50 protein-coding genes and 2 pseudogenes are annotated in these 44,049 nt (G+C 68.8%); 21 read left to right on the top strand and 31 right to left on the bottom strand.

The features are described from left to right. From QQK22_RS17970 to QQK22_RS19050, 3 genes and pseudogenes are all read left to right on the top strand, one after another. Positions 1-384, top strand: a 384-nt coding sequence (locus QQK22_RS17970) for a hypothetical protein (protein ID WP_284252985.1), incomplete at its 5' end; no start/stop codon positions are given. A gap of 72 nt (positions 385-456) precedes the next feature. Then, positions 457-576, top strand: a pseudogene (locus QQK22_RS19055) (Lsr2 dimerization domain-containing protein); the annotation flags it as partial. Positions 577-692: 116 nt separating this feature from the next. Then, on the top strand, positions 693-788 hold the full coding sequence (locus QQK22_RS19050; RefSeq protein WP_348525660.1) for an Lsr2 family DNA-binding protein: 96 nt from the start codon (positions 693-695) through the stop codon (positions 786-788). Positions 789-1,143: 355 nt separating this feature from the next. Here QQK22_RS19050 and QQK22_RS17960 read toward each other — a convergent pair whose 3' ends face one another. Both QQK22_RS17960 and QQK22_RS17955 read right to left on the bottom strand, forming a co-directional pair. Then, complete coding sequence (locus QQK22_RS17960; RefSeq protein ID WP_284252982.1) at positions 1,144-2,190, bottom strand: glycosyltransferase; 1,047 nt, start codon at positions 2,188-2,190, stop codon at positions 1,144-1,146. Positions 2,191-2,226: 36 nt separating this feature from the next. Continuing rightward, positions 2,227-2,736, bottom strand: coding sequence for a MarR family winged helix-turn-helix transcriptional regulator (locus QQK22_RS17955; RefSeq protein WP_284252980.1), 510 nt, complete (start codon positions 2,734-2,736; stop codon positions 2,227-2,229). 101 nt (positions 2,737-2,837) lie between these two features. Here QQK22_RS17955 and QQK22_RS19045 point away from each other — a divergent pair, with 101 nt between their 5' ends. Together QQK22_RS19045 and QQK22_RS19040 are read left to right on the top strand one after the other, a co-directional pair. Beyond that, on the top strand, positions 2,838-3,443 hold the full coding sequence (locus QQK22_RS19045) for an NADP-dependent oxidoreductase (RefSeq protein WP_348525658.1): 606 nt from the start codon (positions 2,838-2,840) through the stop codon (positions 3,441-3,443). Beyond that, positions 3,347-3,775, top strand: a complete 429-nt coding sequence (locus QQK22_RS19040; RefSeq protein ID WP_348525659.1) for a zinc-binding dehydrogenase — start codon at positions 3,347-3,349, stop codon at positions 3,773-3,775. Before QQK22_RS19045 ends, QQK22_RS19040 begins: the two co-directional genes overlap by 97 nt. 210 nt (positions 3,776-3,985) lie before the next feature. On the opposite strand, the gene QQK22_RS17945 is transcribed toward QQK22_RS19040, so the two are convergent. Beyond that, the gene (locus QQK22_RS17945; RefSeq protein WP_284252978.1) at positions 3,986-4,393 is read right to left on the bottom strand and encodes a RidA family protein; all 408 of its coding nucleotides are present in this window, start codon (positions 4,391-4,393) and stop codon (positions 3,986-3,988) included. 172 nt (positions 4,394-4,565) lie between these two features. On the opposite strand from QQK22_RS17945, the gene QQK22_RS17940 reads away from it, so the two are divergent. The 3 genes from QQK22_RS17940 to QQK22_RS17930 all read left to right on the top strand — a co-directional run bounded on the left by QQK22_RS17940 (position 4,566) and on the right by QQK22_RS17930 (position 6,244). Further along, positions 4,566-5,282, top strand: a complete 717-nt coding sequence (locus QQK22_RS17940; RefSeq protein WP_284252976.1) for a response regulator transcription factor — start codon at positions 4,566-4,568, stop codon at positions 5,280-5,282. 94 nt (positions 5,283-5,376) lie between these two features. Then, positions 5,377-5,736 carry a VOC family protein gene (locus QQK22_RS17935; protein ID WP_284252974.1) on the top strand — a complete coding sequence of 120 codons (360 nt, stop codon included), beginning with the start codon at positions 5,377-5,379 and terminating at the stop codon, positions 5,734-5,736. Between the two features lie 136 nt (positions 5,737-5,872). Further along, positions 5,873-6,244 (top strand): hypothetical protein, encoded by a 372-nt coding sequence (locus tag QQK22_RS17930; protein ID WP_284252972.1) that lies wholly within the window; start codon positions 5,873-5,875, stop codon positions 6,242-6,244. A 318-nt stretch (positions 6,245-6,562) separates the two neighbouring features. On the opposite strand, the gene QQK22_RS17925 is transcribed toward QQK22_RS17930, so the two are convergent. The 3 genes from QQK22_RS17925 to QQK22_RS17915 all read right to left on the bottom strand — a co-directional run bounded on the left by QQK22_RS17925 (position 6,563) and on the right by QQK22_RS17915 (position 10,450). Then, entirely contained in the window at positions 6,563-8,218 is a 1,656-nt protein-coding gene (locus QQK22_RS17925) for a sensor histidine kinase (protein ID WP_284252970.1), read from the bottom strand. Positions 8,219-8,584: 366 nt separating this feature from the next. Then, a complete protein-coding gene (locus tag QQK22_RS17920) occupies positions 8,585-9,283 on the bottom strand; it encodes a nucleotidyltransferase domain-containing protein (RefSeq protein WP_284252967.1) in 699 nt (232 codons plus the stop codon). A 276-nt stretch (positions 9,284-9,559) separates the two neighbouring features. Next, positions 9,560-10,450 (bottom strand): AraC family transcriptional regulator, encoded by an 891-nt coding sequence (locus tag QQK22_RS17915; protein WP_284252965.1) that lies wholly within the window; start codon positions 10,448-10,450, stop codon positions 9,560-9,562. 98 nt (positions 10,451-10,548) lie between these two features. On the opposite strand from QQK22_RS17915, the gene QQK22_RS17910 reads away from it, so the two are divergent. Further along, positions 10,549-11,325: an SDR family NAD(P)-dependent oxidoreductase gene (locus tag QQK22_RS17910; protein ID WP_284252987.1), complete on the top strand. Its 777-nt coding sequence runs from the start codon at positions 10,549-10,551 to the stop codon at positions 11,323-11,325. A gap of 59 nt (positions 11,326-11,384) precedes the next feature. Then, the gene (locus QQK22_RS17905; RefSeq protein WP_284252962.1) at positions 11,385-12,137 is read left to right on the top strand and encodes an SDR family NAD(P)-dependent oxidoreductase; all 753 of its coding nucleotides are present in this window, start codon (positions 11,385-11,387) and stop codon (positions 12,135-12,137) included. 347 nt (positions 12,138-12,484) lie between these two features. On the opposite strand, the gene QQK22_RS17900 is transcribed toward QQK22_RS17905, so the two are convergent. From QQK22_RS17900 to QQK22_RS17820, 18 genes are all read right to left on the bottom strand, one after another. Continuing rightward, a complete protein-coding gene (locus QQK22_RS17900; RefSeq protein WP_284252960.1) occupies positions 12,485-13,753 on the bottom strand; it encodes a hypothetical protein in 1,269 nt (422 codons plus the stop codon). 62 nt (positions 13,754-13,815) lie between these two features. Then, the gene (locus QQK22_RS17895) at positions 13,816-13,965 is read right to left on the bottom strand and encodes a hypothetical protein (RefSeq protein ID WP_284252958.1); all 150 of its coding nucleotides are present in this window, start codon (positions 13,963-13,965) and stop codon (positions 13,816-13,818) included. Positions 13,966-14,131: 166 nt separating this feature from the next. Then, complete coding sequence (locus QQK22_RS17890; RefSeq protein WP_284252956.1) at positions 14,132-14,302, bottom strand: hypothetical protein; 171 nt, start codon at positions 14,300-14,302, stop codon at positions 14,132-14,134. 172 nt (positions 14,303-14,474) lie between these two features. After that, positions 14,475-14,765, bottom strand: coding sequence for a hypothetical protein (locus tag QQK22_RS17885; protein WP_284252954.1), 291 nt, complete (start codon positions 14,763-14,765; stop codon positions 14,475-14,477). Beyond that, positions 14,762-14,893, bottom strand: coding sequence for a hypothetical protein (locus QQK22_RS17880; protein ID WP_284252952.1), 132 nt, complete (start codon positions 14,891-14,893; stop codon positions 14,762-14,764). The genes QQK22_RS17885 and QQK22_RS17880 overlap by 4 nt, the downstream gene beginning before the upstream one ends. A 161-nt stretch (positions 14,894-15,054) precedes the next feature. Continuing rightward, on the bottom strand, positions 15,055-15,453 hold the full coding sequence (locus QQK22_RS17875; protein ID WP_284252950.1) for a ParB family protein: 399 nt from the start codon (positions 15,451-15,453) through the stop codon (positions 15,055-15,057). Further along, complete coding sequence (locus QQK22_RS17870) at positions 15,450-16,247, bottom strand: ParA family protein (protein WP_284252948.1); 798 nt, start codon at positions 16,245-16,247, stop codon at positions 15,450-15,452. Before QQK22_RS17870 ends, QQK22_RS17875 begins: the two co-directional genes overlap by 4 nt. A gap of 97 nt (positions 16,248-16,344) precedes the next feature. Further along, positions 16,345-16,596 carry a glutaredoxin-like protein NrdH gene (nrdH, locus tag QQK22_RS17865; protein WP_284252946.1) on the bottom strand — a complete coding sequence of 84 codons (252 nt, stop codon included), beginning with the start codon at positions 16,594-16,596 and terminating at the stop codon, positions 16,345-16,347. A 184-nt stretch (positions 16,597-16,780) separates the two neighbouring features. After that, on the bottom strand, positions 16,781-17,167 hold the full coding sequence (locus QQK22_RS17860) for a hypothetical protein (RefSeq protein ID WP_284252944.1): 387 nt from the start codon (positions 17,165-17,167) through the stop codon (positions 16,781-16,783). A gap of 38 nt (positions 17,168-17,205) precedes the next feature. Beyond that, a complete protein-coding gene (locus QQK22_RS17855) occupies positions 17,206-17,496 on the bottom strand; it encodes a hypothetical protein (RefSeq protein WP_284252942.1) in 291 nt (96 codons plus the stop codon). A 68-nt stretch (positions 17,497-17,564) separates the two neighbouring features. After that, positions 17,565-17,999, bottom strand: a complete 435-nt coding sequence (locus QQK22_RS17850; RefSeq protein WP_284252940.1) for a hypothetical protein — start codon at positions 17,997-17,999, stop codon at positions 17,565-17,567. 892 nt (positions 18,000-18,891) lie between these two features. After that, positions 18,892-19,173, bottom strand: coding sequence for a zinc finger domain-containing protein (locus QQK22_RS19475; protein ID WP_431310202.1), 282 nt, complete (start codon positions 19,171-19,173; stop codon positions 18,892-18,894). A 319-nt stretch (positions 19,174-19,492) separates the two neighbouring features. Then, the gene (locus QQK22_RS17845) at positions 19,493-20,590 is read right to left on the bottom strand and encodes a hypothetical protein (RefSeq protein WP_284252938.1); all 1,098 of its coding nucleotides are present in this window, start codon (positions 20,588-20,590) and stop codon (positions 19,493-19,495) included. Positions 20,591-20,882: 292 nt separating this feature from the next. Further along, positions 20,883-21,110, bottom strand: a complete 228-nt coding sequence (locus QQK22_RS17840) for a hypothetical protein (RefSeq protein WP_284252936.1) — start codon at positions 21,108-21,110, stop codon at positions 20,883-20,885. A 59-nt stretch (positions 21,111-21,169) separates the two neighbouring features. After that, entirely contained in the window at positions 21,170-22,345 is a 1,176-nt protein-coding gene (locus QQK22_RS17835; protein WP_284252935.1) for a M23 family metallopeptidase, read from the bottom strand. Then, a complete protein-coding gene (locus QQK22_RS17830) occupies positions 22,342-22,623 on the bottom strand; it encodes a hypothetical protein (RefSeq protein WP_284252932.1) in 282 nt (93 codons plus the stop codon). The genes QQK22_RS17835 and QQK22_RS17830 overlap by 4 nt, the downstream gene beginning before the upstream one ends. 309 nt (positions 22,624-22,932) lie before the next feature. Continuing rightward, entirely contained in the window at positions 22,933-24,222 is a 1,290-nt protein-coding gene (locus QQK22_RS17825) for a hypothetical protein (RefSeq protein WP_284252930.1), read from the bottom strand. A gap of 88 nt (positions 24,223-24,310) precedes the next feature. Continuing rightward, positions 24,311-24,688 (bottom strand): winged helix-turn-helix domain-containing protein, encoded by a 378-nt coding sequence (locus QQK22_RS17820; RefSeq protein ID WP_284252927.1) that lies wholly within the window; start codon positions 24,686-24,688, stop codon positions 24,311-24,313. 332 nt (positions 24,689-25,020) lie between these two features. On the opposite strand from QQK22_RS17820, the pseudogene QQK22_RS19470 reads away from it, so the two are divergent. The 10 genes and pseudogenes from QQK22_RS19470 to QQK22_RS17775 all read left to right on the top strand — a co-directional run. Next, positions 25,021-25,449 (top strand): annotated as a pseudogene (locus QQK22_RS19470) (hypothetical protein); the annotation flags it as partial. A gap of 247 nt (positions 25,450-25,696) precedes the next feature. Beyond that, entirely contained in the window at positions 25,697-25,957 is a 261-nt protein-coding gene (locus QQK22_RS17815; RefSeq protein ID WP_284252924.1) for a hypothetical protein, read from the top strand. Positions 25,958-25,974: 17 nt separating this feature from the next. Beyond that, positions 25,975-26,718, top strand: a complete 744-nt coding sequence (locus QQK22_RS17810) for a DUF8175 domain-containg protein (RefSeq protein WP_284252922.1) — start codon at positions 25,975-25,977, stop codon at positions 26,716-26,718. Positions 26,719-26,772: 54 nt separating this feature from the next. Further along, positions 26,773-28,479, top strand: a complete 1,707-nt coding sequence (locus tag QQK22_RS17805; RefSeq protein WP_284252920.1) for a hypothetical protein — start codon at positions 26,773-26,775, stop codon at positions 28,477-28,479. A 13-nt stretch (positions 28,480-28,492) separates the two neighbouring features. Further along, a complete protein-coding gene (locus tag QQK22_RS17800) occupies positions 28,493-29,974 on the top strand; it encodes an SCO6880 family protein (protein ID WP_348525657.1) in 1,482 nt (493 codons plus the stop codon). A gap of 32 nt (positions 29,975-30,006) precedes the next feature. Further along, positions 30,007-31,497, top strand: a complete 1,491-nt coding sequence (locus tag QQK22_RS17795; protein ID WP_284252916.1) for an ATP/GTP-binding protein — start codon at positions 30,007-30,009, stop codon at positions 31,495-31,497. Then, entirely contained in the window at positions 31,494-33,296 is a 1,803-nt protein-coding gene (locus tag QQK22_RS17790) for a type IV secretory system conjugative DNA transfer family protein (protein ID WP_284252914.1), read from the top strand. The genes QQK22_RS17795 and QQK22_RS17790 overlap by 4 nt, the downstream gene beginning before the upstream one ends. Then, positions 33,293-34,132, top strand: coding sequence for a DUF4913 domain-containing protein (locus QQK22_RS17785; protein ID WP_284252912.1), 840 nt, complete (start codon positions 33,293-33,295; stop codon positions 34,130-34,132). The genes QQK22_RS17790 and QQK22_RS17785 overlap by 4 nt, the downstream gene beginning before the upstream one ends. A gap of 613 nt (positions 34,133-34,745) precedes the next feature. Further along, positions 34,746-35,018 (top strand): hypothetical protein, encoded by a 273-nt coding sequence (locus QQK22_RS17780; RefSeq protein WP_284252910.1) that lies wholly within the window; start codon positions 34,746-34,748, stop codon positions 35,016-35,018. After that, on the top strand, positions 35,018-35,980 hold the full coding sequence (locus QQK22_RS17775; RefSeq protein ID WP_284252909.1) for an S-layer homology domain-containing protein: 963 nt from the start codon (positions 35,018-35,020) through the stop codon (positions 35,978-35,980). The genes QQK22_RS17780 and QQK22_RS17775 overlap by 1 nt, the downstream gene beginning before the upstream one ends. Positions 35,981-36,314: 334 nt before the next feature. Here the strand turns inward: QQK22_RS17775 and QQK22_RS17770 are convergent, their stop codons facing one another. The 3 genes from QQK22_RS17770 to mobC are packed head-to-tail and all read right to left on the bottom strand — an operon-like array spanning position 36,315 to position 39,297. After that, positions 36,315-37,109, bottom strand: a complete 795-nt coding sequence (locus QQK22_RS17770; protein ID WP_284252907.1) for a hypothetical protein — start codon at positions 37,107-37,109, stop codon at positions 36,315-36,317. Between the two features lie 35 nt (positions 37,110-37,144). Next, positions 37,145-38,959, bottom strand: a complete 1,815-nt coding sequence (locus tag QQK22_RS17765) for a relaxase/mobilization nuclease domain-containing protein (RefSeq protein WP_284252905.1) — start codon at positions 38,957-38,959, stop codon at positions 37,145-37,147. Next, positions 38,956-39,297: a plasmid mobilization relaxosome protein MobC gene (gene mobC / locus QQK22_RS17760; RefSeq protein ID WP_284252902.1), complete on the bottom strand. Its 342-nt coding sequence runs from the start codon at positions 39,295-39,297 to the stop codon at positions 38,956-38,958. Before mobC ends, QQK22_RS17765 begins: the two co-directional genes overlap by 4 nt. Before the next feature lie 418 nt (positions 39,298-39,715). On the opposite strand from mobC, the gene QQK22_RS17755 reads away from it, so the two are divergent. After that, positions 39,716-40,009: a hypothetical protein gene (locus QQK22_RS17755; RefSeq protein ID WP_284252900.1), complete on the top strand. Its 294-nt coding sequence runs from the start codon at positions 39,716-39,718 to the stop codon at positions 40,007-40,009. A gap of 437 nt (positions 40,010-40,446) precedes the next feature. On the opposite strand, the gene QQK22_RS17750 is transcribed toward QQK22_RS17755, so the two are convergent. The 4 genes from QQK22_RS17750 to QQK22_RS17735 all read right to left on the bottom strand — a co-directional run bounded on the left by QQK22_RS17750 (position 40,447) and on the right by QQK22_RS17735 (position 43,881). Further along, positions 40,447-41,052 carry a zeta toxin family protein gene (locus QQK22_RS17750; protein WP_284252898.1) on the bottom strand — a complete coding sequence of 202 codons (606 nt, stop codon included), beginning with the start codon at positions 41,050-41,052 and terminating at the stop codon, positions 40,447-40,449. Between the two features lie 198 nt (positions 41,053-41,250). After that, entirely contained in the window at positions 41,251-41,712 is a 462-nt protein-coding gene (locus QQK22_RS17745) for a helix-turn-helix domain-containing protein (RefSeq protein WP_284252897.1), read from the bottom strand. A gap of 210 nt (positions 41,713-41,922) precedes the next feature. After that, positions 41,923-42,855 carry a PIN domain-containing protein gene (locus QQK22_RS17740; protein WP_284252895.1) on the bottom strand — a complete coding sequence of 311 codons (933 nt, stop codon included), beginning with the start codon at positions 42,853-42,855 and terminating at the stop codon, positions 41,923-41,925. 39 nt (positions 42,856-42,894) lie between these two features. Beyond that, a complete protein-coding gene (locus tag QQK22_RS17735) occupies positions 42,895-43,881 on the bottom strand; it encodes a ParA family protein (RefSeq protein WP_284252893.1) in 987 nt (328 codons plus the stop codon). Positions 43,882-44,049 lie beyond the last annotated feature (168 nt).

Raw genomic sequence — 44,049 nt, 5'->3', positions numbered from 1 at the left:
GTCATGGATGCCCCCTCGACCGGCCACCTCATCGCCGCGGCGGCCGTCTCCACCATCGCCCTGGGCCTCTGGCTCTTCGACCGACGGCACCGACGCCGGGCCGGCAAGCCATCCAGCACGAATCCGAACCCTCGCCCCGCGAGACACCTCGCGACCATGACAGCGAGCCTCGCTCTAGGGCTGTGGGTGCTCTACCTCGTACTCACCATCAGCCCATCGGTAGCCGACGGGTTCTTCGGCGTCCCCTCCACGACTGTCCTCCTCGTCGCCGTCGTGATCAACCTCGTCGTCACCTTCCGGACAATTCACAACGGCCCCTACCCCCGTGGGCGGCAGCCCTCGGGGGTTCCTTTCAGTGCACCCCTCGCCGGGCTGACGTACTGACGATCCTCACTCCCAGGACCAGAGGCTAGCCTCGAAGCGACCGACACCGAACGATCTAGGAGCCCCAGCACCATGGTGCAGAAGACCACCGTGACATTGATCGACGACCTCGACGAAAACATCACCGAGGACGTTCAGACCGTCACCTTCGCCCACGAGGGCAAGACCTACGAGATCGACCTCGGCGCCGAGAACCGTCAGGCACTGGACGACGCGCTCGCCTCCTACAAGGCCGTCGCCCGCAAGGCCGGCCGCTCCACCACCAGCCCCTCCCCCGGCGCACCCGTGTCGCCTCCGACGCCGGCGCAATCCGCGAGTGGGCTGCCGCCAACGGCATCGAGGTCAACGACCGCGGCCGCATCCCCGCCAACATCCGCGAACAGTTCGACGCCGCCCAGAAGTAGCCACCGCCACCTGAACTGCCGGCCTCGCTGTCGCGAGGACACGAAGCCGAGAGGCACCGAGGGTCGCGGTGTGCACTAACACCACCGTTACTGGTGTTAGATGCCAGGGGGCGGAGATGCCTGTAGCGGGTAGGTAGTGGTGTGTCCCGGTCTCGTGCAGTCGAGATTCTCTCGGTCTCATACGACGGTCCGCCGAAGAACCCACCCAAGATCAGTACAGCTAATTAGGTGAGCTTCTCGATCGCTTCGAGTGCTGCCTTGGTGCCCTGCTCGGTCTGCATGGTCTTGGCGAGGGACGCCACGGCGCCGCGGTAGGCAGAGGTTGCCTGTATCGCCCGTCCGAGGCTCGCTGCGCTTACGCGGCGTCGTGGGATCGGGGCGGGAGCGAGTCCGCGTCGATGCAGCATCGCGCCCCAGAACGGCTGGTCGGCGATGAACGGAACGATGATGGAAGGAGCCCCGCGCGTGCTGCCGCTTGGACCGTCCCGATACCCCCGTGGTGCATGGCGGCAGACGCCCTCGGCAGAGTCAGACCGTGGGGGACCGATCGCACGACCATGACGTCGGCTCCGCGCAACCGGTCGGGAACATCGACTCCTCCGAGGCCAGTGGCCATGAGAACTCGGTAGCCGTGAGCGTGGGCGGCACTGATCACAGCACGGCCGCGTTCGATCGGGTCGCCAGCCGACATGGACCCGAACCCGGCATAGATGAACGGCCCACCCGCGACGAAATCGCTGACGTCCTGGGGTAGCACCTCCGTTGTGACGGGTTCGATCCACGGGCCCGTGAGGTGGACGCTGGCTGGCCAGTCTGCGGGCCTTTCGAGAAGTGTCGGGGTGATGGGCAGCAGCGTTGCCGCCGGGGACGGGAGTCGCTGGTCGCGGGAGATGCCGAGCTGGCCCGCTGCCTCGTCGAGGGCAGCACCGAACATCGATGAGGCATGCGAAGTCCCGAGGTAGGTGAGCCGGTTGAGGATTCCGAGATCAGCGGTCACGGTGCCGGCGGCGGGGAACGCGCGCGTGGGCGTGACAGCCGGCACCAGCTCGACGAGCACGTGCGGAATGTCGAGAGCAGCGGCGATCAGGGGTGCTGAGAGCACCTTGGGGTGGGCGAGGACCACGTCTGGAACGAACGCAGCGGCTGCACGTGCAGCACCCACGATCACGCCCCGCATGATCGGTTTCACCACCGTGCGGTAGTTGCGCAGCGCCGCGCCGATCGAGACACCCTGATCCCGGATCACCGCTGAGTAGTCCACCCCCAGACTCACGAGATCGACACCTTCAGATGACACCCCAGAGCCGTCCGGACCGGCGACCTGGACGTCATGACCGGCTCGCGCAGCTGTCCGGGCCAGGGCGAGGAAGGGCTCGACGTCGCCGCGTGAGCCGGCAGTCACCAGAAGGATCCTCATAGTTGAACGTCGGCCGATCGGTCAGCTGGTGCTGCGGTGTGCACGCCCGCGAGGGGCCGCGGATCTCGCCGGTCCTTGGCGCATGTGGTCGCGGGCGCGGGCCAGGACGTCAGCGAGGGTCTGGACGTCCTGTCCGGTCAGCGGCGCGAAGAGCATGTCGTTCAGGATCGCGATGTGTCCGGGGAAGACGTCGGCGAGCAGGGAACGCCCGTCCTCGGTGATCGCCACCTCGATGCTGCGCTCGTCCTCGCTCGAGGGCGCCCGCGAGACGAGGCCGCGCTTCTCCAACGTCTGCGCCTGATAGGTCAGCCCGCTGCGGCTGTAGACCACGCCGTCGGCAAGATCCGTCATCCGCAGACATCCCCGCGGTGCATCCCCGAGAGTCGCCAGCAGCTGGAACTGCACGTAGCTGAGGTCGCCGGCCCGCCTGAGCTGCTGCTCGACGGCGTGCCGCAACAGACTGCTGACCTCGATCAGCGCGAAGTAGGCACCTAGTTGCAAGGGGTCGAGTACCGCTGGTGACGTCTTCACCACGTCATCTTACTTCGAGTGCGTAGTAGTTGCTTCGAAGATGGAGTAGGTCTAGGGTCGCCACATCGCTTCGAACTCGAAGCACTACATAGGAGGACATCATGAAGGCAGTGCGTTTCCACGAGACCGGCGGCCCGGAAGTGCTGCGCTACGAGGAGGTCGACCGCCCCGAGGCGGGAGCTGGTCAGGTGCGCGTTCGCGTGGCCGGTGTCGCGCACAACCCGGCCGACGGTGGGATGCGGGGCGGGTTCCTGCCGATCCCGATCACCCTGCCGCACACCCCCGGGTACGACGTCTCAGGCACAGTCGACCAGGTCGGCGACGGCGTCGAGGACCTCTCGGTCGGGCAGGAGGTCGTGGGCTTCATCCCGATGGCCGGGGACGGCGCAGCGGCGCAGTACGTCACGGCTCCTGCTGAATCGTTCGTTCCCGCGCCCGCCACGATCCCGCTCGCTGATGCTGCCGGGTTGCCCTCGGTGGGGCTGACGGCATCTCAGGCGCTGTTCGACGTGGGCGGTCTGACCTTCGGCCAGCGCGTCCTGATCAACGGCGCGGGGGCCCGGTCGGGGGGTATGCCGTGCAGCTCGCCAAGCGCGCGGGCGCGTATGTCATCGCTACCGCCAGCCCGCGCAGCACCGCGTCGGTCGCAGCTCACGGCGCCGACGAGATCGTCGATCACACCCGGAGCGAGGTTCTTAGCGCCGTGACCGAACCCGTCGACCTGCTGCTCAACCTCGCACCCATCACGGCCGAGGACTTCGCGGCCCTCATGGGCCGGGTGCGCGATGGCGGAGTCGTCGTCTCCACCACTCCGATGGTCCCGACCCCGAACGACCAGGAGCGTGACGTGCGAGGAGAAACGATCTTCGTGCAGCCGAACCGCACCGCCCTGTCCGACCTGGTGAAGCTGGTCGACCGGGGCGAACTACGCATCGACATCGCCCGTCATGTGACGTTGATCGACCTGCCCGAGTTGCACAGCCAGGCCGAAGCCGGCCGGGTACACGGCAAGGTCATCGTCCTGCCTCCCACCGACTGATTCAGACCGAGCCCGATTCCGACACAGTTGCCGACCGGCGTGCAGGTCCACCGCGGCGAGCTCCGAGGCGAACCCCACGGGCCCAGCAGCGGAATGGAAGGGCCACTCGCGCCGGTACTAGCCCTGCCGGAACGGCCCCGTCGATCGACGGGGCCGTTCGGCACACCTGGACACGTGCCACACGATGCGCACCGGCACGCGGTGGGGCCCCTAGTCGGTGACTGCGATGGCTTCGATCTCGACGACGAAGTCGGGTGTGAAGAGCGCTTGAACTCCGATGATGGTCACGGGCGGCGCGGGCGTCGGGAATCCGTCGACTTCTTGTGCGTGTGCGATCCCGGCCAGAACGTCCTCCCACATCGAGGGCTGCCAGTCCACGATGTAGAAGGTGAGGCGAGCGATGTCTGCGGGTGCGCCACCGGCGCCGCGGACTCCGACGGCGATGTTGTGCAGGGCGGCTCGGACCTGTCCGGCGAGGTCGGGTGCGGCGGGCTCGAAGTCGGCCGTGACGCCCGCCTGGCCGGCGAGCACGATGAGACGCGAGCCGGTGGCGACCGCGACAGGCGAGTAGTCGGTCTGCTTCAGCAGGCCCTCGGGGTGCGAGAAGTTGACGGGCACAGGATTCTCCGAAGTGTTGGGGAGCCGGCGCCCATCTGGCACGCCGTGATCAGGATCGAGCCTAGGTGTGTCGTGGCAGCTGCGGCAGAGGTCTCTACGGAAGTTCTGAGGTCGGGCAGTGACTGCTACCGGCATGGTCCGGTTCCGTTTCACACGGGAGGATGATGGATGGGTGATCGGTACTGCGGCCCTTTCTCCGCCGTCTGACGGCGGCCCGGCCAGCGTTCCCGCCCCCTCTGCTGGGGCCTCCGCCACGGTGTGGCGGGTGCTCGTGCAGCTCAAGAACCCGGTCCTGGCCGACATTGTCGTTGGCGTGCTGCGCGGGGAGGGGATGGAGGTGCGTCTTGCCGCGCGGGCCGAGGACGTCCTCGCCACCGCTACGGTGCTCGACCCAGACGTCGTGATCCTGAACGCGGGGATCCTCGACGCGGATCCGATTGCCGTGCTGGCAAAGATCCGGAGGGCGCGTCAGGTCCCGGCGCTGCTGGTGACGGGCCCGGGTGAGCACGACCGGCGTCTGCCAGGTGTGACCGCCGGCGGTGATGATTACCTGCGACGCCCGTTCAGCGCTGAGGATCTCGCTGCTCGCGTGCGCGACCTCCTACGCGGCGTGGGGGGCCAGGCGCCCCGCCTGCCCTCGACCTACCGGGTCGGGGATCTCGAGCTCGACGAGATCACGCGCGAGGTGCGACGCGGCGATCAGGAGCTACACCTGTCGATCACGGAGTTCGACCTCTTGCGCCTGCTGATGCGCAACCCCCGACGCGTGATGTCGAAGGCGCAGATCGCCGACCGTGTCTGGCACTACGACTACACCGTCAACCCCAAAACTTTGGATCTCTACATCCACTACCTGCGTCGGAAGGTCGACGCCGACCGGACTCCCTGATCCACAACGTTCACAGCGTGGGGTACGTCCTGCGTCCCGCCCACGGACCCGAGAACGCACCGAGACCCTGAACCGTGTCCGTGAGGATGGTCCGATGAATATCTCGAGTGTGACTGTCGGACTGCCCGTCGCCGATCTAGCGGCAGCAGTTCTTTGGTATCGCAGGGTTCTCGAACTCATCGAGCCGGGTCTTGAGCCCGACGACGACGTGGTGGAGTTCAAGGTGGGACCGGTGTGGCTCCAGCTGGGGTCGGAGCCCACTGCACGTTCGGGCGCCGAGGTCGTGTTGCGCCTGGGGGTCACCAACGCCGCGCTCGAACACGAGCGACTGATGAGCCTGGGGGTCGCCGTCGGACCGCTCCAGCACGTCGAGAGCGCGGTGAACTACTTCGACTTCGTCGATCCGGACGGCAACCGGCTCAGCATCTACTCGTTAGTGCCAGCAGGAGCGTGAGGCAGGTGACGATAGCGGCCCGACTCCCCCGCTTCGACCCAAGACAGCTCGGTCGGTCGGCCCGGAATCGAACCTCTAGAATCAACGGCTGGGCCACCGACGGCCCGTGCGCCCATCACCCCGGGGAGGTGACCACATGCCGTTCCGCAGCAAGCAGACACTCGATCAGTGGCTGGAGGAGTTCACCCCCGCCCACCCCGTGGCCGAAACCGCTCGCGTGGTCATCCAGGACGGGCCGGCCGGGACCGACACCGGTCTGGTCGTGGTCCCGCTGAGCAACGCCACCACCACGGTGTACATGCAGCCCCACGAGCCGGGCGACCCCCGCTGGCGCGTGGTCATCGAACCCCAACCCGACGAAACCATCCTCAGCAGCTCCGAGCTCCACCAGCTGACCGCCGAGCTGCGGACCGCCGCCGAGCTGTGCGCGTACCTCGAGGCCAAGTCCGCCACCCACACCGAGGCGATCCCCGTCGTCCCGTTTACCGAGTCCGAACTCGCCGGCTGAAGCTCTACGACCTCCGACTTATGGAGCCCGGGCTGACACGCCTTCACCTCACGCCAGCGTTCGCTGTAAGCGAAACTTTTGTTAGCGAACATTCTCCCACGGTTACTGCTTTTTCCCTAAGGTCACGTGAGTGAGCGAGGAGGACGCCCGAGACCGGCAGGAGCGCTGGCATCGCGCGGGGCGTCCGTGGTGCTCTCACCTGTGGGCTACCCGCCACGAAGATGGTCTTCTGACCTGCCAGATGTGCGGCACGAGGTGGGAAGTTGGGTCCCCCGCCCCCGCACCCCTCCCTGAGGTGCAGCGCCCGCCTCCCCCGGTCTAGGTGAGAGCCGAGGAGTAGGTCGCCTGGTCCCCTGCCGCTGCGTCAGCGGTCTGTACGTTCGGGTGTCGTGGCAACTCAAGTGTGAAGGTGGTTCCGCCGTCGGGGTTGTTGACCATCGTGACCTCGCCCGAGTGCGCCCGTGCGATGTCCCGTGCGATCGCGAGGCCCAGTCCCATCCCCTGCGTTGCGGTCCGGCGAGCTGTGACCGAACGGAAGCCGCGCTGGAAGAGCTGCGGGAGGTCCTGCGGGTCGATCCCGGGGCCTTGGTCGACCACTCGGACGCGGACGTGGTCGGGCGTCCCCTCGACCAGGACGCGGGTCGTCGTGCCCGCGGGAGGGTACTTCAGCGCGTTGGAGACGAGGTTGTCCAGCACCTGCCGGATGCGCAGGTGATCCACCTCGGCACGCGTGTCACCGATGGGCGTACCCGCCTCCAACGTGATGCCGCGACCGGCGGCCTTGGGCTGGAAGGAGGCGACGCTCTCCCGAACGATGTCCCCGACGTCCGTCGGCGCGAAGTGCGGCTCCGCCTGGGCTTCGATCCCCGCCTGCAGGAGCATCTGGACCAGCGTCGAGAGGTGGGTGGCGTTGCGGTGGATGACCTCCACCGGCCGAGCGATACCCAGCTCCTCCAGGTCCAGGGTGTCCTGGAGCATCTCGGCGAACCCGATGATCGAGGTCAGCGGGGTCCGCAGCTCGTGGGTGAAGGTCAGGATCATCTCCTCGCGGGTGGTGATCGCGTTGACCAGGTCCGTGACGTCATGAGCTGCCAGCACCCACCCGGCGGGGCCGGCGAGACCGTCGAGCTTCGTGGTGGTGAAGGTGACGGCTCGCTGGTCACCGGGCGGACCGAGGTAGAACAGGTCGTGATCGACCATGTCGCCTCGCAGCATCCGCTCCATGGGCTGCTCACCGAGGTCCACGGGTGTGACCTGGTCGGACTGGTAGATGTGCTGCGCGCTCACGGTCTCGGCGTCGTAGCCGGCACGCTGAGCGAAGCCGGTCATCGCCTTGTTGCGGACCTCCACCCTGCCGGCGGTGTCGTAGTAGGTCACCCCGGTCTCGATCGCATCGGCGACCACCTGCGCGGTGTTGACCGCCGCCCGCGCCTCCAGCAGTGCCTGTTGAAGCTGGACGCGCTGAAGCCAGGCGTGCCGGGCCGACAGGTACACCACCGTGGCCACCGCGACGAGGGCCAGGATCTGGACAGCCGCACTGGCCCACGTCGCCGCCACAGCCCTGCTCGACCCCAGCGCGAGAGCCGTCAGGATCGGGGGAACCCCGACCGCCAAGAGATACGGGCCACGGCGCGCCCTGAATCCGTAGCTCAGGTGCAGCGCCGGCAGCATCATCAGACCCACCATTGAGGGAGTCGTGGGCCACGACGCGTAATCCACCCCCGCCACCACCACCATGTGCACCACCGCACCACCGATCAAGACCCCCTCCCCCAACCGGGAGACCAGAAGACCCGTCGCAGCTGTCGCGCATGCCGCCGCCACCCCCGCCGCCACATACGGCCACGTCGGCCCCGCCTCAGTCACGGCGCCGGCCACCAGCGCTACCGCGAGTGTCACCAGGAACGGTGCCTGGGTGCGCCACAGCACCGTCCGCACCGGCAAAGGCGGCACAAGCGCCTCAACATCAGCCATCGACGACATCCCGCCATGCTACGACCGCACGTTTGCTTTTCCCTTTCCTGGGCTCAGGTTGTGCCCTGGCTGGGAACTTCGCTCGCGCGCCGATCGGACGAGAGGTTGCGGCTCCCCCTCTCCGGCGACCGGATCTAACATCACTGTTACCACTGTTGAGAGTGTGGTCTGGGACGAGCGGAAACTCGTGCTCACCGCGGCCGACAAGCGGAAAGATTCGTACACGGGTTGTGGACACTCCCCCGCCGGCGTGTCTCGCGGCGGCCGGCGGACGTGCGCAGCCGACCGTTTGCGGACGCCGACCTGCGCGGAGCTCGCGTCCGCTGATGGTCGAGCCGGCCTGGCCGATGGCGACGTACGGGAGGCTCAGCGCGTGAAGCCTGTCCGGAGTCGTCCGCCCGCGCTTTCGAGCTCGGCGGCCGCTGCGGCATGGAAGGCGTCGAAGTCGCCGGCGACGTACGGGTCGGTCAGGCGAGCTGCGCGCACCGCATCCCATCGACGCAGTTCGCGGGAGAGGTGTTTGCCGGTGCCGATCCAGCGGTGGTTAGTAATGAGCGCGAGGGACGCGACCTGTCGCAGCAGCTCGGCTGCGACCACGCGGCGCTCAACGTCGTCGGTCACGTCGGCGAGATCGTCGACGAGGTCGGTGATGGCATAGCGCAGGAGGTTGACGTCGGCGTCTTCGGGCTGAGGGCCGCGGTCGTACGTCTCGGCCCAGCGTTCGCGGAGCTGCTCCAATACCTCGTCGCCGGCGAGCACCCGACCCTCGAGCAGCATCCGCACGATTACGGGCCGCCACTGCTCGACGCCGCGCTGCGCCCACCGCTCGAAGCCCACGGGCGTGTATGCGAACACCTCGACCGCCTCGCCCTCGTGGGCGTACGTGGCGGCGAGCGAGTCGGCACCGTCGGCTAGGAACCCGTCAGGGCCGAGCAGCAACAGGTCGACATCGCTCGACGCCGTCCGCTCGTTACGCACGGTGCTGCCAGCGACGATCACGCTTGTCGCATCGGGGAACCGCTCCGCGACGAAACGTCCCACGACGTCCTCGTACCAGGTGCGCATGCGTCGAGGGTAGGCATAAGCCAATGTGAACCACTTCGTCTCACCCACGGCACGTCACGACCTTTCGGGACGCAGGGTCAGCGGTGTCGGCAGCGGGTGTAGGCGTTGATGGTCGCGATACTGCTGGCTACGACGATCGCTGTCCCTACAGACGCGCAGATGGTGGGGACCCAGTCCGTTCGTAGATGGTGACGCTGGCGGCGGTGTGACGTGAACGATCCACTGAACGACAAGCTGAATCTCGCCCGACCCGCCAACAAGCTGCACCCCACGGTGTCATCCGGCACGTAGTTGAGCTCGTAGGGCCGTGCCATCAGCACCCGGCGGGCGCCCGTAAGTGGCCCGGTAGTCACGCGAGAAGTGCGAGGCGCTGAGGTAGCCGACCCGCACGCTGGCCTGGGCAGCGGAGAGTCCGTCGACGACCATGGCCCGCCGGGCCTCCCCCAGGCGTAGCCGCTTGAGGTAGTGCATGGGGGTGAGCCCGGTCAGCTCACGAAAGCGGCGTCGCAGCGTGGCCGGGCTGGTCCCGGCCGCGGACGCGATGCTCTCGACGGTCCAGGGATCAGCCAGCGCCTGGTCCATACGCGCGATCGCGGCACCGACGACGTCGGCCCGGGCGTGCTCGGCGGCGGCGAGTAGACGTGGAGCCTGATCGCTTTGCAGCAGCCGCAGGACGATCTCCCTGCTCAGCAGCGGTGCAAGGACCGCCGCCTCCTGGGGTGCGTCCAGCAGTGTCAGGAGCCGTTCGACTGCATCGGCGAGCTCGTAGGTCATCGTCCCGAGGCGCGCTGGCTGGTCATCGCCGCGTTGCCGGGGCAGCTGCGCCGCGACCTCCACCACTACAGCGGGGTCAAGACGCCAGTTCACCGACAAAAAGTCCCCCTGCTGACCGACCTCGAGCACGCGCGCGATCAGCGGTAGATCTACTGGGGTGATCAGAAACCGGTCCGGCCCCCACTCCTGATGGCCCAGCTCGTCGTCTCCCGATAGCTTGCGACCGGTCAGCACCAACGACAACGACGGCGGGTAGCGCACGAACAGCATCGGGGTAGGCGTCAGGGTCCGTCCCAGCAGCAGCCCGAGCTTCGCGGCTCGGTGGGGGTGGTCGATGTGGTGCCGGACTCGCTCAGCAGAGCGCTCCAAGCTCGCCGCGGCGCGGGTATCCATTGCCCCATCCAACCCGACGGGCAAGAAGTTGACCGGATCGGGCAATCCCGCGCACGCGAGAGCGGGGATCGTGGAGGCATGACAACACCCCCTCCGTCCTGACCGATCTGCCGCGCGATGAGCGTCTCGTCGGCCGCACCGCCATCATCACCGGGTCCTCGAGCGGGATCGGGGAAGCCATCGCGCACGTCCTGGCTGCCTCCGGTGCACATGTCCTGGTCCACGGGCGAGACGCCGAGCGAACCGGGTCGGTGGCCGACGCCATCACCACAGCCGGCGGCCGCGCCACGGCGCTGACGGCTGATCTGGCCGCGAGCCCCGCTGCGGTCCGTGACTTCGCCGCACGCGCGAGCCAGGCCCTGGGTGGAAGCGTCGACATCCTCGTCAACAACGCCGGAATCTTCCCCGTGGGCCCGACCGCTTCCCTTCCCGACGAGGACGTCGCTGCACTCCTGGCCACCAACGTGCGCGTTCCGCACGACCTGGTGGGCGCGCTCGCCCCCGGGATGGTCGAGCGAGGCCGCGGCGCGATCATCAACATCACCTCCTGGATGGCCCATATCGGCACGCCGGGCGTGGGGATGTACCCCGCCACGAAGGCCGCCCTGGAACAGCTCACCCGGGCCTGGGCCGCCGAGTACGGTCCCGACGGGGTTCGCGTGAACGCAGTGGCACCCGGTGCGACCATCACCCCCGGCAACCAGGCCACGGTCGAGATCCTGGAAACGCTGACGGCGCCCTCACCGGCAGGCAAGCCCGGGAGCGTCATCGACATCGCGCACGCTGTGCGGTTCCTGGCCTCAGACGAGGCGGCCTACGTGCACGGCACCATCCTGGACGTCGACGGCGGCATCGTCGCGGCCCGGGTGAGCTAGAGGCACAACTAAGCCGTGACGAACACCCAGAACGTCACAGCCGCGAAGGGAACGACCACATGAAGATTGCCATCGTGACCGGGGCGACCCGCGGACTGGGGCGCCACATTGCGGCCACCCTGGCCAGCGCCGGAACCGCCGTCATCGCCACCTACCGGTCAGACCCCAAGCCGGTCGAAGAGATCGTCGCTCAGATCCGCGCGACGGGCCACGAGGCCACATCCCTCCAGCTCGACGTCGCCAGCATCGACTCCATCACCTCCTTCGCCACCGCGGTCCCCGACACCACCCAGACCCTCTGGGGCCGGCGGACCGTCGATGCCCTGGTCAACAACGCCGGTGTCGGACGCTTTGGACCGCTGGACACCATCACGCCTGACGACCTCGAGGCCCTGTGGCGCACGAACGTGCGCGGCCCTTTCCTGCTCACACAGGCGATAGCGCCGATCCTGTGCGACGGTGGCGCGATCGTGAACATCACCTCCTCGGCCTCCCAGCAGGTGGGCACCGGGATGGCCGCCTATGCCGCTTCCAAAGCCGCGCTCGACACCCTCTCGCGCAACCTGGCGCACGAGCTCGGTCCGCGAGGTATCCGGGTCAACGCCCTGGCTCCCGGGCCCACCGCCACCGACTTCAACGGTGGCGCCATGCGGGACGACCACAACGTGCGGGCGTTCCTTTCAGACAACACCGCCCTGGGAAGAGTGGGCGACCCCCAAGAAATCGCCGACGCCGTGCGCGCCCTGCTCTGCACCGACCTGCGGTGGGTCACCGGTGAACGCATCGAGGTCTCCGGCGGCGTGCGCGTCTAAACCCAGGGCCATCACCGCTCCGCCCCCAACCATCCCTGACCGGTAAACGATCGATTCCGGCTACCTGTGGAGACTCGCCAACGACCTATTCCCCCGCGGCGTCGAGTCCGCCGCTAGCCTCGACGGCCATGGGGCCACAGGGGACGCAGCGACGGTGGGAGCGAGCAGGACAGCCGTGGTGCGCTCACCAGTGGGTTGAGCGCTGCCGCGACGCGGACGGCCCCACGAAGCAACTGGCCTGCCGCACGTGCGGTGCCACCTGGTGCCTGGGCGACCCTGCACCACCCCCGAGAGGCGCTACCCCGCGACAGTCCGCACCAGCAGGCCGGTGACGATCGTTTCCGGCGCTAGTCGGGACGGTTTGCGTAGAACTCTTCGGAGTACAGAAGGCATCGTCGGCACGCCTGAGGTGCGACGTCGGCCTGGCTGGTACCCACCGGCGGCGACAGGGGTTCGGCGTCGAGGTTGAGCGTCGCGCTGGTTCCGCAGGCGGGCGAGCTGAGGTCGTCTGGCGGGTAGGTCCCGTGTGCGATCCAGGGCACGTCCTCGGCGGTCATGTGCCACTTGCCTCGGCCACTCGCCGGCGGGTGAAGCTGCACCGCCCGCTGCACTGAACCCGGTTCTGGCGGGGTGGGTGCTCGGCGCCGCGGTGCGACGGCGGCGCACACCTGCGCGAACTCGGCGCGGGCTTCCTCGATGTTCACCGGACGGCCGGCCAACCGGGTTAGGAACTCCTCGACGGAGAAGGACCACAGGTAGCCCTGGCGCGCGAAGTACCAACCCACCGCTGTGATGGCATGCCGGTCGTCGGTATCGGCCAGGAGGTAGCCGAGCACCTGCCAGCCGTACCGGCGTCCCAGCGCGGCGGTCTGAACACACTTGACCTCGATCAGCGTGCCGTCTGTCACGAGGTCGCCGTCGGCTCCTCGGAGGTCGCGGCTGCGGGCGAAGGACGGATTGCCGGTGAACGAGGTGGGGCGGACCAGCGCAGGAGCGCGATCGCGCGCGAGGGCAATCAGTGCGCTCACGTCGTCCGCGAGTCGGCCGTCAATGAGTGCCAGCAGCTCCGGCAGGGGCGCGCCGGGTGGCAGTTGCCAGATCGGCAGGTCTCCCACCTTCGGATTGAGGATGCCTCCCATGCGGTAGGCCTGTTCGTACAGAGCCAGGACCCCGCACAGACGCGCCAGCTCGCGCTCCTGGTCGACGTCGAGTCCGCGGGTGAGTAGTTGGTGGTGCAGGGCATCGAGGGCCGTGACGAGCTGCAACCAGCCGGAGTCGGCAGCGCGCCCCTGCGGTCGGCGCATCTTGTCGTCCCAGCCCTGGAACGCCGTTGTGGTGCTGAGGTCCAGCGGTCCGAGCTCCAACCGCAAGCGGTAGTCGAAAGCCGTGCCGGCCACGCGCCAGGGATAGCCCTCGCCGTCGACCGGGAGCGCGACGGCGCGACCGGGCGAGAACGCGGCCAGGTCCGTGATCGTGAGTGGCCCCAACGGGCCAGCGATGACGCTCGGCGGCGTGCTCACGTCGGCATACTTCAGCTCTCCGACGTGAGGGAAGCGCTCTTCGAAGAAGCGGCGGACGGGAGAGGTCTTATCGTCCACGTGCTGGGTCAGCGACACCTCCGATTGTGTCCCACCGGCCCACGCCTTGATCGCGACGCCAGGCCCGGACGATCGCTGACCTAGCGCCGGGTGACGGCGCCGGCCCACACCCACGCTCGGCCGGTGCGGTAGTGCTCATCCCGGTAGGTCACGTGCACGGCGACGTCGGTCCACTCGTCGGCCTCGCCGTCGAACTGCGTCCAGCCGAACCGAGCTCGGGGTATCCACACCCGGACCGGGATCGGCTCATCACACCGTCGCACCGGTCCCCCGTACGCGGCCGGCGGTAGCCGGATCGGTCCCTCACGCATCGGCACCTGATCGGGGTAACGGCCTTCACCTGTCACACCCCAAGTCGAACACGCGTACGAACCGCGTGGCGAGGACCGACGCGCCTCAGGTCCGCTCGACGCGGATCGCGACCGCACGCCGGCCCTCGGGCACGCGCGCGAGCGCGTCATCGCGTGCGGCCTCGTAGCTCTCCGCCGTCGCGCTCACGTGGCCGTAGTCCACCGGGCCGGGCGCGAGGGCCCTCGGGGCGGTAGTCACGGTGACGGTCGCGCGCACAGATGCAGGGTAGGCGTCGGTGGCGTTTCCGGGCCGCTCATCGTCCGCGAGCGACGTCGGGCGTCAAGGGCGCTGCGCGTCACTGCGTGATCGGGCGGTGCCCGACCCTGGACACCTCTCCCCGCTCGCCGGGCCGCTGGCTATGGGAAACGACGCCCTATCCCGGTCAGGGTCAGTTGCGGGTGGCTCGTTCGGCTCGGCGCTGGGCTCGCAGCTCTTCGCGCCAGGCGCGGGCCGCGTCCCGCACGGCGCCGACGGCGTGCCGCTCGGGGCCGTCACGGCCGTCGAGCCCTGCGCCGCCGGGGGCGCGGAACTTGGTGTGGTCGTAGAACTCCTGCACGAGCTCTTCCAGCACCACGGCGCGGTCGTAGAGGTCGGGGGCGGCCTCCTGGGCGCGCAGGTACGCCCGTAGCGCGTCACGTGCTGCCAGGGCCTCGGGCGATTGCCCGGGCAGGCGCTTCACCCCTGCTGCCCCAGGAGCTCCCGCAGCGCGCCGGTGTCGATGCAGGCTTCCGTGTGCACCAGCGTGGGCGCCTCGACGTCCAGGGTGGTGTCGTAGGGCAGCGCGACGGCGGTGTGGACCTCCTGCACGAGGGTCGCGGCGATCCGGCGTGCTCGGCCGGCCTAGCCGGCCCTCTCGGCATCGCGCAGCCCCAGGGCGAGGGCGGCGATCAGCTCGTGGTCCTCCTTCGGGTTCTCGCTCATGGTGCCTCTCCTATCACTCGGGTCTGACAGGCCGGCGGGGTTGCCGGTCACTCCCCCATCGGGCGGCCGGTGGGTATCTGGCCGGGGCCGATCGGGTCCCACGCCTGGCCGGCGTTGTACTCGCGCTCCAACCGCTCGACCTCGGCCAGGCAGGCGCGAGCGATGAAGTCCGACAGGCCCCGCACCCCGGTCTGCGCCTGGGTGTTGAGCAGAGCCGCACGCATCCGGGCGGCGTCCTCGGCCGGCTGGTAGAAGCTGACCTTGTTCCCGCCGCTGCCACGTCGAGCGGGACGGGCGCCGGCCGGCGCCGCCTCGGGCGCCGTCGCCTCGACGGCGGGCGCCGGCGGCGCCGTAGCGGTGGGCGGTGCTGTCTCGACGGGTGCGGGTGCTACGGGGCTGGTGCCGGCGAGGGAGGAACGGCGAGGGGTGGGGCGGTTGCTGGTCATGCTCGGGCTCCTTCGATCGCGGTCAGGTGGTCGCCGTAGGTGGTCGCCAGGGCGTGGGCCTCGGGGCTGTTCCACTGGTCCAGTCCGCGGGCTGCCTCGGTCGCGTCCGCGATGACCACGCGCTTGGGGATCGGTGGGAGCAGGACGGGGAACCCTCGGGCCTGGCCGGCGGCTTGCAGCTCCTCGAGCCAGGTCTGACCGGAGATGGTGCGTTCCTCGTGCTGGTTGACGATCACGCCGGCGATCGTCAGGGAGGGCGCGTAGTAGCGGCGCACGTTGTCGATCGTGTCGAGCAGCTGCGAGAGGCCGGAGAGGGACCACTGCTTGCTGTGGGTGACGATCACGACGCCGTCGGCGGCCGTTAGGCCGTTGATGGTGAGCTGGTCCAGGCTCGGGGCGCAGTCGATCAGGATCAGGTCGTAGTCCTCGCGGACCTCGGCCAGGGCCTCGCGCAGGCGGCCCTCTCGGCCGGCGCCGGCGATCACGAGCTCATCGCGCACGACGCCGAGAGTCACGCCGGCGGTCGGCACGACGTCGAGCCCGTCCCACACCCCCGGCACGATCACGTCGCGCAGCGTCTCGCTCGTGCGTGCGCTGAGGGCGTCGGCCAGGCCGGCCTGGTCCCCCGCGACCTCCTCGGCGGCCGCGACGGCGGTCAGGTTGCCCTGCGGGTCCAGATCGACCACGAGCACGCGGCGGCCGCGCGTGACGGCGGCACGGGCGAGATGGAACGTGGTGGTGCTCTTGCCGACTCCGCCCTTCTGGTTGCACAGGGCCAGGATGCGAGCTGTCATAGGTGTTACCTCCAAGGGTGCTAACAGTACCGTTAGTGCCGGGCGCTACGCGACTTCTAACAGTGGCGTTGGGGGTGATGGAATCGTTAGAGGTGCTTCACGGGACGAGGGAAAGTGCCTTGATGCGGTCGGGGCGGAAGCCGGCCCAGTGGTTGTCGTCGTCGCCGTCCACGACCACGACGGGGGCCTGGGCGCAGCCCAGCTCCTCGGTGACGTAGGCGAGCATGTCGGCCTGCTCGGGGGCGGTGAGGTCCTTCACCTGGTAGCTGACGCCGTGCTTGTCGAGCGCCCGCGTGGTCGCGGTGCACTGCACGCAGTTGGGCTTGCTGTAGACGGTGACGGTGAACATTCGGAACTTCCTTCCGGCTATGTGTTCTAACAGTACCGTTAGAACCAACTGCGGTCAATGGTCGATCCGTGGCCTTGGGCTCCTCCGGAATGGTCGCGAGCCGCGGTGAGTTCGTGGCCGGGCCGGGGGAGCGCGAGGGGGCCGACCCCCTCGCCCGGCCCCTCTCGGGGCCGGGCTGCCTGGGTCAGGCGGCGGGGCAGGCGGGGGAGTGGGGCTCGGAGATGTGCGCCCCGCACGCGCGGCACCCGTCCTCGCTCGTGTAGCCGCTGGCGACCTCCTCCCACACTCGGCCTGTGGGGACGAAGAGCGCGACCCCCTGGCCCTCGTACGCGGCGATCACGACCGGCACGGGCTCGCCGTCGCCCTCGTCGTCGGCGCTGCGGTCGAACACGAGCCCGTCGCGGATCTGGATTCCCTCGCCGTTGGCGTCGCGGCCGTCGCCCTTGTGGATGAAATCGAGCATGGTCGCGGACGTGAAGCCGACAACGGGGGAGCCGTTCCAGCGCTCGCCGGTGTCGATCGCGGGGTACGGACGGCGGGTGACGGGGCCGAGAATCGCGGTGGTGCGCATTTGTCCTCCAAGGGTGGTAACAGTGGTGTTAGAACGGGTCAGGCGAACGGGCACGCGGGGGCGTGGGGGGCGGCGGTGTGGCTGCCGCAGTCGATGCACTCGTCGGCGGCGCCGTAGGTCGCCTTCTCGCGAGGGGTGACGCAATCGTGGGCCAGGCCGTAGGTGTGCTCGACGTCGCCGCGTACGGGGCGGAGGTAGCGCACGGTCACGAACGTGTCGCGCTCGCCCTGGAATCGGCGGGTGATGATGCCGGGGGCCAGGCACGTGCCCCGCTCGCCTGCGGCCAGGGCGTAGACCGCGCGGCCGGTGGTTAGTCCAGTGGTGCTCATTTTTCCTCCAAGGGTGGTAACAGTGGCGTTGGAGCCGGTCGGGGCGGTGTGCCCCGACCGGCTCGGGGTCAGTGGGTCGTGGGCTCGGGGTAGCGGTGCTGGGTGACGTCCTGGCCGGGGGTGTGGAACCACGCCAGGCCGCCGGCCTCCTCGCTCCAGTCCTCGAAAGCGGACAGGGCGGCCACGGTGTGCCAGCGGTCGGTGGACACCTGCACCAGACCCTCGCTGTAGAGCCGCGTCACGACGGCGGCGACGTCGGCCTCGATGCCCTCCACGCGGTCGAGGTCCGCGACGACGTGCAGGGTGCTCGGGTCGTTGGCGTCGGCTCCCACGGGCTCGCCCCAGGCGTTCCAGCCGTCGCCCTCGGTCGTGACCGCTGCGGACAGTTCGGAGGTCACCTGGCGGGTGACCGCGAACAGGTCGCGGGGCTGAACTCCCAGGTGAAGCACGATCCGGTCGGAGGTGGCGTAGGTGCTGCCGGTCGCGGTGGTGAGTGTGGTCATGGTCGTTGCCTTTCGCTTGTCGCTTCCCCCACGTTTTTTTGCCGTGAAGGCGACTTGTCGCCGCTAGAGAGGACGCCCGGAGTGCAACCGTCGTGGAATACCGGACTGAGTGGAGCGCCAGCGGAGCGAGGGAGGATATGCCGCGAAAGCGGTTGCGCGCAGGGTGGCCGAACGTATGCTGCCGAAGGCTTCACGGCTAAAAAACGTGCGCCGTAGGCGCCTACTGCCGGGCGCGCAGCGACCGTCGGGCACGGCCCGCAGGGCCGCAGCTTGTCGCTGTTGACTGGGGGTCTAGCGTGAGAGGGCGGGGCCGGAGGTGATTGATGCACCTCCGGCCCCTCTCCTCACCTGCCGAGACGCTTGCGGCTCCGCTTGGCCCTGCGGGCCTGGCGAGCCTTGCGTCCCTCGCTGCCGATCTTGCGCAGCGCGGTGATGAGGAGAACTACCGCAGTCACTAACGAGACAACTGCGGTAGCCAGCTCGATAACGGTTGTCATCGAACTGACCTCCCTCCTCCCCCTGACCTTCAGGGGGCACCCCCGATCTAGTACGGCGGGGTGGCATGTCAAGGCCGCAGAGTGGAGCGACCGTGGAATACCGGAGGGAGCGCAGCGAGTGAGGATATGCCGCGAAAGCGCGGAACGTGCCTTGATATGACGGGCCCCCGGCGTGCTAGATTCGGCGCCCCCATGGAGCACAAACCCACACCGGTGCATTTCCCTTTTGGGCGCGCAGCGCTCGAAACGCCAGTAACAGTGGCGTAACCACCCTTAGAACCGCCGCGGCGGGTGCCGTGCCCACTGTGGGCGGGTGGAGCCCTGGCGATAGCTCGGGCCGTCCACACTGGGTGGGGAACCCGCCGCGAGCACCCTTTCTGCAGGGCAATCGGCGCTCATCCCCGGGGTAGGCGGCTGGCGGCGTCTTTCCGTCTGGGGGAGTGGTAGGCGGTGACGGGGTGGCCCGCTGGGGTTCGGCAGGTCGCTCCTGGGCCGGCGCCGCAGACTGAGCATGGGGTGGCCTCAACGGCGGTCCAGAACGTCGCAGCCCCGACGTCGTTGCCTGCGAGCTCTCTTCTCAACGAGCGTTCGTATTCGGCCTGAAGCGGGTGGGAGGCGTAGATGTGGCTGGGGCGGCCATGAGGCTGAGTGGTTGGGCGTGCCGCCCGGGCGAACATCGCCAGCTGGTGGGGCGAGATACGGCCGTCGAGGGGCATCGAGACGCCGGGAGCACCGATCCGATCGTCGTTCTCTAGAGCACCTGCTGCCTCCTGGAGTGTCTCGTAGAGCGTCGTCAGTTCGTGGCTGCGATCCAGGAGCTCTTTGCTCACGCGTGCGGTGTTGAGGACTCGGCTGCCGCTGCGGAGTAGGTCGATCACTCCTGCGATGGCCCGGGTGATCGATCGGACCTCGTGGGCGGCATGGTGCAGGAGTTGAGCGTCGTGCCTCTGGTCTGTGCCGGGGTCGGGACGTGTCGACACTGGGTGGGCCTTTCGTCTATCTGGCGGCGGGGCAGGGGGTGGCGCCGGCTGAGGTGTTGTGCCAGCCGTGGCCGTCGCAGTCGGGGGTGTCGCAGGGGTCGGCGTCGATGCGTTGGGTCCACCTGTTCTCCTCGATCTCGGGTAGTCGGGGGTGGTCGGCGTAGGGGTCGATCTGAGCCAGAACGTGACGCAGCAAAGCCCACGGGACCTTGGTCTGGTAGCGGGTGAGGTAGGCGCGCCGACCGGCGCGATGGGCCTGCGCTCCCATCGCGAACTGGATGTCGGCGGCTGTCCACGGTGCGGAGGAGACGGAAAACGGCCGTAGAGCTCCCAGGAGGCGCCGCGGGGACTCCCCTCGAAGCCACGGGATCACTCGTGTGACCTCCTGCGCGAGTCGAAGAACCTCGCTGGTGCGTCGACCGCGTCTGTCGGGGCTGCGGCGCGCAGCGCCGTCCTTCTTCGTGCCGCAGGCGCAAGGGTGATGTCTTCTTAAGTGGGGGAGGTGGTCACGTAAGTGACCACTGGTAGGGGTGTCTGAATCCACAGAGCACGGGCAGCTGGCCCCGTTCGTGGACACCTGCGATGAGCGAGACGCGCGTGCCTGCGCGATCGCAGCTCGAGCCGCGGGCGGAACGGTGAGAGCGACCTCGCTGGCCAGTCCGCGTTGACGAGATCCTCGCCGGCGGCAGGCGTAGGACTCTTCCTGGTTGAGCATGCGTCCCCGCAGGACCACGACCTCGAGGCCGAGCTCGCGGGCGGCTGCGTTGGCGCGTTTGACCTGACGCTCCTCGCACGAGAGCGTGCCGGCGAGGATCTTGGGGCGAACGATGCACCGACGCCCCGTCCTGCGGTGCGCGTAGGCGCTCTTCGCGGCTGCCCAGCGGAGCATGAAGTCCAGGCCGACGGAGTGCTTGCGCAGCACCTCGCGACGCAGCTGGCACACCAGGGGGACGACGACGTCGAGCCAGTCGTCTCGACCGTGCCAGGTGTGGATGTGTCCGTAGGCTCCCGGCTTCGCGAGCTGGTGAAACCCGCGGGTGCGGTTGCTCCAGCCCCGGTCGTCCTGGTGGTAGCGGGGCAGGAGTGCCGGCTCGAACCGGCTCAGCTCCTGCAAGCGCAGCGCGTTCGGTACACCGAGGCACTCACGCGAGCTCAGCAGGCGTGCCCGCTCGTCCAACGCAACAGTCAAACGGCTGGCTCGACGTGGGCGGCCCTGGCCCAGGGTGGGCGAGGGCGGGCGTGTCGAGCGCTCGATTTCTACAACGGAGGTGGGTATGGTGGGTCCCAGCGTTAGACACACCTCAGGGTGTGTCGATCTGAACGAGTCACCTCCGGCCGGCAAGCATGAGGGTGAATCGCTTCGGACTCGGGCCGGCCCTTCGGGGCCGGCCCTCTCTTTTTGTCTGTCAGGCGCTGACGGGGAGCACCTCCTGGACGTAAGGGGCCTGCGGGCGCACCATGCGCTGCTCGGCGTCGGCTAGCACGAGTGCTTCGAGGTAGGCCGCGATGCTGATGCCTAGCTCGTCAGCCGCCTCACGGGCGGCGTCGCGGGCCGCGGGTATCACGCGGCCCTGCAAGAGGACGACGGGCTCGCCCGCCGAACCGCGCACCTTGCGACCCTTGACAGCGCTCATGCATGCATACTGTCGCGCCGCCGGGGATGCATCCGTGAGGCTGGTCGGCGTGTCGCGTCTCACGGGAGAGTGATTCCTTGGCTGCGCATGTAGGGCAGGGCGTTGACGGCTTGGCCGTTGACCCACACCTCGTAGTGGAGGTGTGGGCCGGTGGAGCGGCCGTTGTTGCCGACGTCGGCGATGTGCTGGCCGGCGGTGACGGTCTGGCCGATGTCGACGTGGGTCTGTCCGGGGTACATGTGGACGTAGAGCGTCTGGATTCGGGCGCCGTCGGCGTCGGTGCCGTGGTCGATCATCACGTTGCACGGTGAGCGGCCCTGGAACCCCTTGCAGCTGGTGTGGGTCACCAGGCCGTCGGCGGCGGCGTAGATCGGCGTTCCCAGGGGTGCGGCGAAGTCGGAGCCCATGTGGGTGTAGCCGTTGCGGACGTCTCCGAACCCGCCGGTGAAGCGGGCGCCGGTGATGGGCGCGGCCCATCCGCTGTCGGCCACGAGCCCGGGGTAGGTGCTGGCGGCGCCGGGGTCGCCGGTGCATCCCTCGAAGGTGACTTCGGTGCCGGTGAGGGCCTGGGTGAGCTGCTGGGCGTCTTCCCAGTGGGCGTCGTAGGCCATGGGGAACTTGGACACCTGGACCGTCTGTGCGGCCTTCCACGCGGGCATCGTCTCCCAGCCCTCGACCGTCACGAGCTCATCGAGGAACCGGCCGGTGGTGTAGGCGGGGTTGAGGAGGTTCTGCACGATTTCCTCGTCGGTGCCCTGCCCGCCCCAGCCGGCCTGGGGGCGGCCCTGGAACAGGCCTACGGAGTCCCAGTCGCCGGGGGCGGCGCCGTCGTTGGGGTAGTTCAGGGACAGCATCGCCACGGCGCGCCAGCGGTCCCACTCGGCCGCGCTCATCACGCGAGAGTTGGCCGGGCGGACGAACTTGCCCTCGTTGGCCAGGTTGCGCAGGCCAGATTCCGTGATCGCGGTCATGATGCCGATCGCGGCCGCCGACGGCGGTAGATCGCGTTCGGCTGCGAGGGAGACGATCACGGCGGCGTTGCGGACCTGCACGGCGCTGAACGAGCCGATGCTCTCGGGCAGCTCGGCGCCGTCGATGAGCACCACGGGCGCCTCGCACGAGCCGCCGGCGACGTCGGTGTCCGACGGCGATCCAAGCATGAGGAACGCGGCGACGCCGCCCACCAGCACGAGGGGGACCGCGACGGCTGCGGCTACGCCGGCTCTGCTGTTCATGAGGCGGGGTTGATCGAGGCGGCCTGCCACGTGACGCCGTCGGCGGCTCGGGTCAGGACCACGGCGAGCTCGCCGGCGTCGGTGGGCACGCGCACCCGTGCGACGAACGGTGAGGTGACCTCGCCGTCGAGCACGGCGGGGCCGGTGACGGTGGTCGCGCCGGCGCCGCCGGCGGGGTCGGTCCCGTCGAGCAGGTCGAGCAGGTCCGGGGTGACCAGGGGAGCGAGCTCGTCGCTCCACGCCTGGGGGTCCAGGTCGGTGCGCAGGAACGCGGTCACGGCCGCCTCGGCGGCTGCGTACGCGCTGGCCTCGGCCTCGGCGTCCCACTCCGGCTGCGGCTGGGGTGTGGCGTCGGGCGCTTCGGTGTCGAGCCCGACGTCGCCGGCGCCCTCGGTGGGCGTGGGCAGCGGCTCCTCGGCGGTCGGTGCCTCGGACGTCGGCGCCGTGGTGCTCGGGGTGGCTGTCTCGGGCGCCGTCGGGGGCGTGAGGTCGTCGCCGTCCTCGCTCCCGCAGCCGGTGAGGGTGAGGGCGGTCAGCAGCGCCAGGGCGGCTGCCCGGGTGCGGGGGAAGGTGTGGGGGTCATGGCGTCATCCCTGGGGTTGTCCGGCCTGCCACTGGGTCACGGCTTCAGACACGGCGGCGCTGGCGGTGTTGAGGCGGTCGCGGGCGGCGAGGACGTCGGCGGGGCTGGTGGCGCCGGGGCCGGCGTCCAGGATGCGTCGGGCCTCCGCGAGCTCGAGGAACAGTGCATCGCGGACGGCGTTGTCGTTCACCTGGCCGTTGGAGGTGTTGAGGACGTTCTGCGTCTCGGAGACGCGGTTGGTCAGGGCGTCGTGGAGCCACTGCGCGCGACTGCTCTCCACGTCGTCCTGGGCGGTGGTGATGGACTCGGCAGCAGCGGTGAGTTCGCTCGCCTCGGCCTCCTCGGCGCCGGCGTCCACGAGCGTCTGACCGGTCGTGAGAGCGGCCGAGAGGGTGTCTCGGGTGCTGGTGTCGGTCACCTGGCCGTTGGAGGCTTCCAGGGCAGCGTCAGCGTCCTGTACGGCGGTACTGAGGCGGTCGTAGGCCCACTGGGTGTGGCTGGCCTGGACGGCCTCGGTCGCGGCCGTGACGGCATCGGTCAGCGCGACGACGCCGGGGTCGAAGTCGGGGTCAGGGGCGAGCACGACGTCGCCGCCCTCGCGCGTGGCCACCACCGGTGGCTCGACGTCGCTGAGCGCTGTGCTGAACGCGGAAGCGGCGGTGACCTGGTTCGCGAGCTCGGTGCGGGTGGCCTCGTCGGTCACCTGCCCCTCGGTGGCGCCCAGGAGCGTGGCGGCCTCCTGCTGGGCATCGCGTAGGGCGCTCTGCCGTCCCTGCCACGCCTGGGTGGCCTCGGCTTCCTGCTGGGACGTGGCCTCGATGATCGAGGGCGAGGGGGTCAGGAGGCTGCTCAGGAGCCACCCGGCTCCCAGCGCGAGTACGCCGGTCCCGGCCAGGAGAGCGGGGAGCGGGATGCGCTGGCGCCGGGGCGCCGGCGCGGGGGCGGCCGGCCCCGTCGGGGCGGGCGTCTCCACCACGACCACGGGGGCCGTGACCGCTTCCTGCGTCCCGGGCGCGGGAGCGTGGCTCTTGGCCGGCTTGGCGGCGTCCTCGTGGACCTCGCCGTTCGGGCGCACGATCAGGTAGAAGGTCCAGTCGGGCTCGGTCGCCTCGACGCGCAGGCCGCGGCCGAGCTCGGCGGCCGCCTTGGTCACGACGGCAAGCGCAGCGTTGCGCACTTCGCTCACGCCCTCGCCCCGCACGCGCTGGGGCTTGCTGCCCCCGATCGTCACTTCACCGGTGGTGTCAGCAACGGTGATCCGCACTCGGGGCCACTCGGCCACATCGGTGGTCATTGCGCACTCTCCTGGGTAGGCAGGAGAGACGCGACCAGCGCGCAACCCCCTGCAAGAACAGCAGAAACACACCCACGGGTGGGTGTTGTCAGGCCTCGGTTTCGGGCTCCGCCTTCGATTCTGTACCGCTCGCGGTCCCCGTGCCGCCGAGCGCGTACGCCGTCAGCAGCTCGCCCAGCGCTCGGACCCGATCGGCGTTGATCGTCCAGTGCACGAGCGTGCGCTGGTACATGCGCTGTTCCGGCGGCACGTCGGCCGTCACCAACCCTTGCTCTTCGAGCGCGATCAGGTTGCGCCGGACCGACACCTTGTTGGTATTCAGCGCAGTAGCGAGCTCGGCCATGGACAGACCCTCGTCTGCCTGGCCCAGGAGGTGCAGCAGCTCGACCTTGGTCCGGTTGCCCAGCACTTCCACAGCCCTCACCGCGCCCTCCGGCATGTCCGGTGGAAGAAAGAGCGTAGGCACGCATCACATCTTCCCCCTCGTCCGTCTAGTAGGTCAGCAGGTTGCCCCGCCGCTATCGAACAACCCTAAGGGTTGTAGTACGGTGAGAGTACCTGAGCCACGGGGCGACGTGGAACTGCATCGGTTCCCGTCCCCTACTAGCAGGAGGGGAACGCCATGGGACTTCATCAGCGCCACGCGCAGCGAACCGCTCCGTCCAACTTCCCCACCACGGGCGCGCGCACGCCACAGCGGTGGGACCGGGGCAATCTGCGAGAGAACAAGCATGGAACAAACTCCATCGTGAGGGTTCGTAGCCTGGGAGCGTACGAGCACAACGACAGCGAGGCAGCGTGAGTAGACCCCGGATTCCCCGATACGGCCCCCTCACCCCTCGCCGTCGTCCCGAGGAGACGCAGGCCGTGGTCAACCCGTGGCTGCCCGCTCCCGCGATCGAGGAGCCGAGCGAGGCGCCGGCGGAGCAGCTGCCGCCGGCGGCGCGGGTCAGCGGGCCGCAGGCCGGGGTGGTCGCGGCGGACGCGCTGCCGACGGTGAAGCACTTCTCCGCCCCGGCCTTGTGGGTCGTGGGGACCCACGGCGGGTCGGGAGAGTCGCTGCTGGCGCAGCTGCGCGAGGGATGGGCGCCCGGCGGGCACGCGTGGCCCGAGCAGCAGTACAGCAACCGCGCCGCGCGCGTGCTTCTGGCCTGCCGGGGAAGCGCCCACGGACTGAACTCGGCGCGGGCGGCAGCGATGCAGTGGGCCGCCGGCAAGAGCCCCACCGTCGAGCTGATCGGCCTCGTGGTCGTGGCCGACGCCCCCGGACGAGCCCCAAGCCGCTGCGCGACCTGGCCGCCCTCGTGGGTGGCGGTGTCCCACGTCTATGGCACGTTCCGTGGATCGAAGCGTGGCGACTGGGAGCCCCGGTCGATCACGCCAACCCACCGCGCGAAACCGCGCGCCTCCTCAACGATCTTGACCTCATCTTCAACCCCGGCACCCCCGGTGCCACCGCCGAAAGGACTCCCCGATGACCGCTTTCCTCGCTCTCCCCGACCCGACACCTCAGCGCCCCGAAGGTCTCAGCGGGATCGACACGCTCCTGAACGTCGTGATGTGGGGAGGGTTCGTCGTCTGCATCCTCGCCCTCATCGTCGGCGGCGTGCTGGTCGCCCTCGCGGCAATGGGCCGCACCACGGCGGCTGACCTCCTGCCGAAGGTCGCCTACCCCCTCGTGGGCGCGATCATCGTCGGCGCCGCCGCCGGCCTCATCGGCATGTTCGCCGGCTGAGCGGAAGGACCACGATCATGGCTGAGAACGACCAGCAGAGTCCGTGGACCCGGCCGGGATGGATCATCTCGGCCGTGATCTGCGGCGTTCTCCTCGTGATGGGGATCGTCCTCACCGTCACGTTCTTGACCCGCGACGACGACACCCCCGCCCCAACCGGGCAGCCCGGGACTCCGACGCCCGGCGTACCGGCGCCACCCGCCGACCCCGACGCGGAAAGCATCTGCGGCCTGAGCGGAGTCGAGCTCGACGGCGACCTGCCCGACGCCCCCGACGCCGAGTGGGCCTACGTAGGCACCGCCGCGTATCCAACTTCTGCTGAGTACGGCCCCGGGTTGAATGAGGGCGAAATGCGCACGTGCTACCAGCACACCCCCACGGGTGCGCTGTTCATGGTCGCGAACCTCGCGGTTGGGCCGTCAGACCTGAACGCGGCGACGGAGTGGTTCGACTACGCCGTCTCGCCGGGCCCGTTCAAGGATGACCTACTCGCAGCGAACGAACAGGCCGCCCCTGAGACGCCCGACCCCAGCGGTACGCGGTTCGCGATTCGCGGCTTCCGGCTCCTGGACTACTCGGGGCAGACCGCTCGCGTTGACCTCGGGGTCGCGTACACGGTGAGCGGCCAAGAGACGTACATGTCGATGGTCTACGAGCTGGTCTGGCACGAGGGCGACTGGCGCCTTTCCGGCGAGACAGCCACCGCGTTCGACGCCGCCCAAATCCCCAACCTCAACGGCTACACCCCCTGGGGCGCGTAGATGGGTGGAGTCTGCTGGGGTGGAGCCGCCGTCTGCGGCCCATCCATTGCTGATGTGGTCGTTGGCGACGCGATCGAGAACATGCAGCGGGCGACGGAACAAGCCCTCGCGCAGGCTCTCGGGCAGGTCGCCACGATCTGGGTCAACGTGGATACGCCGCAGCTCTCGGGCTCGGGGGACGCTTCGGTGGACCTCGGGCAGGCGCCGGGGGCGGCGGAGCTGACGCAGGTTCTCTCCTACATCACGTGGATCGGGTTCGCCGTCGCCACGCTCGCCCTGATCCTGCTGGGCGTGATGGTCGCGCGGGGCGTCTCGCGCGGGCAGGGCGCCGGCATCCTGAACCGTTCGTTCTGGTTCGCGGCCGGTGTCGTGGTCCTGGGTGGCGGTGCTGCGATCGTCGGCGCAGTGATGCCGACGCGGCCGCAGAACGTCGCCGGCACGGCGGCGTTCTTGCAGTCCTCGCTCTGGTACTTCACCGGCGCCCTGGTGGTGCTGAGCGTCATCATCGGCGGTATCCGCATGGTCATCACCCAACGGGCCGACGCGGGTAAGGACGTCCTGCGGTCCCTGGTGACGTTCTTGGTGGTGTCGGCGCTCGGGGTGACGATCACAGCGCTTCTCATCACGGTGTCGGACCGATTCTCGGTCTGGATTCTGGAACAGGCCCTCGACTGCCCGGCCGGGGAGGACGCGGCGTGCTTCGGGGAGAACCTGGTGCGGGTGCTGCACATGGCCGAGCAGGGCGCCGGCGCGGGCGGTGATGGGAGCGGAGCAGGGCCGACGTTGGTTCCGCTGATGATCATCGTCCTCGGCCTCATCGCGCTTCTGGCGGCGCTGGTCCAGGTGGTGCTCATGTTCGCTCGGGCCGGGATGCTCGTGCTGATGACGGGACTGCTGCCCACGGTGGCGTCCTTCACCAGCACCGAGACGGGGCGGGCGTGGTTCTGGAAGGCGATCGGCTGGACGGGCGCGTTCATCGCCTACAAGCCGGTGGCGGCGATCATCTACGCCACCGGGTTCCAGCTCGTCGGTTCGGACTGGGCGACGTCGGACCCGTTGCAGAGCACGTTGACGGGGCTGCTGATGCTCGGGCTGGCCGTTGTCGCGCTGCCGGCGATGATGCGTTTCGTGACCCCGGTCGTGGGTGCTGCTGCTGGCGGCGCCGGCGGCGGGGCTCTCGCGGCGGGCGCGCTGGCCGCGCTCCCGACCGGAGCGGCCGCGATCGCGCGCCTGGGTGGCGGTGGAGGCGGCAGCGGGAGCGGCGGTGGCGCGGCGGTGTCCACGCAGGCGAGCCCGCAGGGCAGCAACGGCAGTGCGGGCCAGGGTGGCTCGCAGGGTGCGCCCGGTCCGGCTGGTTCGACCTCGCAGGGCGCCGGCGCACCGGCGCCTGGCGGCACCTCGTCCCCGGGCGGGGCGGGAGGCTCGCAGAACGGCGAGCAGGGTGCGTCGGGCTCGGGCGGCTCGAAGGGCGGCAGCGGTGGCGGTTCCGCCGGGCAGAGCGGATCGCCTGGCGGCCGTGACGGCGCCAGCGGCGCCAGTCAGGGCGGGGGCGGTGCCGGCGCTGCTGGTGGGTCCGGGCCTGGTGCGGGCGCGGCGGGCGGTGGCGCCTCGGGCGCTGCTGCGGGCGCGGCGAGCAAGGCGCACCCGGTGGTGGCAGCGGCGAGCGTCGCCGCAGACGGGGCGAAGGCCGCCGGTGCGGCGGCCAAGCAGGTGGGCAAGGACGTGAGCGGAGAGGGTGGTGGTCCCAGTGGCAGCCGTTGAGACGGGTAGGCGCGTGCGGACGTACGGCAACTGGAAGCGGCCGACGTCGCCGGGCCTGTTGGGCCTGGGGATGGTGGCGACGTTCGGTCTGCTGATCGCGCTGGTTTTCATGGTGGTTCTGATGACGATCACGAACCTCCTGGTGGGTCTGGCGTTCGGCCTGGCAATCGCGGTCGTGACGGTGGTGCTCTCGCTGCGCGACCGGCACGGGCTGAGCATCGGCAACCGCCTCGCGCAGCGGTTCTCGTTCGCCTATACGCGGGCCTCGCGGGCGAACCTGTACCGCTCGGGGCCGCTGGGGCGGACCCCGTGGGGCACCCACCAGCTGCCGGGGGTCGCCGCGACCACGCAGTTGAGCGAGCACGAGGACTCCTACGGTCGCCCGTTCGCGCTGATCCACGCTCCGAAGGTGAAGACGTTCACGGTGGTGCTGGCCAGCGATCCCGACGGCGGGGCGCTGGTGGATCAGGACACGGTGGACTTCCGCGTCGCGGCGTGGGGCGACTGGCTCGCGGGCCTGGCGGACGAGCCGGGCCTGGTGGGGGCCGCTGTGACGGTCGAGAGCGCCCCGGAGACGGGCCAGCGGCTCGCCCAGGCGGTTCAGGGCCGGATGGACAGCAACGCGCCGACCTACTCGCGCGCCGTGCTCGAGGAGGTCGTGCAGGACTACCCGTCCGGCTCCTCCACGGTGCGCGCCTACGTCTCTCTGACGTTCCAGTCCGACGCCATGGTGCTCGGGCGCACTCTCAACCCGGAGGAGATGGGTCGCGAGCTCGCGACCCGGCTCCCGGGGCTGACGAGCTCACTGGGCCTGACCGGGGCCGGTGCGTGCCTCCCGGCGACGGCGGCCGAGCTGTGCGAGGTCGTGCAGGTGGCCTACAACCCGGTGGTGGCGCGCTACTTCGATGAGGCGCGCGCCGAGGGTGAGGTGCCGGACATCTCCTGGTCGGAGGTCGGCCCGTCGGCGCACGAGAGCGCCTGGGGTCACTACCGCCACGACTCGGCGGTGTCGGTCACGTGGTCGATGACCGGCGCCCCGCGCGGGGTCGTGCAGTCCTCGATCCTGCGTAGCCTGCTCTCCCCTCACCGCGACATTGCACGCAAGCGGGTCACGATGCTCTATCAGCCGATCGACGCGGCGCGGGCGGCGCGGATGGTCGAGCGGGACGAGTCCAACTCGGTGTTTGCCGCCACGGCGGCGCGGCGCACGACCCACCGTCAGGCGCACGCGGTCCAGTCGGCGCGGGCGACGGCGGCCGAGGAGGCCAGCGGAGCGGGCCTGGTCGGGTTCGGGATGCTGGTCACGGCCACGGTGACCGAGCCGGAGAAGCTGCCGGCGGCCAAAGCCGCGGTCGAGCACCTCGGGGGCGCGGCGCGGTTGCAGCTGCGCCCGGTGTACGGCTCCCAGCACGCGGCGTTCGCGTTCGCGCTCCCGCTGGGGCTGGTGCCGGAGAAGCACTCCAACGTTCCGACCGTGGTCCGGGAGGGCGTGTGATGGGCCGGCGCAGCAAGCACAGCACGCCGAAAGTGCGCGCGCCCCGAGTGCCCAGCGCTCGCGGGTGGCTCGGTGCGGGCGCCGGCGCCGACACCACGATTCAGGTCCCGGCGAGCTTCCGGGGCACCACGGTCCAGGTCTGCGGTCTGCACCCGTTCGCCGTCGGTGACGGGACCTCGATGCTCGGGGTTCCGCTCGGGGTGCACGAGCACACCTCCGCCACGGTGTGCGCGGACCCGATGAGCTGGTTCCAGGGCGACGCGATCGGCAACCCCTCGGTGTTCGTCATGGGCCTGCCGGCCCTGGGCAAGACGAGCCTCGTGGCACGGATGTGCGTCGGCCTGGCGGGCTACGGCGTGCTGCCGTTCGTGCTGGGCGACACCCGCCCGGACTACGTGCCCACGATCGAAGCTCTCGGCGGTGAGGTGCACCGTCTCGGGCGCAATCGCGACTACATCAACCCGCTGGACCCGGGCGAATCGACCGTGGCCGCGCAGCGGCTGCGCGCGGCCGGGTTCGAGCGAGAGGCGCAGGAGGTCGAGGCCGACGCCCACGGGCGCCGGCTCACGACCGTTCTCGGGCTGATCGCGATCCAGCGCAAGGGACCGACCACGGAGGCCGAGGAAGCGGTGCTCGACCGGGCACTGCACATCGTGGACGCCCGGCTCGACCGGGTGCCGATCATGAGCGACGTCCTGGACGTCGTGCGCGAGGGACCGGACGAGCTGCGTGCGGCGGTCATCGACCGGGGTAGCTGGGAGGTCTACCAGACCAAGACGGAGGGCTTGGAGCTGTCGTTGACGCTCCTGTCCACCACCGGGTTCGGTGGGCTGTTCTCGCGCGAGTCCAGCAAGCCGCTACAGCGGGACAAGCCGGTCGTCTACGACATTTCGGCTATCCCGCAGGGAGAGTCCGACCTGCTGGCGGCCGCGCTGCTGGCGTGCTGGTCGAACGGGTTCGCGACGGTGAACATCGCCGGCATCCTGGCCGATGCCGGGTTGGAGCCGCGCCGGCTGTACTTCCTGGTGATGGACGAGCTGCACCGCATCCTGCGAGCGGGCGGCGGGATGATGGTCGATCGCATCGACTACCTGACCCGGCTCAACCGTGCCGAGATGGTGGGTCAGGCGATGATCACGCACACGATGAAGGACCTCAAAGCGCTTCCGGAGTCGGAACGGCTCAAAGCGATGGGGTTCATCGAGCGCTCGGGGATGGTCATCCTCGGGGGCCTGCCCGGGGCGGAGATGCCGGACCTGACCCCGGTCCTGCCCCTGACGCAGGAGGAGCAAGCCAAGCTCGCCTCGTGGGCGACCCCGCCCAGCCAGTCGGCCAAGGAGGGTGTGAAGCAGGACCCGCCCGGGCGCGGGAAGTTCCTGATCAAGGTCGGCGGCCGTCCGGGTATCCCGATCCGGGTGCGACTGACGCAGCGCGAGCTCAACCTCACCAACACCAATCGCAAGTGGCAAGAGGTCGAAGCCCAACGACGCGCGGCTCGCGCGCAGGCCAGGGAGGCATCGTGAACGGTCCAAACAACCGCAGGGAGGACCCGGGGCAGAGTCGGGGGCAGCTGTACGCCCTGATGGTGCTCGTGGGCCTGGTCGTGCTGGTCGTGGTCGGCGTGAACGCCGGCGTGCGTCTCGGCAACCGCTTTGCCGGCACCCCGGTCGAGCTCTCGGGCAACCCCATGCAAGTGGTGTTAGAGGTGTTTACGGGAGCGGTGGCCTGGCCGGCGGCCGGGACCGCCGTCGTGGTGGTCCTCGGCGTGCTCGTGCTCGCCGTCGTGGTGCTGCTGGCGCTGGCGTTCCGGCGGATCGCTCGGCACCGCTCGCGTGTCGATGACAAGGCCCGGTACATGGGTCGCGGCCGCGACATCTCCTCGCTGACCGCCAAGGCCTCGCGCGCGACGTCGCAGCGGCTCGGCGCCGGGGAATGGCTGGGTGTGGCGCTGGGGCGCAGCGTGAGCGGCGGTCAGGCGCTCTACGCCTCGGCAGAGGACCAGATCGCGATGATCGCCGGCCCCCGCATGGGCAAGTCCACCTCGTTCGTCATCGGGGCGATCGTGGAGGCTCCCGGAGCGGTCATCACCACCTCGAACAAGCGCGACGTCGTGGACGCCACGCGCGACGTGCGCAAGGAGCGCGGCCCGGTGTGGGTCTTCGACCCCCAGGGCGTCGCGGAGGAGCCGGCGACGTGGTGGTGGGACCCGCTGTCCTACGTCACCGACGAGATGAAGGCCGACCGGCTCGCGGGCCACTTCGCGGAGGGCTCGCGCGAGGAGGGCGCGGGCAAGGGCGATGCGCACTTCGACGGCTCGGGTAGGACGCTGCTCGGGGCGCTGTTCCTGGCGGCGGCGATGACGCAGACCCCCATCACGCAGGTCTACACGTGGCTGACCAACCCTCGCGACGAGCGCCAGGTCCAGACGTTGCGCGAGCACGGCTTCCCCCGCACCGCCGATGCGCTGTACGGGATCGTGAACACGCCCGACCGCGAGCGGGGCTCGATCTTCTCCACCGCCCGCCGCATGGCCAAGTGCCTGACCAACCGCAGCATCGACCCGTGGATCACGGCGAACGGCTCCGGCGACCCTCGCCCGCAGCTAGACCCCGCCAAGCTCCTGGACGACGGCGGCACGCTGTACTCGCTGTCGATGGAGGGTGAGGGCTCCGCCGGCCCCCTGGTGACCGCACTCACCGTCGCCGTGGTGGAGGCGGCGGAGGAGAAGGCGCGCCGCTCTCCCGGCGGCCGGCTCCCGACCCCGCTCCTGGGCATCCTGGATGAGGCCGCGAACGTCTGCCGCTGGAAGCAGCTGCCCTCGCTCTACTCCCACTTCGGGTCCAAGGGCATCGTGCTCGCCACGGTGTTGCAGTCCTGGGCGCAGGGCGTGGACGTGTGGGGCGATCGCGGGATGGAGAAGCTGTGGAGCGCAGCAAACGTGCGCCTCTACCTGGGCAACAACACCGAGGTGAAGTTCCTCTCGGACCTGTCCACGCTGATCGGAAACTACGACCGGCTCAGTTCCAGCGCCTCCACCACCCGTGGCCAGCGCACCCGCTCCGACAGCCTCAGCCGGGAACGGGTGCTCGACGTCGATGACCTCAGCGCCCTACCGCGCGGCCGCGCGGTCCTGCTCTCGGCAGGGAACCGGCCCACCCTCGTGCGCACGGTGCCCTGGCTGGTCGGGCCGCACGCTGAGGCGATCCGCGCCTCGATCAAGGCGCACGACCCGCAGGCCGGCCAGACCGTGGCCCGCGCTGAGCGGGACCTGGCCGAGACGACCGACGAGCTCGGCCCCGTCCCGGGGGTGCAGGCCGCATGAGCACCGACTGGGACACCCCCGACCCCGCACCCGTGCCCGGGTACGGCACCCCCAGCCCTGCCGGCGACCCTGCGCCGTCGCACGGGGGTGCCGACGCGCTGTTGAGCGAGCCCGGCGTGATGGAGGCGCTGGCCGCCCGCGACCGCGCCGACGTCGCGCGGGTGGAGGCGGAGACGGCCATGGCGCGTGCCCGTGAGGCGGCCGCCGACGCCGAGGGCGCGGTGGCGATCGCTCGAGCTCGGGTTGCCGACCTCGAGGACGACGACAGCAAGCGGCCGTGGGAGCGTCTGGCGGCCGCCGAGGACGTCGAGCGCGCACTACGCCTGGTGTCGCAGCGCGACCGCGAGATTCACGCGGCCACCGTGGCTGCCGACACGGCCGCGAGCGAGTGCACGCGCGCACAGCACGCCGTGGAAGCCGCGATCGCCGCGAGCGAGCTTGGCGGCGTGAGCGAGGCCGCGGCCGACGGCGACGGCGATCAGCCGTACTACGGCAACGCGGTGGAGTTCTTCGAGAAGTTCCTGCGCGACGCCTACATGCGATCGCAGGACGGGCGCGTGTGGTGCGCCCGCTGGTGGGAGGTCCCCGAAGGCCTGATGCGCATCGAGGCGATGTGGCGGGCCTGGGAGCACCTGCGCACCGACCCCACGACCGGGGCGAGCGTGTGGTGGCGCGACCACGCCGACCACCACATGAACGTCCTGCTGTCCTCCTCTGGCCCCTTCGCCAACTACACCGACGAAGAGGACCGACTCAAGCCCGGTCAACCACTACCGCACGTCTCCCCGCCCCCGGGCCTGTTCCGCGACGTGCGCGAGGACCCACCCGCCGCCTGAGTCTCTCGACGCGGGATCGTTAGAGACTCTGGCGTGACGCGTTGATGTCACGCCCTGTTGCGCGGTCACACAAGTTGCGCCATGCTTCACCTGTGCTCGAACCTCGAGGTAAGCGATTCTCTTTTAGCGACATTTCCGCGCGCATCCTTGTAACAATACTTGCCATCCTCTCTGCGCTATTGCTTCTTACGGTCGCCTCAATTGCAATAAGATCTATCGCGAACCTCTAGAGGAAAGACGGCGAGCAATGACAAGGCGTAACCTCTTGGCACTCGGTGCCGCCAGTGCGACCGCTGCGTTACTCGCGGTCTCAATCACGCCCGCTTTCGGCGTTGGCGGTGGGCCAGAGCCAAGCCTGAGCGACCTAACCCCTCCTTCGCTACCCGAACCCGCATTCAGGGTCCCCGAAGGAGAATCTGGATACTACGAGTACGACGCGCCCGCTTCCGAATTCCCAGAAGGTGACGAGGACCTGGAGGAATCGGGCCAGCCGGGGGCGGCAACCCCTTTCTTTTACCCCGTTACGAGCGCCCAAGAGGCAGCCGTTATCGACGCGCGCCAAGACAATACTTAAATCCTCTACGAACAGGGGCCAACCGCTTCCACATCTCTTGTGACTACGACTTGCAGTTACAAGTTCACCGGCTCCAACCTGATCACCGATCCGCTCCCTATCCGCGACATCGACAATTTTAAGCTCGCCGGCGCCAGCCTTCAGAATCAAGGACTTGGATTTACGCTCGCCGGCTCTAAAGCCGGAATTTTCGATTCGCAAACCAGAAGCCAGCAAGCCACCGCACAGGTCTACAACTGGATTACGATACCCCCGCTTTCACCACAGGGGACCATAGTCTTCCAACTTTCCCCAACGGGGGCGGTCGGCTGATGACGGATTCAAAATTTGCCATCGAAACCGGGAATGCTTCCGCGGCCGATTCCAACTACAGCTTCAGCATGGGAATTTCGAACAACAACTCGTGGGCGACGTACGATCAAAAAATTTCGCGCTCACTCTCATCTAACGATGGCCAGTATCGCACCGTCGAAGTATCACTGAACGGCACCCCTCACTCGGTCAGCACCGCCTTCCAGCCTGGGCAGACGTACGGCATGGTTGGCGCGATAGTATCCTCCGCGAACGCCAACCGGGGGCTTGGCGTGATTAATTCCCAAGCTTCGGCATTGTCGGACTTTGCCGGTTGGAACTACGACATCCCGGGCGTCTACCCGCAGGGTCGGACCATCTTCTACCAGAGCAGTTTCCGGGTTTCGTTTCAAGTAGTTGGGCACGCCGTAAATTGCGATGGCCCCTACTACGACGTATATTCAAACAACCAGTTTGCTACCGAGATTCGCTGGATGCGGAACAATAATATTGCACCTGCGGATGCGAACGGGAACTACCGCCCATACGAGGCGACGACTCGATCCGACATGGTTTACTTCATGTGGGCAATGCGCGGGTTTCCTGCGCTGAACAGCGGGACGAACTGCTTCGCCGACGTGAACTACTTTACCCCAAATGGGGATGTGATCTGCTGGGCGAAGGCAGTGGGCTTGGTGGGAGGATGGCCGGACAACTCATTCCGCCCGAACCAGCCCGTCGCACGAGATGCGATGGCGGCATTTCTTTATAGGCTTGCAGGAAATCCCCACTACGTGGCGCCTTCGTCGTCCCCTTTCACGGACGTGACGCCACAAACTCAGTTTTACAAAGAAATGTCTTGGCTGAGGTCCCGCGGGATCTCGACTGGCTGGCCCGACGGGACGTATAGGCCCTTGTCTTCGACGAACCGAGACGCTATGGCGGCTTTTCTCTATCGGATGCGGATGTCAAATATCGCATGAGACGCGCTCGGCGCGGAGCCGTGTACGGCTTCCTCGGACTCATACCAAGGAGCGGAGTCCGGGGAATCCCTACCGCGAGACGGTACTGCAGTTTGACGAAGGCGCCTGCGGTCTGAATAGCCCGGTTCGCTGAGGGCAAAGAAGGGATCCGAGCACGGCACAGCTCATCGGATTGCGGCGCATCCTGAAGCAGGCCGACTTCTAAGATGGCGCGACCGGACGTGAGCACCCCTGAGCCTGGATTAGGTACCAGAGAGCTACGACTCTGCCCGGGGCCTCCTCCTTCGGGCCATGGTGCAATTCGCGTTCAGGGCGCCGCGACAGATGAAGCTACTTAGCGCCCAAGACTGGACCTCTGCTGCTCGGCCGCCTGGGTGCGTCCCTTGCGGGCCTGGGCGGGCTTGCGGTCGGGGCGCCCCGACACGGCCTGGCTGGCCGGGCGAGCCTGGGCGACATCCGCGCGCATCACGGCCGCTACCTGCCTCTGGCTGTGGCCGGCCTCGGTCAGCCCTCGCGCGGTGGCCTCGCGACGCTCGGCGCTGTCGTAGGCCGGCTCCGCGCGCACGCGCAGAGCCCCCGCCTCGGCGGCGTGGGCGAGCGCGTCGGCGCGCAGCTCCTCGCGCACGGCGGGGACGCTCTCGTGCTCCCGCTGCGCCTCGCTCTGGTCCTCGCGCTGCTCGGCCGCCTCGGCAGCGCGGGTGAGCGATGCAGCCTCGGCCTGCTCCGCGCGTGCGCGCTGCTGCTCGGCGCCGGTGGCGGTCAGGTTCTCGATCGTCACCCCGAACCGGTGCCCGACCTCGGTGCGCATCCGCTCCTCGGCCTCGGCGAGCTCGGGGTGCTCGGCCGCCCAACCCCGGGCGGTCTTGTACATCTCGGAGATCTCCTGCGCGCTGGCCTGCGCCCACCACTGGGGGTTGTTGGTCGCGCTGAGCGAGGCGCGCGCCGTCTCGAGCTCGGCGTCGAGGCGGGAGCGCAGCTCGGCCGCCTCCCGGGTGCTGTCGGCCGTGGCCTCGCGGCGCCGCTGCTCGATCGCTCGCGCCAGGGCCTCACCGGCCTGGCTGGCGGCGGTCAGGAGCACGCGGAACTGGCCCTCTACGACCTCGTCGATGCCGTCGTTGTCCATGCTCATGGTGTGACCTCCCTGCGGGGTTGGTGGAGCGCGACCTACTCGCGTCCCTGGTCGGTCGAGCCCCGTTCAGGACCCGGCCGGGTGGTGCTTCTCGGCTTCGCTGGCGACGGCTCGGTTGCAGGCTGGACGGCGCGCGTGGCGGGGTGGGCCTGGGAGGCCTGCGCCGTGGCGAGCGTGGCGCGCATCCGGTCGGTGATGTTCGGGTTGGGCGCCGTCGCCACGGCGGCCGTCGTCTGCTGTTCGGCGCCGCCGGGGACCTGAGCAGCCGTAGCCGGCTGGTGGGCCTGGGCGGCGGTGTCCATGCGCCGGTGCACCTCTGCGAGCCGTCCGCGCATCTCGCGTGCGATCGACTCGGCCTGGCGTTGCTGACCCTGCGCGAGAGCGGCGTCGTGCACCGCCTTGGACAGGTTCATCAGCGACCGCAGGAGCGCGGCCTGCCCCACCGGTCCGACGCCTCCGCGTGAGGCGCTGGCCACGAGCATGGTCGTGCCCGACACGGCCACGAGCTGCGCCTTCGGCGTGCTCGTCTCGCGGCCGAACGTCTGCGCGGAACGGCTCAGCGCGTCGGCCGCGTGCGCCATGGCGCCGGGGGTCGGCTCGGTCGCGTCCGACCACGCCGCCAGGGCGCCGGAGGTGCGTCGAGCCACACGTGCCCACGTCTCGCGGTCGTGCGTCGGCACGGCCCGTAGCTGCGCGGACAGGGACTCCATCTCCTTGCTGAACTGCTGCCACACCTCGGGGCGCGGGGCGCTGACCTCTCGCCCCGGTGCCGCGACCCGGCGGGCGCGCTTGGCGGCGTTCCACTCCGCGCCGGCGGCCGCGCGGGACGTCTCGCTCGTGTCCCACTCCGACCGCAGGCGCGGCAGTGTCAGGTCACGTCCCAGGCGGCCACCGCCGTACCAGATCGGGCGCTCACCGTGCACCGGTCGCGACGCGACGCTGTAGCCAGCCACGACGTCGGTGCTGCCCTCGGCGTAGCGGGGTCGCACGAGCACACCGGAGCCGCGCAGCCGGCGAACGAACTCCGCCTCGTCGCTGCTCGCGGCCGCGCACCCGCGTACCTTGCGAGCCAGCGCCACCCGGGGCTGGTCCTCGCGCAGCTGGACGCTCACGAGCCCGACGCGCTGGTGTGAGTCGAGCGAGGACCACGGCGCGAGCTGCTGGCCGGCGGCGATCTTCTTGGAGTGCAACGCCTTGGCTCGACGGCGTGCCTGCGCCTCGCGCTCGCCCATCTCCCACCCGCGTGTAGAACGCTCGGCCGACACCGACTCCAACCGCTCCAACCCGTAGCGCTCCTCCAACGTGCGAGCGACCTTCTGCGCGCGCGAGTAGTCGCGATGGGTCGAGGCCTTGGTGCCGTCCTCGCGCACGAGACTGACGGCGATGTGCACGTGGTCGTTGCCCCCGCCCGAGGGCCCGTGATGGATCGCGACCCACCGGCACGAAGCCTTGCGCGCGGTGTCGTCCTGACCGCTACCGACGTCGGTGCCGGCCTCGTTCACGCGGTCGTCGTTGGCCGCGTCATCGAACCCCATCGCCTGCACGAAGTCGCGCGCGATCTTCTCCCACAGCTCGTCGCTCTTGGCGCCCTCGCCGGCGCGCAGTGCGAGGGACACGTGCCACACGTGACCGCCCTTGACCTCGACGCCGAACGCGCGGTGCGGCTCGTCCACCGTGCGCGCGATCGCGAGCGCGTCGTCACGATTTAACACACCCTCGGGCGCTGTCAGGCGCGTCACCGTGTCCCCGGTGATCACGCGCTGCCCGGTGTGCTCGTTGTGACGTCCTGGACCTGCCAGGTAGACCAGCAGACCGGACACACGGTCGCCGCGCGAGACGTTCGGCATCATCGCCCCATCACCCGCAGCTCCGTCACGAGCTCGGCAATCTGACCGACCAACTCGCGCGCTCGCGCGTGGGTGGTCAGAAGGTCCGCCACGATTTCGCCGTCGATGTTCGCCCGGCGCGCGATCTGGTTCACGTTGTTGCCCACGCCGGCGAGCGTGCGTTGCGCCGCAAGCAACTGGCGCAGCACAGCCTCACGCTCCGACGCGCTCGCGGCTGCCGCCTGCGAGCCACCGGCAAGCGCGGAGTCGATCAGCAGCTTGGGAACGCTGACGCCGTAGCGCTCCGCGAGCACCAGGAGGGCGCCGGCTTCCTCCGTGGTGGCGCGCACCTCGTAGCGCACCTTGCGGCCACCCTCGACGCGCCGGCGCCGGCGCTGGGTGGTCGCACGTGACGGAGCGGGCGTACCCGTCTGCGACGTCTCCGACAACCGATCCACCACCTCTCGGCCCAGCGCAGCGACCCCACCCGGCGTGGGGACCCATGGCCAGCATGGCCCAAGAGCTCCCGGCAGGGCAACCGATCAGCACGGCTGATTATATAGCTTGCTCCGTCCGGGACACCGCTGGCTTTGCAACTCGCCTTACGCCTCGCTGAGGCCGCAGGGGTTCGATACGATCGAGCGGTCGGAGCGCCCGGGGCGCGCACACCGCAAACGCTGAGGAGAACCACCCATGGCTCGCACACCCACACCGGACCAGGCCGTCGAACTCGCTCGCGCGGCACAGGAAACACGCATCGACAGCGTGCGCGAACTCGCGGTGACACGGCAGGCCGTGACCGACGCGCAGGCCGAAAGCGCAGCGCTCCTCGCACGCGCACAGCAGGAGGCCAGCGACCTGGTGAAGAACGCGGAGCTCGCGGACGTGCGCGCCTACGACGCCGCCGTCAACGCAGGATGGAGCCAGGCCGAACTACGGAAGATCGGCCTCCCGCCGGCGGCCAAGACGACGCGCGTCGCGCGTCGTCGCCGGACGGCCGCTGCACCCACCCCCGACCCGGTGCCCCAGTCGGCCGAGCAGGAGCTACAGCAGCACGAGGGACACCCCTCCTGAGGCGCACAGCCCGTTACGGGCGCAGGTTCGTTCGATGACCCCCTGACCACCTGTGGACGGCACGAGCTATCTCCTTCGGGCTCGTCCCGACCACAGGTGGACAGCCGGACCCGACCTACCGCCCGACCACCGCACGCACGTCACCGACACCCTTGACTCACCTCGGGCGTGCGCGTCCCGTGGACGGGCTACCTCCGCGCAGTCTTACTCGCGCCCGTCACTACGTGACGGGCCCCGGCCACGTTGCCGGCCCAGATACGACAGCGCTCGACGCGCCGCTTCATCGCCCCTCAGGCCCTGTCCGGGTGTCGTCGTGACCGGCATGGCTGAGACGTTCGGGCGAGCGAACTCCAGCTCGAGCGTTGCCTCGACACCGACACCTGCCGCCTCGGCCGCGGCCACCTGCTCCGCGCTCGTGCGGTAGCGCTGGAACCGCGTCACGATCGGCGACTCCCGCGCCAGGAGCTCCGAGACTCGCTCCGGCTTGGAGACACCGTCCTGCTCGTAGTACACGCTGCGGGCGTACTCACTCGGCACCCACCGGCCCCCTCGAGGTCGTCACCGCCGGCCAGCACCTGCGCCCGGCCCGACGCCCAGCGTTCACGGATACGAGCCTGAGAAACCTCGTAGGGCACCTCGACATCGATCATCCGCACCTCATACCCCTGCGCCTGCATCTGCTCCAGCAGGCGCCGGCCGTTGCTCTCCGCAGCCAGCACCGTGTCCACGATGATGTCCCGACGCGCCTGGATCGCCTGCCGCGTCAGATCGGCCGCGAGCATCGAAGACTCCCGATGCACCAGCGACGCCAGCTCGAGCGGGACGAACACCTCACCGCGCGCCTCACGGTCACGTACCGCCTGCGGCTTGACGAACGACTCATACGTGCCATCGCTCAGCGCCTGACGCAGCAACAGCTCCTTGAACTCATCGGCATCCACCCGCAGATAGGAGCGCTCACCCTGGCTCAGAGCGGTACGGGCGACCGTGGACTTGCCCGCCCCGGGCGGGCCGGCCAGCACCACCGCTCGCGGCGTCCGCACGCTCACATCCGCCGGGGGCTCCCACTCCCCACACCCGCGCGCTCAGCTGCCTGTGGAGCCGGAGACGCGCCGGGGTGGGCATCCCGCCCGGGAAGAACCACTCCGGGTTGTTCAGGGTCGATGTCGGGGCGTCCGCGGCCAGCGGGCCGCCACTGACCAGAGCCCGGATCGCTTCAACGTGGTCGTGATCCTCGCGGCTCACGCGCTCGCGTCCGCCGCGACCCGCGCCGCGACCTCCCCGTACAGACCCTCATCGATCAGGCCGTCCATCGCAGCGCGGTACACGTCCCAGATCGTGCCCTCGGGCTGCACCGGCAGGTCCTCGTACGCCTCGTGCTGGGCCATCGGGACGTACTCCCACCGCGTCAGCTCGTCCACGACCTGCTCCCGGCTCAACAGGCCGGCCGCGTACCGCTGACACAACTCACGTGGACTCGCACCCGAGAACCCCGCACGCGCCACCGACCCGCCACGCGCCGTCTTCAACAGCTGAGACACCGCCGACTGACTGATCTGCAACCACTGAGCGATCCGCGTCTGCGAGTACCCCTCCTCCGACAACGCCACCAACTCGCGACGCAGATCCACCTCGTCCAGATCGCGACGGTGTCGCAACTGGACCGCCGCGGCCGCCCTTGGCGGCACCTCTACCAGAGCCATCCCAACCACCTCCTACAAGGCACCTTATACCCATGGCAGCAACTGCGCGCTACACGCGTTGACAGGAGTTCACGCACCCTCCCGGTCACAACGAGGCCTGCAGCCTCACTCAGCCACACACGCTGGTACCACCACGGAATCGCATGATTGCGGCTTCTAGTAGGCCGCCCCCGAGCCCGCCAACTATAGCTTCGCGCCGCCCTAGAAAAGTTACCCGGACGAGTCATGACGAATTCGATCGACGTCAATGCTCGTCGACTCGTCATCGTCCCATAGCACCCAGAAGTCTACGATTATTGGGTAGTTGCGGGAGCCCGCGTCAGATGGATCGAGGTCAAGAGGCGAAATCTTGAGGTCGGAAGTCAGAGCGATCAGCGCCAGCCGCCCGCCAGGGAAAGCGTACTCGCGCCTGACCTCCATGCTCTTATTATCTATTTGGCCGTAAGCATAATCGAGGGTTTCGTCGGTGCTCGCAATAACAAAATTTGTAGCCTGCATAAGAATATCGGAATCGCCGTCCCATGCGTTGACGTCAGAGACGTCGCGCGCAATCGGAATAACGCTCTCTGCCAACAAAGATACTGTTGCGTCTACGGACGCGGAGTAAGCGACCAACTCGCCCTCTGATAACTCTTCCTCAAGCTCTTGTCGTAGGCCATTGGTGCCGGCAAAGTCGGAAGTATTGCCAGAGACCAGAAGGACGCGCTGCTCGCCAGCTGCCCGCTTAGCAGTGAGCCAGATCGACGCATCTCGTGAGCCAATGGCAGAGTCCCCCGAGGCCCTGGCCGGAGGAATTCGATTAGCCTCCCTGAGCAATGAGAGGCGAGCATCCTCCCCGGCGGTCTCGAGGATTGAGAAAGAACTTCGCAGGTCCCCCTCCCATCGCTCGACGATTTCTTCCACGGACGGAATGTATAGATCCCCTCCAGACTCCTCATGGAGACTCCCTAACTTTCTAACCGCAGCCTTGAGTTCGGATATCGCCTGCTCTGCGGCGCGCCGACGCGCCGACGTTGATTCCTCAAGAATCACGTCTGTTATGCATAGTTTGATGTCGGTTGCTTTTGCAATGCGAAGAAGCGCCGAAAGCAGTGGATTGTCTCGGATACTTGCACGCCGCGGCAAGGTGGAGGTGTCAAGCACAATGAGTTCTGGACGCGACCCGGCTTCCGTCATAGTGGCCTACAAAGTCTCGTCGAGACGATTCAGAACTTCACCGGCAAGATCAGCAAAGAGGTTGTAGGTGTCGCGCGCACGAGTGAACTGTGCCCCTCGAGCGAGGGTGCCAGTCAATTCGAAAACAGCGGAACGGTTCCTTTGAGCCATAGGGATCAGGCTGGAAAGGTTTCGCACCTCGCCGATCTTGCCCTCGCGTTCCGGGTGCCTAACGCCCGCCTCGGCGAGTGGCTCCACTACTCCAGCGACATACTGAGCAGGGATCTGGTTCACCCATCGCTTGTATGCCTTCGCGGGCTGCTCTCTATAGACGGCAAACTGCTGGCTGATGTACCCGAGGGGTACTGGGGACCCGACGGGTAGGTCAAATCCCAGCTTGAGCCCCCTCCTCGACGCGGAGTTAGTCGCGATGCGCCACTCATCGACCCACCTACTCACGCTCTCCCCCACGCTGGGAAGCGCCGTCAGCGAGAACAGGTCGGGCGACATGGGAATGACGAATCCATCCGCAGCCAGGAGGGCAGCCCGATTAAACGCCCCAACATTCGGCCCGAGGTCGAGCAGAATGTACTCAGCCCCAACCTGGGCTGCAACACCCCTTGTCAGCCGGTGCACGGCTGTACTAACCCTGAAGCCGCGAGGATTCCCGGCCAGGGCGCTAGTCCATCCTTCAGGAGCTATTTCTTCAAACACGCTTAGATTAATGTGCCCAGGAAGAACCCAGGCGTTGTCTCGAATCTCGATGGGCCTGACAATCTCGATGTCTCCTGACCCTTCGACGAGGGGCGCCAAGCCGTGATAGATAGTCTGTTCGCTATCGTAGACTTCTTCAATCTGCTCATCCCTCAGTGCGATACTCGTCAGATTGGCCTGGGCGTCTCCGTCGACAAAGAGCACCTTCTTCCCCTGACTTTGGAGCGCTATGCCCAGATTGAAAAGCAGGGTGGTCTTGCCGACGCCGCCCTTATGGTTGTAGAAAGCGATGGTCTGCATCGGGTCTCCAGGTTCTGAGGTCGAGCTCGAGGTTACTCCGCTATCACACGTGGACAGGTATCACGTCAGGACGGGGCGTGATTCCAAGGTGTCTATTCAGGCGCCAGCGGCGGCGATGCTCAGTCTGTACTGCTCTGCCTCCGGTTCCACGGCGTACTCCACGAGTGA

The sequence above is a fragment of the Litorihabitans aurantiacus genome (assembly GCF_030161595.1).
Classification (GTDB): domain Bacteria; phylum Actinomycetota; class Actinomycetes; order Actinomycetales; family Beutenbergiaceae; genus Litorihabitans; species Litorihabitans aurantiacus.
Note: the sequence above shows the minus strand (reverse complement) of the source record. Positions and strands in the feature narration are given on the sequence as shown.

Coding starts and splice junctions, on each gene's coding strand:
- QQK22_RS17785 (WP_284252912.1), top strand. CDS start 33,293: ATGAGCACCGACTGGGACACCCCCGACCCCGCACCCGTGCCCGGGTAC.
- nrdH (WP_284252946.1), bottom strand. CDS start 16,596: ATGTTCACCGTCACCGTCTACAGCAAGCCCAACTGCGTGCAGTGCACC.
- QQK22_RS17815 (WP_284252924.1), top strand. CDS start 25,697: ATGACCGCTTTCCTCGCTCTCCCCGACCCGACACCTCAGCGCCCCGAA.
- QQK22_RS17915 (WP_284252965.1), bottom strand. CDS start 10,450: ATGGATACCCGCGCCGCGGCGAGCTTGGAGCGCTCTGCTGAGCGAGTC.
- QQK22_RS19475 (WP_431310202.1), bottom strand. CDS start 19,173: ATGTTCGCCCGGGCGGCACGCCCAACCACTCAGCCTCATGGCCGCCCC.
- QQK22_RS19045 (WP_348525658.1), top strand. CDS start 2,838: ATGAAGGCAGTGCGTTTCCACGAGACCGGCGGCCCGGAAGTGCTGCGC.
- QQK22_RS17875 (WP_284252950.1), bottom strand. CDS start 15,453: ATGACCAGCAACCGCCCCACCCCTCGCCGTTCCTCCCTCGCCGGCACC.
- QQK22_RS17905 (WP_284252962.1), top strand. CDS start 11,385: ATGAAGATTGCCATCGTGACCGGGGCGACCCGCGGACTGGGGCGCCAC.
- QQK22_RS17835 (WP_284252935.1), bottom strand. CDS start 22,345: ATGAACAGCAGAGCCGGCGTAGCCGCAGCCGTCGCGGTCCCCCTCGTG.
- QQK22_RS17745 (WP_284252897.1), bottom strand. CDS start 41,712: ATGGCTCTGGTAGAGGTGCCGCCAAGGGCGGCCGCGGCGGTCCAGTTG.
- QQK22_RS17840 (WP_284252936.1), bottom strand. CDS start 21,110: ATGAGCGCTGTCAAGGGTCGCAAGGTGCGCGGTTCGGCGGGCGAGCCC.
- QQK22_RS17735 (WP_284252893.1), bottom strand. CDS start 43,881: ATGCAGACCATCGCTTTCTACAACCATAAGGGCGGCGTCGGCAAGACC.
- QQK22_RS17850 (WP_284252940.1), bottom strand. CDS start 17,999: ATGACCACACTCACCACCGCGACCGGCAGCACCTACGCCACCTCCGAC.
- QQK22_RS17775 (WP_284252909.1), top strand. CDS start 35,018: ATGACGGATTCAAAATTTGCCATCGAAACCGGGAATGCTTCCGCGGCC.
- QQK22_RS17870 (WP_284252948.1), bottom strand. CDS start 16,247: ATGACAGCTCGCATCCTGGCCCTGTGCAACCAGAAGGGCGGAGTCGGC.
- QQK22_RS17855 (WP_284252942.1), bottom strand. CDS start 17,496: ATGAGCACCACTGGACTAACCACCGGCCGCGCGGTCTACGCCCTGGCC.
- QQK22_RS17925 (WP_284252970.1), bottom strand. CDS start 8,218: ATGGCTGATGTTGAGGCGCTTGTGCCGCCTTTGCCGGTGCGGACGGTG.
- QQK22_RS17825 (WP_284252930.1), bottom strand. CDS start 24,222: ATGACCACCGATGTGGCCGAGTGGCCCCGAGTGCGGATCACCGTTGCT.
- QQK22_RS17860 (WP_284252944.1), bottom strand. CDS start 17,167: ATGCGCACCACCGCGATTCTCGGCCCCGTCACCCGCCGTCCGTACCCC.
- QQK22_RS17935 (WP_284252974.1), top strand. CDS start 5,377: ATGAATATCTCGAGTGTGACTGTCGGACTGCCCGTCGCCGATCTAGCG.
- QQK22_RS17930 (WP_284252972.1), top strand. CDS start 5,873: ATGCCGTTCCGCAGCAAGCAGACACTCGATCAGTGGCTGGAGGAGTTC.
- QQK22_RS17920 (WP_284252967.1), bottom strand. CDS start 9,283: ATGCGCACCTGGTACGAGGACGTCGTGGGACGTTTCGTCGCGGAGCGG.
- QQK22_RS17770 (WP_284252907.1), bottom strand. CDS start 37,109: ATGAGCATGGACAACGACGGCATCGACGAGGTCGTAGAGGGCCAGTTC.
- QQK22_RS17810 (WP_284252922.1), top strand. CDS start 25,975: ATGGCTGAGAACGACCAGCAGAGTCCGTGGACCCGGCCGGGATGGATC.
- QQK22_RS17765 (WP_284252905.1), bottom strand. CDS start 38,959: ATGATGCCGAACGTCTCGCGCGGCGACCGTGTGTCCGGTCTGCTGGTC.